This window comes from Roseateles sp. GW821-FHT09G09, assembly GCF_059415965.1.
The window spans coordinates 1,077,393-1,125,955 of record NZ_JBWKOG010000001.1; the positions used below are offsets into that span (position 1 = coordinate 1,077,393).

General features: G+C 68.4%; 43 protein-coding genes and 1 pseudogene (1 of these 44 only partly in view). 25 read left to right on the forward strand and 19 right to left on the reverse strand.

The features are described 5' to 3' along the window. Positions 1–493 carry the 3' portion of an enoyl-CoA hydratase-related protein gene (locus AC07O8_RS04645; protein ID WP_495046910.1) on the forward strand. It extends 308 nt beyond the left edge of the window, so only the last 493 of its 801 coding nucleotides appear in the window; its start codon lies off the left edge, out of view; it ends in the stop codon at positions 491–493. 45 nt (positions 494–538) lie between these two features. After that, entirely contained in the window at positions 539–2,089 is a 1,551-nt protein-coding gene (locus AC07O8_RS04650; RefSeq protein ID WP_495046911.1) for a 3-hydroxyacyl-CoA dehydrogenase, read from the forward strand. A 165-nt stretch (positions 2,090–2,254) separates the two neighbouring features. On the opposite strand, the gene AC07O8_RS04655 is transcribed toward AC07O8_RS04650, so the two are convergent. Both AC07O8_RS04655 and pcaF read right to left on the reverse strand, forming a co-directional pair. Then, the gene (locus tag AC07O8_RS04655) at positions 2,255–3,091 is read right to left on the reverse strand and encodes an IclR family transcriptional regulator domain-containing protein (RefSeq protein WP_088407692.1); all 837 of its coding nucleotides are present in this window, start codon (positions 3,089–3,091) and stop codon (positions 2,255–2,257) included. Positions 3,092–3,661: 570 nt separating this feature from the next. Next, a complete protein-coding gene (gene pcaF, locus AC07O8_RS04660) occupies positions 3,662–4,861 on the reverse strand; it encodes a 3-oxoadipyl-CoA thiolase (protein WP_495046912.1) in 1,200 nt (399 codons plus the stop codon). Between the two features lie 200 nt (positions 4,862–5,061). Between pcaF and AC07O8_RS04665 the strand changes: the two genes are divergently transcribed. The 6 genes from AC07O8_RS04665 to AC07O8_RS04690 all read left to right on the forward strand — a co-directional run bounded on the left by AC07O8_RS04665 (position 5,062) and on the right by AC07O8_RS04690 (position 11,889). Further along, positions 5,062–6,351: a cyclic di-GMP phosphodiesterase gene (locus tag AC07O8_RS04665; RefSeq protein WP_495046913.1), complete on the forward strand. Its 1,290-nt coding sequence runs from the start codon at positions 5,062–5,064 to the stop codon at positions 6,349–6,351. After that, a complete protein-coding gene (locus AC07O8_RS04670) occupies positions 6,348–8,513 on the forward strand; it encodes a putative bifunctional diguanylate cyclase/phosphodiesterase (RefSeq protein WP_495046914.1) in 2,166 nt (721 codons plus the stop codon). Before AC07O8_RS04665 ends, AC07O8_RS04670 begins: the two co-directional genes overlap by 4 nt. Before the next feature lie 104 nt (positions 8,514–8,617). Continuing rightward, positions 8,618–8,971, forward strand: coding sequence for a DUF1840 domain-containing protein (locus tag AC07O8_RS04675; RefSeq protein ID WP_495046915.1), 354 nt, complete (start codon positions 8,618–8,620; stop codon positions 8,969–8,971). Beyond that, positions 8,972–9,649, forward strand: coding sequence for a histidine phosphatase family protein (locus AC07O8_RS04680; RefSeq protein WP_495046916.1), 678 nt, complete (start codon positions 8,972–8,974; stop codon positions 9,647–9,649). 83 nt (positions 9,650–9,732) lie between these two features. Then, positions 9,733–10,809 carry a sterol desaturase family protein gene (locus tag AC07O8_RS04685; RefSeq protein WP_495046917.1) on the forward strand — a complete coding sequence of 359 codons (1,077 nt, stop codon included), beginning with the start codon at positions 9,733–9,735 and terminating at the stop codon, positions 10,807–10,809. Between the two features lie 126 nt (positions 10,810–10,935). Continuing rightward, positions 10,936–11,889, forward strand: a complete 954-nt coding sequence (locus tag AC07O8_RS04690) for a porin (protein ID WP_495046918.1) — start codon at positions 10,936–10,938, stop codon at positions 11,887–11,889. Between the two features lie 118 nt (positions 11,890–12,007). Here AC07O8_RS04690 and ruvB read toward each other — a convergent pair whose 3' ends face one another. The 3 genes from ruvB to AC07O8_RS04705 form a co-directional block, all read right to left on the reverse strand. Continuing rightward, entirely contained in the window at positions 12,008–13,072 is a 1,065-nt protein-coding gene (gene ruvB / locus AC07O8_RS04695) for a Holliday junction branch migration DNA helicase RuvB (protein ID WP_495046919.1), read from the reverse strand. Between the two features lie 28 nt (positions 13,073–13,100). Beyond that, a complete protein-coding gene (gene ruvA, locus AC07O8_RS04700; protein ID WP_297530207.1) occupies positions 13,101–13,670 on the reverse strand; it encodes a Holliday junction branch migration protein RuvA in 570 nt (189 codons plus the stop codon). Positions 13,671–13,780: 110 nt separating this feature from the next. Further along, the gene (locus AC07O8_RS04705) at positions 13,781–14,434 is read right to left on the reverse strand and encodes a response regulator (protein ID WP_067069232.1); all 654 of its coding nucleotides are present in this window, start codon (positions 14,432–14,434) and stop codon (positions 13,781–13,783) included. Here AC07O8_RS04705 and AC07O8_RS04710 point away from each other — a divergent pair. Beyond that, positions 14,433–14,603, forward strand: a complete 171-nt coding sequence (locus tag AC07O8_RS04710) for a hypothetical protein (RefSeq protein ID WP_495046920.1) — start codon at positions 14,433–14,435, stop codon at positions 14,601–14,603. The genes AC07O8_RS04705 and AC07O8_RS04710 overlap by 2 nt on opposite strands. Here AC07O8_RS04710 and AC07O8_RS04715 read toward each other — a convergent pair. After that, positions 14,587–16,062, reverse strand: a complete 1,476-nt coding sequence (locus AC07O8_RS04715; RefSeq protein ID WP_495046921.1) for a sensor histidine kinase — start codon at positions 16,060–16,062, stop codon at positions 14,587–14,589. The genes AC07O8_RS04710 and AC07O8_RS04715 overlap by 17 nt on opposite strands. 91 nt (positions 16,063–16,153) lie before the next feature. Between AC07O8_RS04715 and AC07O8_RS04720 the strand changes: the two are divergent. Continuing rightward, positions 16,154–17,143 (forward strand): annotated as a pseudogene (locus AC07O8_RS04720) (PhoH family protein); the annotation flags it as partial. 290 nt (positions 17,144–17,433) lie between these two features. Beyond that, positions 17,434–17,880: an rRNA maturation RNase YbeY gene (gene ybeY, locus AC07O8_RS04725; protein ID WP_495046922.1), complete on the forward strand. Its 447-nt coding sequence runs from the start codon at positions 17,434–17,436 to the stop codon at positions 17,878–17,880. Positions 17,881–17,883: 3 nt separating this feature from the next. Here ybeY and AC07O8_RS04730 read toward each other — a convergent pair whose 3' ends face one another. Next, positions 17,884–18,978 carry a magnesium transporter CorA family protein gene (locus AC07O8_RS04730; protein ID WP_495046923.1) on the reverse strand — a complete coding sequence of 365 codons (1,095 nt, stop codon included), beginning with the start codon at positions 18,976–18,978 and terminating at the stop codon, positions 17,884–17,886. 41 nt (positions 18,979–19,019) lie between these two features. Further along, a complete protein-coding gene (hemB, locus tag AC07O8_RS04735; protein WP_495046924.1) occupies positions 19,020–20,027 on the reverse strand; it encodes a porphobilinogen synthase in 1,008 nt (335 codons plus the stop codon). Positions 20,028–20,248: 221 nt separating this feature from the next. Here hemB and AC07O8_RS04740 point away from each other — a divergent pair, with 221 nt between their 5' ends. The 7 genes from AC07O8_RS04740 (at position 20,249) to AC07O8_RS04770 (ending at position 25,362) form a co-directional block, all read left to right on the forward strand. Beyond that, positions 20,249–20,677, forward strand: coding sequence for a CopD family protein (locus AC07O8_RS04740; RefSeq protein ID WP_495046925.1), 429 nt, complete (start codon positions 20,249–20,251; stop codon positions 20,675–20,677). 7 nt (positions 20,678–20,684) lie between these two features. Further along, positions 20,685–21,908 carry a VanZ family protein gene (locus AC07O8_RS04745; protein WP_495046926.1) on the forward strand — a complete coding sequence of 408 codons (1,224 nt, stop codon included), beginning with the start codon at positions 20,685–20,687 and terminating at the stop codon, positions 21,906–21,908. Next, a complete protein-coding gene (locus tag AC07O8_RS04750) occupies positions 21,905–22,237 on the forward strand; it encodes a (2Fe-2S) ferredoxin domain-containing protein (RefSeq protein WP_431260365.1) in 333 nt (110 codons plus the stop codon). Before AC07O8_RS04745 ends, AC07O8_RS04750 begins: the two co-directional genes overlap by 4 nt. Positions 22,238–22,253: 16 nt before the next feature. Beyond that, positions 22,254–22,889, forward strand: coding sequence for an alpha/beta hydrolase (locus AC07O8_RS04755; RefSeq protein ID WP_495046927.1), 636 nt, complete (start codon positions 22,254–22,256; stop codon positions 22,887–22,889). A gap of 13 nt (positions 22,890–22,902) precedes the next feature. Further along, positions 22,903–24,072, forward strand: coding sequence for a D-alanyl-D-alanine carboxypeptidase family protein (locus AC07O8_RS04760; protein ID WP_495046928.1), 1,170 nt, complete (start codon positions 22,903–22,905; stop codon positions 24,070–24,072). A 93-nt stretch (positions 24,073–24,165) separates the two neighbouring features. Then, the gene (locus AC07O8_RS04765) at positions 24,166–25,047 is read left to right on the forward strand and encodes a D-amino acid aminotransferase (protein WP_495046929.1); all 882 of its coding nucleotides are present in this window, start codon (positions 24,166–24,168) and stop codon (positions 25,045–25,047) included. Between the two features lie 24 nt (positions 25,048–25,071). Then, positions 25,072–25,362 (forward strand): DUF493 family protein, encoded by a 291-nt coding sequence (locus AC07O8_RS04770; RefSeq protein WP_495046930.1) that lies wholly within the window; start codon positions 25,072–25,074, stop codon positions 25,360–25,362. A gap of 15 nt (positions 25,363–25,377) precedes the next feature. Here the strand turns inward: AC07O8_RS04770 and AC07O8_RS04775 are convergent, their stop codons facing one another. Then, the gene (locus AC07O8_RS04775) at positions 25,378–26,046 is read right to left on the reverse strand and encodes a tetratricopeptide repeat protein (protein ID WP_495046931.1); all 669 of its coding nucleotides are present in this window, start codon (positions 26,044–26,046) and stop codon (positions 25,378–25,380) included. 62 nt (positions 26,047–26,108) lie between these two features. On the opposite strand from AC07O8_RS04775, the gene lipB reads away from it, so the two are divergent. The 3 genes from lipB (at position 26,109) to AC07O8_RS04790 (ending at position 30,017) form a co-directional block, all read left to right on the forward strand. Beyond that, complete coding sequence (gene lipB / locus AC07O8_RS04780) at positions 26,109–26,777, forward strand: lipoyl(octanoyl) transferase LipB (RefSeq protein WP_495046932.1); 669 nt, start codon at positions 26,109–26,111, stop codon at positions 26,775–26,777. Between the two features lie 32 nt (positions 26,778–26,809). Beyond that, a complete protein-coding gene (lipA, locus tag AC07O8_RS04785; protein WP_421036719.1) occupies positions 26,810–27,820 on the forward strand; it encodes a lipoyl synthase in 1,011 nt (336 codons plus the stop codon). 205 nt (positions 27,821–28,025) lie between these two features. Then, entirely contained in the window at positions 28,026–30,017 is a 1,992-nt protein-coding gene (locus tag AC07O8_RS04790) for a M61 family metallopeptidase (protein WP_495046933.1), read from the forward strand. A 147-nt stretch (positions 30,018–30,164) separates the two neighbouring features. Here the strand turns inward: AC07O8_RS04790 and AC07O8_RS04795 are convergent, their stop codons facing one another. The 8 genes from AC07O8_RS04795 to AC07O8_RS04830 form a co-directional block, all read right to left on the reverse strand. Then, complete coding sequence (locus AC07O8_RS04795) at positions 30,165–31,667, reverse strand: efflux transporter outer membrane subunit (protein WP_495046934.1); 1,503 nt, start codon at positions 31,665–31,667, stop codon at positions 30,165–30,167. 3 nt (positions 31,668–31,670) lie between these two features. Then, positions 31,671–34,847, reverse strand: a complete 3,177-nt coding sequence (locus AC07O8_RS04800) for a multidrug efflux RND transporter permease subunit (protein ID WP_495046935.1) — start codon at positions 34,845–34,847, stop codon at positions 31,671–31,673. Beyond that, complete coding sequence (locus AC07O8_RS04805) at positions 34,844–38,101, reverse strand: MdtB/MuxB family multidrug efflux RND transporter permease subunit (RefSeq protein WP_495046975.1); 3,258 nt, start codon at positions 38,099–38,101, stop codon at positions 34,844–34,846. The genes AC07O8_RS04800 and AC07O8_RS04805 overlap by 4 nt, the downstream gene beginning before the upstream one ends. Positions 38,102–38,120: 19 nt before the next feature. Next, positions 38,121–39,779: an MdtA/MuxA family multidrug efflux RND transporter periplasmic adaptor subunit gene (locus AC07O8_RS04810; RefSeq protein WP_495046936.1), complete on the reverse strand. Its 1,659-nt coding sequence runs from the start codon at positions 39,777–39,779 to the stop codon at positions 38,121–38,123. Between the two features lie 225 nt (positions 39,780–40,004). Next, positions 40,005–40,514, reverse strand: a complete 510-nt coding sequence (locus tag AC07O8_RS04815) for a TlpA family protein disulfide reductase (RefSeq protein WP_495046937.1) — start codon at positions 40,512–40,514, stop codon at positions 40,005–40,007. Positions 40,515–40,635: 121 nt separating this feature from the next. Next, the gene (locus tag AC07O8_RS04820; RefSeq protein ID WP_495046938.1) at positions 40,636–41,814 is read right to left on the reverse strand and encodes a hypothetical protein; all 1,179 of its coding nucleotides are present in this window, start codon (positions 41,812–41,814) and stop codon (positions 40,636–40,638) included. A 173-nt stretch (positions 41,815–41,987) separates the two neighbouring features. After that, positions 41,988–42,752 (reverse strand): alpha/beta fold hydrolase, encoded by a 765-nt coding sequence (locus AC07O8_RS04825; protein WP_495046939.1) that lies wholly within the window; start codon positions 42,750–42,752, stop codon positions 41,988–41,990. Further along, complete coding sequence (locus AC07O8_RS04830) at positions 42,749–44,014, reverse strand: CaiB/BaiF CoA transferase family protein (RefSeq protein WP_495046940.1); 1,266 nt, start codon at positions 44,012–44,014, stop codon at positions 42,749–42,751. The genes AC07O8_RS04825 and AC07O8_RS04830 overlap by 4 nt, the downstream gene beginning before the upstream one ends. A gap of 31 nt (positions 44,015–44,045) precedes the next feature. On the opposite strand from AC07O8_RS04830, the gene AC07O8_RS04835 reads away from it, so the two are divergent. From AC07O8_RS04835 to AC07O8_RS04845, 3 genes are all read left to right on the forward strand, one after another. Further along, positions 44,046–44,564, forward strand: a complete 519-nt coding sequence (locus AC07O8_RS04835; RefSeq protein ID WP_495046941.1) for a hypothetical protein — start codon at positions 44,046–44,048, stop codon at positions 44,562–44,564. Positions 44,565–44,651: 87 nt separating this feature from the next. Beyond that, complete coding sequence (locus AC07O8_RS04840; protein WP_495046942.1) at positions 44,652–45,077, forward strand: PTS sugar transporter subunit IIA; 426 nt, start codon at positions 44,652–44,654, stop codon at positions 45,075–45,077. Next, positions 45,074–45,343, forward strand: a complete 270-nt coding sequence (locus tag AC07O8_RS04845) for an HPr family phosphocarrier protein (RefSeq protein WP_495046943.1) — start codon at positions 45,074–45,076, stop codon at positions 45,341–45,343. Before AC07O8_RS04840 ends, AC07O8_RS04845 begins: the two co-directional genes overlap by 4 nt. Positions 45,344–45,438: 95 nt before the next feature. Here AC07O8_RS04845 and AC07O8_RS04850 read toward each other — a convergent pair whose 3' ends face one another. Then, on the reverse strand, positions 45,439–46,284 hold the full coding sequence (locus AC07O8_RS04850; protein ID WP_495046944.1) for a GNAT family N-acetyltransferase: 846 nt from the start codon (positions 46,282–46,284) through the stop codon (positions 45,439–45,441). Between the two features lie 131 nt (positions 46,285–46,415). On the opposite strand from AC07O8_RS04850, the gene ptsP reads away from it, so the two are divergent. Then, on the forward strand, positions 46,416–48,194 hold the full coding sequence (gene ptsP / locus AC07O8_RS04855; protein WP_495046945.1) for a phosphoenolpyruvate--protein phosphotransferase: 1,779 nt from the start codon (positions 46,416–46,418) through the stop codon (positions 48,192–48,194). Between the two features lie 189 nt (positions 48,195–48,383). Here ptsP and AC07O8_RS04860 read toward each other — a convergent pair. After that, positions 48,384–48,563 (reverse strand): hypothetical protein (locus AC07O8_RS04860; protein ID WP_495046946.1); only part of this gene is annotated, 180 nt, incomplete at its 5' end.

The window sequence follows — 48,563 nt, forward strand, 5'->3', positions numbered from 1 at the left end:
GAAGGTCCACGGTGTGGCGCTGGGGGGCGGCGTCGGGCTGACGCTGGCCTGCGACATCGCCGTCGCTGCAGCCGGCGCGCAGTTCGCCGTCAGCGAGGCCCGGTTCGGCATCCTGCCGTCGGTGATCGGCCCCTACGTGATCAACGCGGTCGGCCCGCGCGAAGCGCGTCGGCTCGCGCTGACGGCCAGTCGCATTTCCGCCGCCGAGGCGCTGCGGATCGGCATGCTGCAGGAGGTCGTCGAGAGCGATGCGGCCGGCGGCCTCGATGGCGCCGTCGAGCGCTGGATCGCGGAGCTGCTGATGAACGGTCCGCAGGCGCAGGCGGAGATCAAGACGCTGTTCGCGCAACTGGAGGTGGGTCCGGTGACCGATCAGGTCCGCGAACTGACCGCCCAGACCATCGCCCGCGTGCGCATGGGCGCGGAGGCGAAGGAGGGCTTCGCCGCCTTCCTCGGCAAGCGGCCCGCGACCTGGGTGCCTCGCCCTGATTGATCGGCACCGGCACGAGCACCGGAACGCGAAAAAACGGAGACAGCAATGACGGAATCGACGGGATCCTGGCGCGTCGCGACAGTGCCGGCCGCAGAGGCGACGGTGGCGGTGATCGGCGCGGGCGTGATGGGCGCGGGCATCGCGCAGGTGGCGGCGCAGGCCGGCCATCCGGTCCGGCTGATGGACCTGCGCGAGGGCGCCGCGGTCGCGGCGATCGCGCAGATCGGCAAGGCGCTCGACGGCCTCGTGACCAAGGGCCGCATGGAAGCGGCGGAGCGCGAGGCGGTGATGGGCCGGCTCTCGCCGGCCGCCGCGGCCGAGGAATTGAAGGAGGCGGCCCTCGTGATCGAGGTGATCGTCGAGAAGCTCGAGCCGAAGCAGGCGTTGCTGCGCGAGCTCGACGCAGTGTTGGCGCCCGATGCGCTCATCGCCTCCAACACGTCGTCGATCAGCATCACCGCGCTGGCGAACGGGATGGCGACGCCGCGCCGTCTGGTCGGCATGCACTTCTTCAATCCTGTGCCGCTGATGAAGCTGGTGGAGGTCATCTGGGGCGCCGAGACGGACCCCTCCGCCGCCGAGGCGATCGAACAGCTGTCGCGCCGCTGGGGCAAGACGCCGGTGCACGCGAAGTCGACGCCGGGGTTCATCGTGAACCGCATCGCGCGGCCGTATTACGCCGAGACGCTTGTGCTGTTGCAGGAACAGGCCGGCTCACCCGCGCAGCTGGATCGCGCGTTGCGCGGCGCGGGTTTCCGCATGGGACCTTGCGAGTTGATGGACCTGATCGGGCACGACACCAACTACCTGGTGACGCAGTCGGTGTTCGAGGCCAACTACGGCGACAAGCGCTATCAGCCGTCGCTGGTGCAGAAGGCCTTGGTCGACGGCGGTCGACTGGGACGCAAGTCCGGCAAGGGCTTCTATGACGGCGTGCCGACTTCAACGTCGACCTCGACCTCATCCCCGACGTCGCCGGCTGAAACCGCCAGCGACGCGGACGTCGGTGCGGTCACGCTGTCGGGACAGGGCGCGTTGGTGGAACGCCTTGGCCACTGGATGACGACGCGAGGCGTCGCGTTCGAGCACGACACGGCCGCCGACTGGACCGGTGTCGCCATCGACGGTCTCCAGTTGCACTTCACGCGCGGACGCTGTGCCGCGCAGTTGGCGCACGAACGCCGCCAGCCCGGTCTGGCGGTGATCGACTGGCCGCCGGCGCCGGATCGCATCGATGGTCTGGCCATCGCGTTCGCCCCGCGTGTCGAAGCCGCGTCGCAGGCACTCGCCGCAGCGCTGCTGCGCCGCCTCGGCTGGGAGCCACTGGTGCTGCGCGACGTGCCGGGTCTTGCCGTCGCGCGGACGATCGCCATGCTGGTCAACGAGGGCGCCGATGCAGTCTGGCAAGGCGTCTGCGACGAGGCAGGCGCCGATACGGCGATGAAGCTCGGCGTCAACTATCCGGCGGGGCCCTTCGAATGGCTCGCGCTGCTCGGGGCGCCGGTCGTCGTGGACATGCTGGACGGCCTCTTCGGCGCGTACCGCAGCGAGCGCTACCGCGTCAGCCCGCTGTTGCAGCACCGCAGTTGGGGTTGACCGAGCACAGCCGGCGGGAGCCGGGGGCCCCGGGCCTCATAAGTCCCAAAATCGGCCCGGGGCCCCCGGCTCCCCCCGGCTCGACGCACCGAGCTGGGCACCGTGCCGCATGAAAAAAGCGACCCTCGGGTCGCTTTCTCAGTGGCGCTTCTGGACGCTGCAGCCTCAGAGCAGCATGCGGAGGTGAGCTTGCGCCTGCAGCAGCGGCGGCAGGCAGTGCTCGACCATCTGCTCCATGCTCATGCGGGTCGCGTGAACGCTGATGGCCATCGCGGCGACGGTGTCACCCTTGTAGTTCTTCAGCGGCACGGCCACCGAGCGCAGGCCTTGTTCCAGCTCCTGGTCGATCAGCGCGTAACCCTGCGCGCGGGCACGGGCGATCTCGATGCGCAGGCGCTCCGGATGCGTGATCGTGTGCGGGGTCAGCGCGGTCAGTTCCTGGCGGGCGATGAAGGCGTCGACTTCCGCCTGCGGTTGCGCCGCCAGCAGCACGCGGCCGTTGCCGGTGCAGTAGGCCGGCACGCGGGTGCCCGGCTGCAGCGTCGGAGAGACCACGCGACCTGCGCTCGTCGCCGAGATGCAGATCACGTCGTTGCCATCCAGCACGCCGGCCGACGAGGCTTCCTTCATCGCGTACGCCAGCTTGTGCAGCTCGGGTTCGATGATGCGCGGCAGGCGGGCGGAGTGCATGTAGCTCTGGCCCAGGCGCAGCACCTTCGGGGTCAGCGCGAACATCTTGCGGTCCTGCGAGACGAAGCCCAGGTGGGTCAGCGTCAGCAGGTAGCGGCGGGCGGCTGCGCGGGTCAGGCCGGTGCGGCCGGCGACCTCGCTGATGGTCAGTCTGGGACGTTCCTGATCGAAGGCCTCGATCACGGCCAGACCTTTTTCCAGGCCTGCCACCAGGTCGCGCTTCAGCGGACCGGTACGGACTTCAGCGTCAGGGGCGGGGACGACCGCTTGAATCGCGGTCAGTTCATCATCAAAGGCTCGTGCAGCGGACATGGCGGGGGAGGGAGGACGTGCGTTTGACGCCCAAATCTGCTGGGCGTAAGCAGGTGATGTCCACGACTATAGGGACAACCCTGTGAAGAATGTTTGCCAGGGCAAATGTTTTATCCGCAAATCGCACGCTTGTGCATCAATTTGGTGCATTTTCTGTGCAGAACGCCCCACCACCTGGAGCAGGCGGTGTGAATGGGCGTTCAGCGGGAAAAAGGTGCGCGAAACCGCGGTCGGTGGTCGCTAAGCAGGCGGTCAATAGTCAGACATCATGCTTGTCACCGCATACCCTACATATATGAGCGGTATGCGCCATCAAACCGAGTCAGTATCACACGCGATGTGCGATTGGCGCCTACGTGGTCCTACGTGCGCCCATGACGATTTCTCTGTCGCCCCCAACTTTTGGCTATAGGTCGCGCAGCAATGGCCTCGACCTGAAGCGCTCCCGCGCTGCACCAAAATGAGGTCCGACAACCCGGGCGATTGCTGGAATCTTCCCGGGTACCGCGGCGCCCGGGTTCCACCATGAACGGGGGACAGGGCGCCGGGCTGCACCGGCGCCCCGGGCGGTCAGACGCGCTCGACCACGACCGCGATGCCCTGGCCCACGCCGATGCACATGGTGCACAGCGCATAGCGACCCTGGATGCGATGGAGCTGATTGATCGCTGTGGTGATCAACCGCGCCCCGCTGGCGCCGAGCGGGTGTCCCAGCGCGATCGCGCCGCCGTTGGGGTTCACGCGCGGGTCGTCGTCGCGGAGGCCAAGATCGCGCAAGACCGCCAGCCCTTGAGCGGCAAAGGCTTCGTTCAACTCGATGACGTCCATCTGGTCCAGCGTCAGCCCGACTTGCGCGAGGACCTTGCGGGTCGCAGGGGCCGGGCCGATGCCCATGATGCGGGGCGCGACGCCGGCCGTCGCCATGCCGAGCACGCGCGCCCGCGGGGTCAGGCCGTGCCGGGCGATTGCGGCTTCACTCGCCATCAGCAGCGCGCAGCTGCCGTCGTTGACGCCGGACGCGTTGCCGGCGGTCACGCTGCCGTCCGGCCGGACCACGCCCTTGAGCTTGCTCAGCGCCTCCAGGCTGGTCTCGCGCGGGTGCTCGTCCTGGCGCACGACCACCGGCTCGCCCTTCTTCTGGGGAATGGTGACCGCGCAGATCTCGGCGTCGAAGAAGCCGCTGCGCTGCGCCGCCAGCGCCTTGGTCTGACTCGCCAGGGCCATGCGGTCCTGCGCCTCGCGCTGAATGCCGAAATCCACGGCGACGTTTTCGGCCGTCTCCGGCATCGCATCGACGCCGTACTGCGCCTTCATCTTGGGATTGATGAAACGCCAGCCGATGGTGGTGTCGTAGATCGCAGCGGCGCGGGAAAAGGCGGACTCCGCCTTGGGCATGACGAAGGGCGCGCGGCTCATGCTCTCGACGCCGCCGGCGATCATCAGCTGGGCCTCGCCGGCGCGGATGGCCCGGGCGGCACTGCCGACGGCGTCCATGCCGGAGCCGCACAGCCGGTTCAGCGTCACGCCGGCCACCTCGATCGGCAGGCCGGCCAGCAGGGCGGACATGCGCGCGACGTTGCGGTTGTCCTCGCCGGCCTGATTGGCGCATCCGTAGAACACGTCATCGAGCGCTTCCCAGTCCAGCGACGGATGGCGCGACATCAAGGCCTGGATCGGCACCGCGCCCAGATCATCCGCGCGGACCGACGACAGGGCGCCGCCGTAACGCCCGAACGGGGTGCGCTGCGCGTCGCAGATGAAGGCGTGCATGAAAAGTCTCCTGTATCTTTATGAGAATGCGAGGTTCGAGGGATCATAGGGGGGCGCAGGAAAAACCTGTGACAAGTTGCACGGTCCCCTCAGGATCGTGCGCAACACCGTACGGTTGACGCGCTTTTGATTTAAGTTGCGCCCCTCCGCAGCCGAAGCTGCTGACGAGGGCGTCCGAACCGGGACGCGGAACTACAAGAATGAAGGACAGATCGGCCGATCCGCTCATCGATGTGAACCAGCTGAAAGTGGGGATGTTCATTCATCTCGACCTCGGCTGGATGTCGCATCCGTTTCCGCTCAGCAGTTTCAAGCTGAGCTCGGAAGAGCAGCTGCTGATCCTGCGCCGTCTGGGGCTGAAGCAGGTGCGCTGGAGTCCGGGCAAGAGCGATCTGCCGCTGGAGGCGACGCCGATGCCGGCACCGACCCCCGCCTCGGCTGTCGTCGAAGAGAACCGCAGTGCCGAGGACGAGGTGCGCGAACGCCATCGCCGCCTGCTGGCCGAGCAGCGCGACGCGCTGCTGCTGTGCGAGCGTCAGTATGCCGAGGCCGCCACCGCCCTGCGTGATCTGATGGACCTGGTGCCGCGCGAGCCGACCGACGCACGCGACCGGTCCTCCGCGCTGTCCCGCGCGCTGCTGGACAAGATGCTGGTCGAAGGCGACATCAACATCCGCCTGCTCAATGAAGGGGCGGGCGACCGCGGCACCGCACACGCGCTGAACGTCGCCGTGATCGCCATGCTGCTGGGTCGGGCCTTCGGCCTGGGCCGCGACGAGATGCTGGACCTGGGCCAGGGCGCGCTGCTGCACGACGTCGGCAAGATGGATCTGACGGCGCGTTTCCGCCATCGTGATGACAGTTTCACCGCCGCCGAGGTGGCCGCCTATCAGCAGCACGTCGCCAAGGGCGTGGTGCTGGGGCAGAAGATGGGCATCGGCGCGGGCCCGCTGTTGATCATCGCGCAGCATCATGAACATGCCGACGGCAGCGGCTTCCCGCAGCGTCTGAACGCCGACCGCATGAGCATCGGCGCCCGCATCGTGGCGCTCGTCAACCGCTTCGACGGGCTGTGCAATCCGCTGCTCAGCTCCAAGGCGATGACGCCGCACGAGGCCCTGTCGCTGATGTTCGCGCAGGGGCGCAGCCGTTTCGACGCGACCATGCTCAACGCCTTCATCCGGATGATGGGCGTGTATCCGCCGGGCTCCGCGGTGCAGCTGACCGACGACCGCTACGCGCTGGTCGTGGCCGTCAATTCGTCGCGTCCGCTCAAGCCCCGGGTCATGGTCCACGATCCCAAGGTGCCGCGCGAGGAAGCGCTGGTGCTGAACCTGGAAGAGCTGCCCGATCTCGGCATCCGTCGCAGCGTCAAGCCGCAGCAACTGCCGCGCGCCTCGCTGGACTACCTGAGCCCGCGCAGCCGCATCGCCTACTTCTTCGAGTCCGCCGGCCCGCTGTCCTCGCCCCCCGGGGAGATGGCCGCGTGACGCTCACGACCCGAGCCTCCGCCGCGTCCACCGCGGCGGTCAATCCTGCGTTCCTGCCGCTGATCGACGGGCTGCAGGAGGCGGTGTGGCTCGTGGACGCGCGCACGCACCAGGTGATCGCGGTCAACCACGCATCGCAGCAGCTGCTCGGATTTCAGGTCAAGGACCTGGTCGGGAGCAGCGTCGAATCGCTGGCCGCCACGCCGGAGGACGCGCTGTTCTGGATGGACGCCGCCATCGGCCGCCGCGAGAGCTTGCACACCGACACCATGATGCGCCACGCCGACGGGCGCATGCTGTGGATCTCGCGGCGCATCAGCCATGTCGCGCAGGCCCAGGGCGACGGCCTGTGGCTGATCGCGATGCGCGACCAGACCCAGCAGCGGCAGCATGACGAGGAGCGTGAGACGCTGCTCGCCGAATTGCGGGCCACGCTCGAATCGACGGCGGACGGCATCCTGGTCACGGACCTGGCCGGACGGATCCGCAGCTTCAACCAGCGACTGGCGTCGCTGTGGGGCATCCCGGAAGACCTGCTCAATGACCGCAACGACGACGCCGTGCAGGCCTGGATGCGGCGCAGCGTCGTCGACGGCGCCGCCTATGCGATGCGGCTCGGTGCGATCCAGGAATCGCCGTTGCTGCATACCAGCGACAACCTCAAGCTGATCGACGGTCGCGTCCTCGAGCGCGTGTCCCTGCCGCAGTGGAGCCGGGGCCGGCCGATCGGTCGTGTGTATTCGTTCCGCGACCTCAGTGAGAAGCTGGCCGCGCATCAGCGCATCGAGGAGCTGTCGCACAACGACATGCTCACCGGGCTGCCGAACCGCCGCGCGCTGATGGAGCGCGTCGACTACGCGCAGGCGATGGCCCGTCGCGAGACGACGCCGTTCGCGCTGCTCAACGTCGACCTCGACCGCTTCAAGCAGATCAACGACACGCTGGGCCATTCGTACGGCGATCGCGTGCTGAAGGAAGTCGCGCTGCGCTTGAAGGAATCGCTGCGCGAGGTCGACACCGTCGCGCGGCTCGACGGCGATGAATTCGCGCTGCTGGTCCACCAGGCCGACGCCCGCGGTGCGGAACATGCGGCGCGTCGCGTCCAGGAGGCGATGTCGAGGCCGTTCTGTTTCGACACGCTGAGTTTCACCGTCACCTGCAGCATCGGCATCGCGCTGTTCCCCGGCGATGGCGCCAGCGCCGAGGAACTGCTGGCCAGCGCCGAGCGTGCGATGCATTGGGTCAAGGAAAGCGGACGCAGCGCGTTCCGTTTCCACCAGCCGCGCAAGGATGTGGACCTGCTGTCGCGCATGCGGCTGGACCACGCGATGCGCCAGGCGCTGCAGGAACATGAATTCCGCCTGCACTTCCAGCCGCAGGTCTCGCTGGAGACCGGCGAGCTCGTCGGCGCGGAGGCGCTGATCCGCTGGCGCGATCCGCTGCGCGGCGACGTTCCGCCGTCCGAGTTCATCCCCGTGGCGGAGGAGAGCGGCTTCATCGTCTCGATCGGCCAGTGGGTGCTGCAGCAGGCGGTGGCGCAGGCCGCGGCCTGGCTCCAGAAGGGGCTGCGCGTGCCGGTGGCGGTCAACGTGTCGGCGCTGCAGTTCCAGCAGACGCAGTTCGTCGAACAGGTGGCGCAGGCCTTGCGCGCCTATGACCTGCCGCCGTCGCTGCTGGAGCTTGAACTGACCGAGTCCGTGCTCCTGCGCGACGCCGAGGAAGCCTTGCACCGGATGGAAGCGCTGTCGGAGCTGGGCGTGCTGATGTCGATCGACGACTTCGGCACCGGCTATTCGAGCCTGGGCTATCTGAAGCGTTTCCCGATCCAGCGGCTCAAGATCGACCGGAGCTTCGTCCACGGGTTGCCGGGCGACGCCAGCGACGCCGGCATCGTCAACGCGATCGTGCAGATGGGGCGTGCGCTCAATCTGAAGGTCATCGCCGAGGGCGTCGAGACCGAGGCGCAACGTGATTTCCTGGCGCGCTGCGGTTGCCACGAATACCAGGGATTCCTGTGCGCGCCGGCGCTGGAAACGCGCGCCTTCGAGGAGCGCCAGGTCCAGATCGCCGCGCAGGCCGAAGCCGGCAAGTTGGCGCGTGAGCAGGTCGCCGCCGTGCCGCGCGCCGCGCGCGCATCCGTCCACCTGCTTCGCGGCGGCTGATCCCCACCGCGCCGCGGGCGCATCGGGATCGACCCGGAGGGGGCGTGCGGCGGGGTCGGGAGACCTCTCCACTGCCTCGCGCACGAGAGCGGCACAATGCGCCGATGGCCGCCGTCGCCGGCCGGGAGACACGCATGCTGTACAAATTCAAGTCGAAGGCGGGGGCTGACGTCATCATGTTGGCCGCCCATGGCGATCAGGCGCTGCAGGCCCTGGGCCGCGGACCTGCGCCGCAGGGGATTCTCCAGGCGTCCGACCTGGCCGGGCTGATCGCGCACGGCGAGGCCGCCATCGCAGAAGAACAGCAGGCCCACGACCGCGCCGTCGAGCAGGCCCAAGCCGAAGGTCGCAAGCCGCCGCCCAAGCCCGAGGTCACGCTGCGCCAGCGGCTGTGGCCGCTGCTTGAGCTGATGCGTGCCGCGCAGGCCGCCAACACGGATGTGGTCTGGGGCGTCTGAGTGGACTCGACCCTGATCCTGGCGATCCGCCACGGCGAAACTGCCTGGAACCGCGAAGGCCGACTCCAAGGCCATCTGAATCTCCCGCTGAACGCGTTGGGCGAGCGCCAGGCCGAACGGCTCGGCGCCGCGCTGGCGGACCATCCGATCGACGCGATCTATGCGAGCGACCTGGACCGCGCGGCGGTGACGGCCCGGCACCTGGCGGCACCGCACGGGCTGGCGGTCCGCCTCGACGAGCGACTGCGGGAGCGCGCCTTCGGCATCCACGAGGGCAAGCTCTGGACCGAGATCGAGTCCGGATTCCCCGAGGACGCCCTGCGTTGGCGGCGGCGTGATCCCGACTTCGAGCCGCCCGGCGGGGAAAGTCTGGTCACGCTCTACGCCCGCTGCATCGCGGTCGTGTCCGAGCTGGCCGCGGCCCATGCGGGGCAGACGATCGCGATCGTGGCGCACGGCGGTGTGATGGACTGCCTCTACCGCGCGGCAACCCGCATCGATCTGCAGGCGCCGCGCAGCTGGGTCCTGGGCAACACGAGCATCAACCGGCTGCTGCATTCGCCGCAAGGATTCAGCCTGGTCGGATGGAACGACGACCAGCATCTGCAAGGCCTGACCCTGGATGATCCCGGCGTGCCGGGTTTCATGCCTGCCGCCACGGCGACCGCCCGGGCCTGAGCGCGGGATGGCCAGCTCCCACGAGGGCTGGCGGCCGCCAACATCGACAGAAGCGCCGCACCGAGCGCTCATCGAGGAGACACATGACCGACGCACAGATCATCGTGCTGGCAACGCCGGTGTTCTTCGCCCTGATCGGGCTCGAATACTGGATCGGCCTGCGCCGCGGGCGCAACACCTATCGCCTGAACGACGCGGTGAGCAGCATCGCGCTGGGGATGCTCAGCCAGGTGGTGGGCGTGCTGACCAAGCTCTTCACGCTGGGCATCTACACCTGGGTCTTCGAGCGCGCGGCGCTGACCCGCCTGGATGCGGGCGCGTGGTGGGTCTGGCTGCTGGGACTGCTGCTGTACGACTTCCTCTACTACTGGCACCACCGGCTCGGCCACACGACCGCGCTGTTGTGGGCTGCGCACGCCGTCCACCACCAGAGCGAGGACTACAACCTCTCCACCGCCCTGCGCCAGACCGGCAGTGGCTGGCTGGTCGGCTGGCTCTTCTACATGCCGATGGCGATCCTCGGCTTCCCGCCGCTGGTGTATGCCGTGGTCGCGTTGATCGACCTGCTGTACCAGTTCTGGGTTCACACCCAGCAGATCGGCAAGCTCGGCTGGTTCGACCGGTGGTTCTGCTCTCCCTCCAACCATCGCGTGCATCACGCCGTCAACGATCCCTATCTTGATCGCAATTACGGCGGAATCCTCGTCATCTGGGACCGCTTGTTCGGCAGCTTCCAGGAAGAGCTGGATCGCGAGCCCTGTGTCTACGGGACCCGCGATTCGCTGCAGAGCTGGAACCCGTGGACCGCCAACGTCCAGGTGTACGCCAAGCTGCTGGCCAAGACCCGGCGCACGCCGCGTTGGCGGGACAAGCTGCGCCTGTGGTGGGAGCCCGCACACTGGGAACCCGGCGTCGGTGCCCGCATAGCGCCCGGATACGACCCGCACACGAGGCCGCTGTTCGACCCGAAGGTTGCGTCCTCGCACGCCTGGGCGGCGGGGGCGATGTTCCTGCTGCTGCTCGGCGCGGTCGCGCTGTTCCTCTGGAATGCCCATCGGCTCGGCCCCATCGCGCAGATCGTCGTGCTGGCCGGACTCCTGGCGGGCCAGGTGCTGACGGCACGTCTGCTATCACCCGCCAGCCCTCTGGTTCACCCCTAACGGGGAACTGTTGCAATTTTGCGTCGGGCGTTATGGGTGCGTGCAACGCACTTCTATACTCCGCACACCTTGCAGTAAAGCCATTGAGCCAGACCGGCTGAAACCTCCAACTGGATGAAGGTGGGTATGAAAAAGATTGCATTCGCTGCGGCCATCGCGGCTCTTTCCGCTCCCGTGTTCGCGCAGAGCTCCGTCACGCTCTGGGGTCGCATCAACACCTCGGTGGAAAGCATCAAGACCGGCAACAACGACCGCGTCGCTTCGGTGATCAACAACAACTCCCGCCTGGGTTTCAAGGGCACGGAAGACCTCGGCAGCGGCTTGAAGGCCAGCTTCGCCCTGGAACATGGCCTGAACTCCGACGACGGCCGCCAGACCAACTCGGCGTTCTGGAACCGTGAAGCCAGCGTGCAGCTGGCCGGCGACTTCGGCGCGATCCGTCTGGGCCGCTGGACCCCGGGCTCGTACTACGCCACCGCCGACTACGTGTCGATGCACAACCATGACACCGGCACGTCGGAAGACAAGCTGTACTCCGGTGCCGGCTTCACGCAGACCAACAAGGTCGGTTACTTCACCCCGAACGTCGGCGGCTTCAACGGCGAGTTCACGCTGCACGCCGGCGAGGGCGTCGACCCCCGCGGCTACGACGTCGCGCTGAACTACGACCAGGGCCCGATGCACCTGGGCGCTGGCTACAGCAAGCAAGGTTCGGCCAAGCAGTACGCGATCCGCGGCCTGTATGAACTGGGCGCCTTCACCTTCGGCGGCTACGCGCAACGCGAAGAGTCGGGCACGCCGCAATCGCCGGGCGCGAAGGACTCGCGTTGGATCGGCCGCGCCGCCGTGATGTACACGCTGGGCCAATCGGAATTCCACCTGAACGTCGGTGGCACCAAGGCTGGCGCCTACTCGTTCAACAACGGTCGCAACGGTGGCAAGCAATACACCGTGGCCTACAACTACAACCTGAGCAAGCGCACCAAGGTGTACGCGTTCTACACCGCCGTGGACGCTTCCACGGCGAACAAGCGCGACGACCTGAGCTCGTTCGCCCTGGGCGTCCGCCACAACTTCTGATCTCCGGATCTGGAAGCAGAAAGGCGCTCTTCGGAGCGCCTTTTTTCATTGTTGCTGCTGTGCCGCGCGCTGCGACCCCGGTGGTCGATGAGCCTGCCATCGGCAGGCCCGAAGCGCGCTATTCGAGCTCGAACAGCTGCCCCGCCTGCTTCGGCGGTGCGACGCCGAGGTGGCGATAAGCCGCCAGCGTCGCGATCCGCCCCCGCGGCGTGCGTTGCAGGAAGCCCTGCTGGATCAGGTAGGGCTCGATCACGTCCTCGATGGTGCCGGGCTCCTCACCGATGGCCGCGGCGACGTTGTCCAGGCCCACCGGTCCGCCGTCGAACCGGTGCACGACCGCCTCCAGCAGCTTGCGGTCCATCAGGTCGAAGCCCAACGGGTCGACATCCAGCATCGCCAGCGCTTTTTCGGCGATGTTGCGGGTGATGGTGCCGTCCGCCTTGACGTCCGCATAGTCGCGGACGCGGCGCAGCAGCCGGTTCGCGATCCGCGGCGTGCCGCGCGACCGGCGCGCGACTTCGAGCGCGCCCTCCGGATCCATCGGCGCGCCGAGCAGCGCGGCAGACCGGGTCACGATGCGCTGGAGTTCCTCGGCCGTGTAGAACTCCAGCCGCGCCACGATGCCGAAGCGGTCGCGCAGCGGGTTGGTCAGCATGCCGGCGCGTGTGGTCGCGCCGACCAGGGTGAACGGCTGCAGGTCGAGCTTGATCGAACGGGCCGCCGGGCCTTCGCCGATCATGATGTCGATCTGGTAGTCCTCGAGCGCCGGATACAGGATCTCCTCGACGACCGGGGACAGCCGGTGGATCTCGTCGATGAAGAGCACGTCATTGCGCTCGAGGTTGGTCAGGATCGCCGCCAGGTCCTTGGGTTTCTCCAGCACCGGACCGCTGGTCTGGCGCAGGTTGACGCCCAGTTCCGCGGCGACGATGTGGCTCAGCGTGGTCTTGCCCAATCCAGGCGGTCCGAACAGCAGCACGTGGTCGAGCGCCTCACGGCGCTTCTTCGCGGCGCCGATGAAGATCTCCAACTGCTCCCGCGCCTTGGCCTGGCCGACGTACTCGTCGAGCAGCTTGGGACGCAGCGCGCGCTCGATCGCATCCTCGTTCGGCGACGTGGGTTGTGCGCTGATGAGTCGGGCCTGCTGCGGCGCGGGCGTGAAGTCGTCGGTCTGGATGCTCATGGTGGGAGAGTACGCCGCGCGCGTGGATTCATGACAGGTGCTTCATCGCCAGCTTGATGCCCTCGCTGACGCCGATGTCCGATGGCAGCGTCTTCAGCGCGCTGCCGGCTTCCTTCTCGCTGTAGCCCAGCGCGACCAGCGCCTGCAGGATGTCGGCCTGCGCGTCGTTGGCCACGGACACCGGCAGCGAGAGGTCCGGGCTCAGCTTGCCCTTGAGCTCCAGCAGCAATCGCTCGGCCGTCTTCTTCCCGATGCCCGGCACCTTCACCAGCCGGCCGGCTTCCTGCTTGGAGACGGCCTGCGCCAGATCCCCGACCGACATGCCCGACAGCAGGGAGAGCGCCATCTTCGGACCGACGCCGCTGATCTTGATCAGCAGGCGGAAGGTGCTGCGCTCCTCGGCGGTGAGAAATCCGAAGAGGACGTGCGCATCCTCGCGGATGCTCAGGTGCGTCAACAGCGTGGCGCGTTCGCCCAGGCCGGGCAGGTTGAAGAAGGTGCTCATCGGCACGTCGACTTCGTAGCCGACGCCTTGCACGTCGATGACAACCTGCGGGGGCGATTTTTCCGCGATGACGCCGGTGAGCTTGCCGATCATGGGCGCGGATTATCCGCGTTCGTCGACGCTTAGACGGCGATCTGCTGGATATTTGTCCAGTATTTTCCCGCGGCGAGCGATCCTGCCTCGGGAGCCGGCGCCCTGGGCGCTCAGTTCCTGCCGAAAAGACCCAGGCGCTGGGCCTCCAGCGCGGCCTCGGCGCGCGAACTCACGTTCAGCTTGCGGTAGATCTGCTTCACGTAGTCGGCGATCGTGTGGCGCGACAGACCCAGCTGCACGCCGATCTCCGGCAGCGTGAAGCCCTTCGCGACGCGCAGCAGGACTTCCGTCTCGCGGTCGGTCAGCGACACCTCGTGCAGCACCTGCGCGGCCTGCGGCCGGCGTTGCGAGGTGAAGTAGGCGATGACCTTGCGCGCGATCGACGGGGACAGCGGCGGTTCGCCCTGGCTGATGCGCTGCAACTGCTCGACCAGCAGCTCGCGAGACTGCTCCTTGAGCAGATAGCCGAAGGCGCCGGCCTGCAGGGCGGGGAAGAGGTGTTCGTCGTCGTCGTGGATGGTGACGATGACCGACTGGACCTCGGGCTGCTTCTCGCGCAGCGCGGAGATCACGTCGACGCCGGACCCGTCCGGCAGGCCCAGGTCCAGCAGCGCCAGCGTGAAGCGCTGCGAGTTGACCTGCTGCAGCGCGTCCTGCACCCGCGAGCACTCGGTGACGACCGCGTTGGCGAAGACCTGCTTGACCAGGACCTTGAGCCAGGCGCGGATTTCGGGAATGTCTTCGAGGAGCAGGATGTGGTTCATGGCGCGGATTCTTGCTCAGGATTGTCGTGCGGGCGGAGTGCCCGCTGACTTCCTGCAACAGTACGGCTTTCTCGGGGGGCTGACCATCCTGATCAACGCCGGACTGTGGCGCCAGCGGCAATGGATCACGGGAGATCGCGATCAGCGCGTGATCAAAGGGGGATCGTGAGCCGGATGACGGTGCCCCAACCGGGACCCGATTCGACCAGGCACTGGCCATGCATCTGCTTGGCGCGGGCCTTCATGCTGGCCATGCCGTGTCCCTTGTCCAGGCGACCCTCGAGCTCGAGCGGGATGCCCTGGCCGTTGTCCTGGATCACCACCGAGAAATAGCCGTCCTGCGCCGAGCAGCTGATCACGCAGTGCGTGGCGCCGCTGTGCTTGATGATGTTGCTGACCGATTCGCGCAGGATGCGCGTCGTCTGCACGTAGGCACGGGCGGGGAAGGTGTGCTCGATGTCCTCGGCGGGCGACTTCCACTCGGCCAGGATGTTGGCCTGGGCCAGGCGCGAGACCACTTCGGCACGCCAGTCCCCAAGCGCATCGAGCAGTTGCACCGGCTTGCCGGTCAGGCCGCGCACGGACAGCCGCATCTCCTCCAGCGCTTCGCGCGCGAGCGTTGAGATCCGGTCCGATTCGCTGGTGTGCACGATGGTCAGCAGCTTGGCGCCGAGGTCGTCGTGGAGGTCGGCGGCGATGCGCTTGCGCTCGCGTTCGGTGACCTGCTCCAGCTTGGTCTCCGCGACCTGATCGAAATGGCGCTCCAGTTCGGCGATGCGCTCCTGCAGGCGCAACTCGCCTTGCAGGACGGCGAGCTCGGACTGCGTGAGCGCGCGGGCGAACTCGCGCACGCGATGCAGGCCCAGGCCCAGCAGGCACAGCGGGCCGAGGATGCCGGCCAGGCCGCTGCCCGGCAAGCTCCAGGCCGTCAGGACCGCGAACGCGCCGAAGCCGATCAGCACACAGCTGAGGATGAAGTCGGACCGCGGGTAGCGCTCCTCCAAGGTCGGCAGGAACATGTCCTGCCAGAGATGCCAGAGGTGCCAGGCCATCGCCACGAGCAGCTGCGCGCCCAGCCACCAGAGCGCGAAGGCGGCGATGCGCGTGGCCGGTACCGGCAGCAGCAGCGCGGCGGGAAAGAGCAGCGCCTGGGCCAGCAGGGCGCGGTGCATGCGGCGGTCCCGTCGCCGCATCCGTCGCATCAAGTAGTGCACCGCGGACCAGAGCAGCCACGGCGCCAGGATCACCGCGATCCCCGTGCGCCACGACGACAGCGGCGCGAGACCCACCATGACGACCCATCCCGGCATCAGGACGAGCAGCCAGGAGATATGGCGCTGGGCGCGTCGTTGCCAGATCAGCAGTCCCAGCACGAAGGCCATCAGCACCAGCGCGGACTGCAGGCCGTAGGCGAGCTGCGGGGCGAGCCTCGTCCACAAGGTGGCGAAGGAGCCGGCGGTGACGTCGGAGCCGGCGACCGCGGCACCGGCCACTTGCGCGAGGCAGACCGGCACGGCCAATGTCAGCGCGGCCGCGGCGCCGAACGCCGCAGGCCTGGAGCCCCCCTGCGCCGGCACGGCATCCCTGGGGCCGGCAGCGTCTCCTTGTTGTTCCGTGGTCCGGTGCATGGGGGGCGATTGTGCAGGCGCGGCAAGCGCGCCGCGCACCGGCGCGCGACAATACCGTCCTCAACCCCCCTGAATACGGAGCCTTCTCCGCTTGAACCTGCGCCACGCCTTCACCCCCGCCGACAACCGTCGCCTGTCGCACCTGTGCGGCCCGCTGGACGAGCATCTCCGCCAGATCGAGGCGGCGCTGAGCGTGCGCATCACCCATCGCGCCGAGCACTTCAACATCGAGGGCGACCGCGCGCCGGCGCAGCGCACGGTGGCCTTGCTCGAGTCGCTCTACGCGCGGGCCGACCGGGCGATTCCCGGCGAGACCCTGCGACTGGCGATCGTCGAGGCGGCCAACGACGTGGTCGCGCGGACGAAAGCCGCCAACGGCGGGAACACGGGCGGCCCGGGCGGCCCGGGCGGCCCGGAGGGCCCGGACGACAACGGCGTCGTGCTGCGCACCCGTCGCGCCGACTTGGCCGGTCGCACCGGCAACCAGCATCTCTACCTGCGCAGCATCCTGTCGCACGACATCAGCTTCGGCATCGGGCCGGCGGGCACGGGCAAGACCTTCCTCGCGGTGGCCTGCGCGGTGGATGCGCTGGAGCGCTCGACCGTGCAGCGCATCATCCTGACGCGGCCGGCGGTCGAGGCCGGCGAGCGGCTGGGCTTCCTGCCCGGCGACCTGACGCAGAAGGTCGATCCGTACCTGCGGCCGCTCTACGACGCGTTGTACGACCTGATGGGCTTCGATCGCGTGACCAAGGCGTTCGACAAGGGCCAACTGGAGATCGCGCCGCTGGCCTTCATGCGGGGACGCACCTTGAATCACGCCTTCGTCATCCTCGACGAGGCGCAGAACACGACGCCCGAGCAGATGAAGATGTTCCTGACACGCATCGGTTTCGGCAGCAAGTGCGTGGTGACCGGCGACACCAGCCAGATCGACCTGCCGCGCGGCATGCGCAGCGGTCTGGTCGACGCCGAGCAGGTGCTGGACGACGTCGAGGGCATCGCGATCACGCGCTTCACACGCGCGGACGTCGTCCGTCATCCGCTGGTGGCACGCATCGTGCAAGCCTACGAGGACCAGACGGAGGCGCTGGCGCGCGAGGAAGCGCGCGCGGAAGAGGCGCATCGCGCCCAGTTCGCCGAGGAACGCGAGGAGCGCCGCCTGCGTGCGCTGCGCTTGCGCGAAGAGGCACTGCGCTTCGAAGAGGCGCCTCCGCCGCTCGCGCCGCCGGCTGAGCCCGTGAAGAAAGCCGCCGCCAGGAAGCCGGCGGCCAAGCCCGCTGCGAAGAAGACGGCCGCCAGGAAACCCGCCGCAGCAAAGCCTGCCACAAGGAAGCCCGCGGTCAAGTCCACGCGCAAGGGAGCCTCGCGATGAGCCGTCCGGCGCTGAGCCTCTCGTTGCAATTCGCCGATCCGCGCCACAAGGCGCTGCTGCCGCGGCACAAGGTGATCCGCTGGATGCGCGCGGCGCTGGAGCTGCCCGGCGAGATCACGGTCCGCATCGTCGATGCGGAGGAAGGGCAGTCGCTCAACCGCGAATACCGGTCCAAGGATTACGCGACCAACGTGCTGACTTTTGACTACACGCACGAGCCGGTCGTCGCCGCGGACCTGGTGATCTGCGCCGAGGTCGTCGAACGCGAGGCGAAGGAGATGGGCCTGGACCTCGCGGCGCATTACGCGCACATGTTGGTCCACGGCACGCTGCACGCGCAGGGCTACGACCACGAGGCAGACGACGAGGCCGAGTTCATGGAGGCGCGCGAGACCGAGGTCATGATCGGGCTCGGCTTCGCCGATCCCTACGTCAAGCGCTGAGCGCTACTGCTGCGTGCCCAGGTAGCGCTTGCGCCAGAAGAAGGCGCCGAGCAGGAGGGCGGTCACGACCATGACGCCCACGGCGATCCAGAAGCCGGTGGCCCGGTGGATCAGCGGCAGGGTGTCGAAGTTCATGCCGAAGACGCCGGTGATCAGGTTCAGCGGCAGGAAGATGGCCGTCAGCACGGTCAGCGTCCGCATGATGTTGTTGGTGCGCTCGCCGGTGAGCGAGAAGTGCATCTGCACCGAGGTCTCGGCCGAGCTCTCCAGCCGCCGCACATGGGTCAGCACACGCTCGACGTGCTCGAGCACGTCGCGCGACCGCACGCGCAGCAGCTCGCGCTCGCGCTCCGCCCGCTCGTCGCCGACCGGCCATTCGCCCAGCGCGTCTATCCATTCCTGCACCGCGCTGCGCTGGTCCTCGCAGAGGTCTTCCAGTCGTGACAGCGTGTCGCGGGCGTGCAGCACCACCGGCCAGTCGCGGAAGTGGCCGCGCCGATCCAGCAGCAGGTTCTGCAGCGTCGTCAGCTGGCGCGTCAGCAGCCGGCGCAGGTCCAGGTAGCTGTCGACCATGTGGTTGACCATGCGCAGCATCAGCTCGGCCGGGCTGTGGGGCAGCCGCGTGCTGCCGCGCAGGTCGCGGCCTTCCTGCTGCGCGCCGAGCTTGCCGGCGAAGTGGTCCCGCAGCGAACACTCGCCGGGATGCACCGTGATCAGCACGCGGTCGAAGACCGCGAAGCCGACCGGACTGGTGTCGATGGCCTGCAGCGCTTCATTGACCGCCGCCGCATGGCGAGGCTCGTCGTCGGAGAGGTACTGCTCGCTGCCGGGCATCGTCGCGAGCCGGCGGAACACCATCAGGTCGTAGGCGCTCGTGTAATCGAAGTGGGACGGCAATTGCGGATTCATCAGATCCGACACATGCAGATCGAGCAGCTGCGCGCCGGTCCAGCGCGTCAGCTGCTGCTGCAGCGTGCCGAGCTGGAGCTCGAACTCGCGGCGCGGCAGGCCGATCCACAGGAAGCCTTCGGGCGGGAGTTCGTCGGGCAGCCCGGCGAGCTCCTCGTAGAGCGCGTCGCTCAGGTGGAAGATGCGCATGCGTCGGTCGGGCAGCCGGGGTTCCCTGGCGGAGTGGACGTTCAGGCGGCGGCGCGGATCAGACGCGCCGCGTCCATCGCGAAGTAGGTCAGGATGCCGTCGGCGCCGGCGCGCTTGAAGGCCAGCAGCGCTTCGAGCATCACCGCGTCGTGGTCCAGCCAGCCGTTAGCGGCGGCGGCCTTGATCATGGCGTACTCGCCGCTGACCTGGTACGCGAAGGTCGGCACGCGAAACTCCTGCTTCACGAGGCGCACGATGTCCAGGTAAGGCAGGCCGGGCTTGACCATCACCATGTCGGCGCCTTCGGCCAGATCCAGGCCGACCTCGCGCAAGGCTTCGTCGCTGTTGCCCGGGTCCATCTGGTAGGTCTTCTTGTCGGCCTTGCCGAGGTTGTTGCGCGAGCCCACCGCGTCGCGGAACGGGCCGTAGAAGGCGCTCGCGTACTTGGCGCTGTAGGCCATGATCCGCGTGTGGATGTGGCTGTCGGCCTCGAGCGCGGCGCGGATCGCGCCGATGCGGCCGTCCATCATGTCGCTGGGCGCGACGATGTCCACGCCCGCCCGGGCCTGGACCAGCGCCTGCTGCTTGAGCAGCTCGACGGTGCGGTCGTTCAGGATGTAGCCCTGCTCGTCGAGCACGCCGTCCTGGCCGTGGCTGGTGTACGGGTCGAGCGCGACATCCGTCAGCACGCCCAGGCCGGGCACCTTCTCCTTGAGTGCGCGCACGACGCGCGGGATCAGGCCGTCCGGATTCGTTGCCTCGATGCCGTCGGGCGTCTTCAGCGCGGTGTCGATCGCGGGGAACAGCGCGATCACCGGGATGCCCAGCTCGACGCACTCCTCGGCGACGGGAATCAGCTGGTCCAGGCTCAGCCGGGAGACGCCCGGCATCGACGCGATCGGTTCGACACGGTTCTCGCCCTCATGGACGAACACCGGAAAGATGAAATCGCTGGGGTGCAGGCGGTGTTCGCGGACCAGCGCCCGGGTGAAGGCGTCGCGGCGCAGGCGACGGGGACGGCTGGCGGGATAAGGGGCAGGAAGTTGCATGATTTCCGGGAAGTACCACCAGGATGAGGGGCCACCAGGCGGAAAGACGTGGATTCCGAAATTCGGCAGATCTGTTAAAGTCGTTCTTGAATGATAGCCGCTTGGCTGTCGTTCCCTGCTTTTCCTCCCTGAGCAGGAGCCTTAACGTGATGACAGCGATAAGGCTTTCCGACCCCGGCTGTGAAGCCGGGGTTTTTTTTCGCGCCCTCCATAATGCCGTGATGCTCTGGATCAAAGCGCTTCACATCATTTTCGTCGCCGCGTGGTTCTCCGGCCTGTTCTACCTGCCGCGGATCTTCGTGAACCTGGCCATGGTGCCCGCGGACAGCCACGCCGAGCGCGAACGGCTGTTGATCATGGCCCTGAAGCTTTACCGCTTCAGCTCGGGGCTGATGCTGCTCGCCCTGGGGTTCGGCCTCGCGCTGTGGCTGTACTACGGCATCGGGCGCGGCACGGGCAACGGGTGGATGCATGCCAAGCTCGCGCTGGTCGTCGCGGTCATCGGCTATCACCACGTGTGCCGCGCCTTCCTGCGCAAGTTCGAGATGCTCGCCAACCGCCGCAGCCACAAGTGGTTCCGTGTGTTCAACGAGGTCTCCGTGCTGATGTTCGCGGCGATCGTGGTCCTGGTCGTCGTCAAACCCTTCTGATCCGGCGATGCATCGGCGCAGTTCCGCCACCTGGCTGGCCCTGTGTTACGCCGTGCTGGTGGTCTACGCCAGCCTGTATCCGTTCTGGCCCTGGCGCATGCCGCCCAGCCTGCCGTGGCCCGGTTTCGTCGGATTGCCCTGGCCGCGCTACTGGGGCAAGTTCGACATCTGGGTCAACGTGCTCGGCTACTGGCCGCTGGGGCTGCTCTGCTTCTCCGCGGTGATGCGCGGCAGCGGCAGCCTGATGCGCGCGCTGCTGCTGACGGTGGTCGGGTTGCCGCTGCTGTCGTTCTCGATGGAGACGCTGCAGTACTTCCTCCCGGGCCGCGTGCCGTCGCTGGCGGATTTCCTGCTGAACAGCGCCGGCGCCTGGCTCGGCGGCCTGTGCGCGTGGGCGGTGCTGTGGCTGGGCGGACTGGAGCGCTGGAACGGCTGGCGCGAACGCTGGTTCGTGCCGCACAGCGCGGGCGCGCTGGCGCTGCTCGCGCTGTGGCCGGTGGGGCTGCTGTATCCGGCGCCGCTGCCGCTGGGGCTCGGACAGCTGTTTCCGCGCCTGCGCGAATGGGCCGAACTGCTGCTCGAGAACACGCCCTGGGAACTCGTGCCCAAGGAGCTGACCGACGACCTGCCGCTGCCGCCCGGCCTCGAGGCGATCGCCATCGCCATGGGGATCCTGGCGCCATGCCTGCTGGCGCTGTCGGTGGCGCGACCGGGCAGGCGTCGCGCGTTGCTGGTGCTGGGGGCGATCGCGCTGGGCGTGACGACGACGGCCTGGTCGACGCTGCTGAACTTCGGCCCCGATCATGCGTGGGCCTGGCTGACCTCGACGACCGAACCCGGCCTGATCATCGGCGGCGTGCTGGCGCTGCTGGCGGCGTTCATGTCGCGTCGCGCGAACGCGGCGTGGGGTCTGGTCGTGCTGACCGCGCTGATCGCGTTGATGGCCGAGGCGCCGTCCGATCCCTACCTGCTCGAAAGCCTGCAGTTCTGGGAGCAGGGCCGCTTCGTCAACCTCTACGGTCTGGCGCAATGGGTGGGCTGGCTGTGGCCGTTCGCGGCGCTGGCCTGGCTGCTTTACGGCGTGACGCAGAGCGATCGTCCGGGCCCGCCGCCTGCCGGTGAGGGTGCTGCCGATGACCGATCCGGCGGGCGCTCTGAAGGACAAGCGGATCGTGACGGACCGCACGAACGACCGCTCGGTGTAAACCCTGAAACTACAATCGACCGATGAGCTCCCCCAGCTACTACCAACGCCACATCTTCTTCTGCCTGAACCAGCGCGAGAACGAGAACGCCTGCCTTCAGCACAACGCGCAGGAGGCCTTCGACCACTGCAAGAAGCGCGTCAAGGCCGAGAAGCTGGCCGGCAAGGGCGGCGTGCGCGTGAACAAGGCGGGCTGCCTGGACCGCTGCGCCGGCGGGCCGGTGGCGGTCGTCTATCCGGACGCGGTCTGGTACCAGTTCGTCGACAACAGCGACATCGACGAGATCGTCGAGCGCCACCTCAAGCATGGCGAGGTCGTTGAACGCCTGGTGCTCGACGATTCGGTCGGCCGTTGATCAGGAGCCCGCTCGAATGAATGCACAGACCCAGCGCCGGCAGATCGCCGGCCCGGCCGGCGAGATCGAATGCGCGATCGACGAACCCGCGGTCGACGCGGGCCCGCTGCGCGGCGTGGTGGTGATCTGCCACCCGAATCCGACGCAGGGCGGCACGATGGACAACAAGGTGGTGCAGACGATCGCGCGCGCGTTCGTGCACCTGGGCTACCGCGCGGTGCGCTTCAATTTCCGCGGCATCGGCAAGTCGGCCGGCGCCTGGGACGAGGGTCGCGGCGAGGTCGACGACGCGCTGGCCGTGATCGCGGCCTTGCGCGATCCGGCGCAGCCGCTGGCGCTGGCGGGCTTCTCCTTCGGCGGCTTCGTCGCGTCGCAGGCGGCGCTCCAGCTCGAGCAGCCGGCGGAACGCCTGCTCCTGGTCGGTCCGGCCGCGAGCCGCTTCGGCGTCGCGACGGTGCCGGCCGATACCGTCGTGATCCACGGCGAACAGGACGACGTGGTGCCGCTGAGCGCGGTCTTCGACTGGGCACGCCCGCAGGCGCTGCCGGTCATCGTGGTGCCCGGTGTCGGGCACTTCTTCCATGGGCAGTTGCCGCTGCTCAAGAACTTGGTGACGCGCGGCTGGCATGCCGTCGGCGAAACGCGCACCTGAGGATCTCTCCCGAATGAAACGCTTCCTTGCTTCCCTGGCCCTCGGCGTGGGCCTGTCCAGCTTCGTGATGACGACCGGCGCCTCGGCGCAGGCGCTGACGCCGCCCGAGATCGCGGCCCGCAACTTCGTGCTGCTGGACCTGACGACGAACCAGACGCTCGCCGAACGCGACGCCGACACGCCGCAGGATCCCGCGTCGCTGACCAAGCTGATGACGGCCTATGTCGTCTTCGACGCGCTCAAGGCCAAGCGCCTGACGCTGGACCAGACGCTGACCGTCTCCAAGCGCGCCTGGGACGAACGCAAGGGCGACCCGTCGCTGATGTTCATCGACACGACGATGACGCCCAAGGTCGACGAGCTGCTGCGCGGCATGATCATCCAGTCGGGCAACGACGCCTCGGTGGCGCTGGCGGAAGGCGTGGGCGGCACGGTCGAGCAGTTCGTCGCGATGATGAACAAGCAGGCCCAGGCCTGGGGCCTGAAGAACACGGCGTTCAAGAACGTCACCGGCATCACCGAGCCCGGCCACAAGACGAGCGCCCGCGACATCGCGGTCATCTTCTCGCACGTGATCCAGGACTATCCGCAGTACTACGCCGACTACTACTCCAAGCGCGAGTACACCTTCAACAAGATCCGCCAGTCCAACCGCAACATGCTGCTGGGCCGGGATCCGTCGGTGGACGGCGGCAAGACCGGCTACACCGACGCCGCCGGCTACTGCTTGGCGGCGAGCGCGCAGCGCGACGTGCCCAACGGCAAGCGCCGTCTGCTGAGCGTGGTGATGGGCACGGCCTCGAAGGAAGCCCGCGCGACCGAGAGCCAGAAGCTGCTGAACTGGGGCTACTCGGCCTTCGACGCGGTGCGCCTGTTCGAGAAGAACCAGCCGATCACCACCGTCAAGGTCTGGAAGGGCGCCGTGCCGGAAGCCAAGCTGGGCGCGGCGGACGCCGTCTTCGTCGCGGTCCCGCGCGGCGAGGGCGGGAAGCTCAAGACCGACATCCAACGCACCGACCCGCTGGTCGCGCCGCTGGCGCTGAACCAGCGCGTGGGCACGCTGAAGGTGACGACGGCGGGCGGCGCGCCGGTGGCCGAGGTGCCGCTGGTCGTGCAGCAGGAGGTGCCGCTGGCCGGCATCTTCGGGCGCGCCTGGGACGCGATCCGCCTCTGGATCAAGTAAGCGCGCTCAAGGCCCCTCGCTTGCCGGGGTTGGCCTGCCGGGCCGGCGGCGTACAGTCGGTGGCTTCGGCGGACCACGCGACGGGAGCTACCGATGACCATGCCCTGGGCCGATCTTCCCTGCTACCTGAACGGCCACCTGGGCCGCCTCGGCGATGCCCGGGTGCCGGTGATGGACCGAGGATTCCTCTTCGGCGACGGCGTCTACGAGTCGATCCCCGTCTACGCGCGGCGGCTGTTCCGCGTCGACGACCACCTGGACCGGCTCGGTCGCAGCCTGAAGGCGCTGCGCATCGAAGACCCCTATGAGCGCGAAGCCTGGCTGGACCTGTTCCGCAGCCTGGTGGCGCACTTGCCGGACGTCGAGGACCAGGCGATCTACCTGCAGGTCACGCGCGGCGTCGCGGCGCGGGGCCATGCGATGCCCAAGGACGTGGAGCCGACGGTGCTCGCGTACACGCAACCGCTGCACGCGCTGACGCCGGAGCAGCGCCATCAGGGCTTGAGTTGCGTGACGGCGCGCGACTTCCGCTGGCAGCGGGGCGACATCAAGAGCATCTCACTGCTGGGCAATGTGCTCGCGCGCCAGACTGCGACGGATCAAGGTGCCGATGAGACGGTGCTGATCCGCGACGGCTACGTGACCGAAGGCTCCAGCAGCAATGTCTGGATCGTGCGCGACGGCGCGCTGCTGACACCGCCGCCGGGCGAGACCTTGCTCGAAGGCATCCGCGTGCGCCTGCTCAAGGAGCTCTGCGAAGAACTCGGCATCGCCTGCAACCTCCGCCCGATCGCGGAGACCGAATTGAGCACCGCCGACGAGATCCTGCTGACCTCCGCCAGCAAGGAGGTCGCCCCGGTCACCCGGCTCGACCACGACCAGGTCGGCCACGGCGCATTGCGCGGCAAGCCGGGCCCGGTCTACGCGAAGCTCCACGAGGCCTACCAGCGGGCCAAGGTCTTGCAAAGCCGCTGACCGACACCATTTGAATGTCCCATCATGACCAGCTTCAACAACGCCCCGATCCCGCCCGAGCAATCGCTCATCGAGTACCCGTCGCAGTTCCCCATCAAGGTGATGGGCGCGCAGGTGGAGGGCTTCGTCGAAGCGATCGTCAGCGTTGCGCAGCAGTTCGATCCGGCGTTCGACGCGTCGAGGGTGGAGAAGCGCCCGAGCTCGGGCGGCAAGTACCTGGGCGTGACGATCACCGTCACCGCGACCAGCCGCGAGCAGCTCGACGAGCTCTATCGCACGCTGACCACCCACCCGATGGTGAAGGTCGTGCTCTGAGGGTGCTCTGAGGACTCAGACCGAGCCGGCGTCGGCCGCGAGCGCCGCGTCGACGGCCTTGAGCTTGTACGGCGCGGCCTCGTCGCCGTTTCGCGCCGCGATGTCGTACCAGTAGCGCGCCAGGCGCAGGTCGCGCTCGACGCCCAGGCCCGACTCGTACATCGACGCGATCAGGTACTGCGCACCGACGTCGCCGCCCTTCGCGGCTTCGCGATACCACAGCGCCGCCTGCGGGAAGTCCTTCCCCGCGCCACGACCCAGGTAGAACGCGGTGGCCACGGCCACCTGCGCGTCGACGCTGCCGTGTTCGGCGGCCTTCAGGTACCAGGATTGGGCCTGGACCAGGTCGGGTTTGCCGTCCTCGCCCTGCTCGTGGAACTGTCCCAGGGCCAACTCGGCACGGACCAGACCGCGACCGGCCGCGCGCAAGAGCAGTTGCCGGGCGAGCTTGGGATCAGGTTTCGGCACTTCCGCGCGCAGATGCATCATCGCGAGGTTGTAGTCGCCGAGCGCGAGGCCCTGCTGCGACAGCGCGCGGAACTGCTTCTCCGCGGCTTGAAGGTCGCCGCGTTCGTACGTGGCGAGCGCCTGCTCCAGCGTGACGCCAGCGGCGAAGGCCGCGCCGCCATGCAGTGCCAGGCAGCAGACCGCGAGGGCGGCGAGGGCCGTGATGTGACGCGGCATGGCGCGGCTCCTGAATGTCCCGATGCCGACGATGCTAGGGCCATCGCGGCTAGCATGCCGGGATGCTGATCAAGACCCTGGGCCGCGTCGACTACGCGGCCACGCTGGACGCGATGCGCGCCTTCACCGAGACGCGCGGCACGGAGACCCCGGACGAGCTCTGGCTCTGCGAATTCGATCCCGTCTACACCCAAGGCCTGGCCGGTCAGGCCGACAACGTCCTGGACCCGCAGGGCATTCCCGTCGTACAGACCAACCGGGGCGGGCAGGTGACGTACCACGGCCCCGGGCAGGTGGTGGCCTATCCGCTGGTGGACCTGAAACGGCTGGGTATCTTCGTCAAGGAATACGTCTTCCGCCTGGAGACGGCCGTGATCCAGACGCTGGAAGCCGTCGGCGTGACGGGTCACCGCGTCGCCGGCGCGCCCGGCATCTACGTGCGGCTGGACGACCCCGGGGCGCATGCCGCCCTGACCGGGCCGGCCGACCCGGCGGATCCTTTCCGCGGCCTGGGCAAGGTCGCGGCGCTGGGGATCAAGATCAGCCGGCACTGCACGTATCACGGTGTCGCGCTGAATGTCGCGATGGACCTGAAGCCCTTCCTGGGCATCCATCCGTGCGGATACGCAGGGCTTCAGACAGTGGACCTCGGTACACTCGGGGTTTTCACGGACTGGGCCACGGTGGCCCAGCGGTTCGGAGAGCGGCTTGCCGCCCAGCTCCAACCCTGAGGCCCGGAACAAGGCAACCGAGAGAACGCCTGATGGCAACCGAGAACGTCACCCACGAAGCCAAGAGCGCGTCCGACTACGACGCGACCGCCAAGCAGAAGGCGCAAGCCAAGACGGCGCGGATCCCGATCAAGATCATTCCGGCGGAACAGCTGAAGAAGCCGGACTGGATCCGGGTGAAGGCCGGGTCGCCGTCGACGCGTTTCTACGAGATCAAGCAGATCCTGCGCGAGCACAAGCTGCACACGGTCTGCGAGGAAGCGTCCTGCCCCAACATCGGCGAGTGCTTCGGCAAGGGCACGGCGACATTCATGATCATGGGCGACAAGTGCACGCGGCGCTGCCCGTTCTGCGACGTCGGCCACGGCCGGCCGGATCCGCTGGACGTGGACGAGCCGCTGAACCTGGCCAAGACGATCGCGGCGCTGAAGCTGAACTACGTGGTGATCACCAGCGTGGACCGGGACGACCTGCGCGACGGCGGCGCCGGCCATTTCGCCGAGTGCATCCGCAAGGTGCGCGAGCTGAGCCCGCGCACGCAGATCGAGGTGCTGGTGCCCGACTTCCGCGGCCGCATGGACCGCGCGCTGGACATCCTGAAGGCCGCGCCGCCGGACGTGATGAACCACAACCTGGAGACCGCGCCGCGCCTGTACAAGGAAGCGCGTCCGGGCTCGGACTACCAGTTCAGCCTGAACCTGCTGAAGCGTTTCAAGGAAGCGGTGCCGGGCGTGCCGACCAAGAGCGGCATCATGGTCGGGCTGGGCGAGACCGACGAGGAGATCCTCCAGGTCATGCGCGACATGCGCGCCCACGACATCGACATGCTGACGATCGGGCAATACCTGGCGCCGTCCGGCCACCACCTGCCAGTGCGTCGCTATGTGCATCCGGACACCTTCAAGATGTTCGAGGAAGAGGCCTACAAGATGGGCTTCACGCACGCGGCGGTCGGCGCGATGGTGCGCTCCAGCTACCACGCGGACCAGCAGGCGCATGCCGCGCTGGAGAAGGTGGAAGCGGAGAAGGCTTCGGCGGCTTGATCGCCTGATCGCTGGGTTGATCGCCTGAGCGATCGACGGACACACGGACGGCCCTTCGGGGCCGTCTTGCATGGCGCGTCGACATCTCGGCGTGTGGGCGTCTGAGTCGGCTGGCGACGCGCCATGACTTTCGTTGGCGCCTCGACGCCGGCTCTACAAACACCGTCTCTCCAGCCGGCCCTGCGCGTAGCGCGTTTCCGATCCCATGCCCAAGAACACGAGCGCCCTGGTGCGCGCCCTGGCCGGCACGATGCTGTGTCTGCCGTTGGTGTCGATGTCCGCGTCCCCGGCGTCGGGACCAGCGCCAGTCGCTCCGCAGGCGAAGGCAAAGCCGCGGATCGCGGCCACGAAGAACAGCACCGCCTTCCGCGGTGTCATGACGCTCGATGTTGATCTCACCGACACGCGCCGGCGGATCGTCACGGTCAAGCAGCGCATCCCCGTGCAGCGCGCGGGCGAGACGACGCTGCTCTATCCGCAATGGGAAACGGGAAGCCACGCGCCCTCGATTTCCGCGCATCGGCTGGCGGGCCTGGTCCTTGAGGCGGATGGCCAGGCGCTGCCGTGGCGGCGCGATCCAGCGCGGGTGCACGCCTTCCGCGTCACCGTGCCCGCCGGCGCGCAAGCGCTCGACCTGAGCTTCCAATACCTGGCGCCGCTCAGCCGAGATCCTTCGGCGACGATCATGGACGGCTTTGTCGGCGTCTACTGGAATCGGATGCTGATGTACCCGTCGGGCTGGAAGGCCAGCGACCTGCCGATGCAGGCGACGATCAAGCTGCCGGCGGGCATGATGCCGACGACCGCCTTGTCCGGCGCGGTCGATGGCGACCGGGTCCGCTTCGAGCAGGTGCCGCTGGATCGACTCATCGATTCGCCGGTGTTCGCGTCTGGTCATGTGGTCACGCGTGAGATCGTCGGCGGTGCTCGCCCCGTGCGTGCGCACTGGCTCGCCGCGAACGCCGAGGCGGTCGCCGACGTCGACCGCTTCGACGCCAGGATGCAGGCGGTCCAACGCGAGACGGAAGCGATCTTCGGCGTGCCGCCGTTCAAGCGCTACGACTACCTGATCGCGCTCGACGACCGGCTGCCGGGTCCCGGCGGCATCGAGCATGCGGACTCGGGCGAGGTCGTCCTGCCCGCGAACCTGCTGTCCGAGCCGACCGAGTCGGCCCCGCTGATCGACGTCATTCCGCACGAGCTCATCCACGCATGGAACGGCTTGTGGCGGGTGCCGGCGGACATGGCCGTGTCCACGCCGAACGAGCCGTTCACCGGCACGCTGCTGTGGGTCTACGAAGGCCAGACCGAGTTCTGGTCGCGTGTGGTCGCGGCGCGCTCGGGACTGCGCACGGTCGAGCAGACGCTCGGCGCGCTCGCCCTGGATGCGGCTGTTGTTCAGCACCGCGCCGGCCGCCAGTGGAAATCGCTGGCCGACAGCGCCAACGATCCATTGATCCAGGACGGCACGGTGTACTGGCGCGACTGGCAACGTCGCGAGGACTACTACATCGAAGGCGTGCTGTTCTGGCTCGACATCGATGCGCGTCTGCGTCGATGCAGCCAGGGCGCGAAGGGCCTGGACGACTTCGCCACGCGCTTCTTCAGCGCGGTGGACCAAAAGCCGGGCGAACGGCAGCGATCCTATTCGGAAGCCGACGTCGTCGCGACGCTCGATCGCGTCTGTCCCGGGCCGTGGGCGGTGACGCTGCGCAAGAAGCTGGATGCGCACGATGACGACGGCGTGCTCGACGGTCTCGCCTCGCACGGCTGGCGCCTGGTGTTCCGCGATACGCCGACCGAGTACTTCCGCCTGTACGAGGCCAGCGACGGCGTGCTCGACCTGACTTGGTCCGTGGGCATGACGGTGACGAAGGACGGCCGGGTGAAGGCGGCGGCCTGGAACGGCCCCGCGTTCCAGGCGGGCATCGTGCCCGGCACGCGTTTGAAGACAGTCAACGATGAACCCTACAGCGCGGAACGCCTCACGGCCGCGATCACTGCCGCTGCCAAACAAGGTGATCTGCGGCTGGGCATCCAGGTCGACGGGAAGCAGGAGACCGTGACGGTCGACGCTTCCCAGGGCCTGCGCTATCCGGCGCTGGAGCGCGTCGAGGGCACGCAGGATTCGCTGTCGACACTGCTGGCGCCGCGTCGGCCAGTCGCGCACGTCGAGACATCCCCTGCGGGACGTTGAGCGCGGGCTCTCCACGATGCAGGAGGCCTCCCTCCGGGAACCTCCAGCATCATTCCGGCCCCAGTGAAACTCGCTGATCGCGGGCCTTGGCGTCTACGTCTACGTCTACGTCTACGTCTGCGCCTGCGCCTGCGCCTGCGTCCGGCGTCAAGCGGGCGTCCAGCGGCCCGCCACGTTCTTCAGCAGCAGGTTGATCGCCGCCAGTTGCCGGTTGCGCACCGAGAGCAGCGAAGCCTCCGCATTGAAGGCGCTGTTCTGCGCCGTCGTGACGTCCAGGAAGGACACCGTGCCCGCGCGGTACTGGTCGGTCACCAGCTCGAGGTTGCGCTGCGCGGCGTCCAGCGCCTCCTGTTGCAGCCGCGCTTCCTCGCGCAGGTGGTCGGTGAGGATCAGGTTGTCCTCGACTTCCTGCAGCGCGGTGAGCACCGTCTGGCGGTAGGTCGAGGTGGCGACCTCGGCGCTGGTGCGCGCCTGCGCGCTCGCCAGCTTGCGCTGGCCGCCGTCGAAGATCGCTTGCGCCAGCGAGGGGCCCAGGGACCAGAAGAGGTTGGGCGCGGAGAGCAGGTCGCTCAGCGTGCTGTTGCGATAACCGGCGCTGCCAGACAAGGTCAGCGAGGGGAAGTACGCCGCGTCGGCGACGCCGATCTGCGAGTACGCCGCCGCCACGCGCCGCTGCGCGGCGGCGATGTCGGGCCGGCGCTCCAGCAGCTGCGAGGGCAGCATCGCGGGCACGGCGGGCGGCTTCGGCAGCGTCGCGCTCTTCGACAGATCCAGCGCCGATGGCGGCAGCCCCAGCAGCACCGCGATGGCGTGCTCCAGTTGACCGCGCGTGGAACGCGTCTCCAGCAGCTGCGCCTCGGCCGAGCGCAGTTGCGTCTGTGCCTGCAGCACGTCGCTGCGCGCGGCGACGCCGCTCTGGTAACGCGCCTGCGTCAGGTCAAGGAAGCGCTGATACGACTTGACGCTGCGGTCGTACAGCGCTTCCTGCGCCTCCGCGGTCCGCAGCGAGAAGTAGGTCTGCGCGAGCGTGGCCTGGGCGCTCAGGCGCGCCGCGGCGAGATCGTCGGCGCTCGCCTGCAGCGAGGCGTTCGCGCCCTCGCTCGCCAGGCGCAACCGGCCCCAGAGGTCGGGCTCCCAGCTGGCGTTCAGCGAAGCCTGCACGCTGTTGGTCGGTCCGCGGTTGATCGAGCCGTTGGTGACATTGCCGTCGGGACTCTTGCTGCGCGTACCGGAGAAGCCGGCGGAGAGCGTCGGGAAGAGCGCGGAGCGGCTCGCCTCCAGCGCGGCGCGGGCGCCTTCCACCTGCGCGACCGCCGCCTTCAGGTTCTCGTTGCCGATCACCAGCCGGTGCTGCAGGTCGTTGAGGACCGGGTCGTCGAACAGCGTCCACCACTGCTCGGGCACCGGCTCGGCGGCGGCGGGACGCGCCTGTTTCCAGAGCGCGTCCTCCTTGAACTGCGCCGGCGCGGCGACCGGCGCCGGCGGGTCGACGCGCGTCACCGCGCAACCGCTCATCAAGGCGATGAGCGCAGTCATCGCCGCTGCCGCCGCGATCGTGTGGAGGGCGGCCGTGCGCGGACGTACGGCGGAGACGGAGGAGGCGTTCTTCTTCATCGGGGTCTGCATGTCGCTCTGCACGTCTGTCTGCATGTCTCAGCCCTGCAGGGTCGGAGCCGCGGGCGGCTCGGGATTCATCGGGGGGACGACGTTCGAGGCCTGGGCGGCTTTCGCCGCGCGCTTGGCCGCGCGGCGCTTCATCACGCGCTGGCGCAGTCGCTCCATCGTCACGAAGACGACCGGCGTCGTGTACAGCGTGAGCACCTGGCTCAGGATCAGGCCGCCGACGATGGCGATGCCCAGCGGCTTGCGCAGCTCGGCGCCGTCGCCGCTGCCCAGTGCGAGCGGCACGGCGCCGAAGATCGCGGCGAAGGTCGTCATCAGGATCGGCCGCAGCCGCAGCTTGGCGGCGCGGAAGATCGCCGCGCCGGCCGTGAGGTGCGCCGTGGTGCGCTGCCGCGCGATGGCGAAGTCGATCATCATGATCGCGTTCTTCTTCACGATGCCGATCAGCAGGATCACGCCGATCAACGCGATGATGGAGAACTCGGTGTTGAACATCATCAGCGCCAGCAGCGCGCCCACGCCCGCCGACGGCAGCGTCGACAGGATGGTCACCGGATGCACCAGGCTCTCGTAGAGCATGCCCAGCACGAGGTAGATCGCGATGATGGCCGCGCCGATCAGGATGGGCTGGGACTTCAGCGCGTCCTGGAAGGCGTTGGCGGTGCCCGCGAAAGTGCCGCGCACCGACACGGGCACGCCCAGTTCCGACATCGCGTTGTTGATCGCGTCCGTGGCCTGCGACAGCGAGACGCCTTCGGGCAGGTTGAAGCTGATCGTCGACGCGGGCGAGCCGCTCTGGTGGTTCACCGACAGCGGCGTGTTGGTGGTCTCGACGCGGCTGAAGGCCGACAGCGGCACCTGCGCGCCGGAGCTGCTCGTGACGTAGAGCTTGCGCAGCGTCTCCGGTCCCTGCAGGTACTGCGGCGCGAGCTCCATGACCACGCGGTACTGGTTCAGCGGGTTGTAGATGACGCCGACCTGCCGCTGGCCGAAGGCGTTGTTCAGGGTCGTGTCGATGGTGCTCACCGTCACGCCCAGGCGCGCCGCCGCGTCGCGGTCGATGACGAGGGAGGTCTGCACGCCCTTGTCCTGCTGGTCGGTGTTGACGTCGGTCAGGTCCGGCAGCTGCGAGAGCGCGTTGCGCACGCGCGGCTCCCATTCGCGCAGGACCTCGAGGTCGTCCGCCTGCAGCGTGAACTGGTACTGCGCGTTGGCCTGCCGGCCGCCGATGCGGATGTCCTGCACCGGCACCAGGAACAGGTTGGCGCCGGGTTCGTGCGCCATCTTGTCGCGCAGCCGGTTCACGACCTGGTCGGCCGAGACCTTGCGCTCTTTCAAGGGCTTGAGCGTGATGTAGAAGTTCGCGCCGTTGCGTTGGCCGCCGCCGGTGTTGCCGTTGACGTTCTCGACCGCCGGATCGGACAGGATGATCTCCATGAAGCGGTCCACCCGCTGGCGCATCATCTCGAAGGAGCTGCCCTGGTCCGCCTGCACGCCGCCGATCAGCACGCCGGTGTCCTGCTGCGGGAAGAAGGTCTTGGGGATCGCGCCGTAGAGGTGCACGTTCAGCGCGACCACCGCCACCAGCGACAGCAACGCCACCGGCTGGTGCCGCAGCGTCCACATCAGCGAGCGGCGATAGCCGCGCGCCAGCCCGCGGTTGAAGCGTCCGGCGGCGCGCGCGAACCAACCCTTGGGCTTGGTGGCGGCGCCGGGCTCCGGTTCCTTGCGCGGCTTGAGCACGCGCGAGGCCATCATGGGCGTCGTCGTCAGCGACACGATCATCGACACCAGGATGGAGGCTGAGAGCACGACGGCGAACTCGCGGAAGAGGCGCCCGACGACGCCGCCCATCAGCAGGATGGGGATGAACACCGCCACCAGCGACAGGCTGATCGAGATCACCGTGAAGCCGATCTCGCGCGCGCCGCGCAGCGCGGCCTCGACAGGCTGCAGCCCCTGCTCGATGTAGCGGGTGATGTTCTCGAGCACGACGATCGCGTCGTCGACGACGAAGCCGGTGGCCACCGTCAGCGCCATCGCCGAGAGGTTGTCCAGGCTGTAGCCGCACAGGTACATGACGCCGAAGGTGCCGGCCAGCGACACCGGCACGGCGACCGCGGGCAGCAGCGTCGCGCGCCAGCTGCGCAGGAAGAGCAGCACGACGAGGATGACCAGGCCGACGGCGATCGCCATCGCGCGCTGCACCTCGTCCAGCGAGGCGCGGATGGTCGGCGTGCGGTCGCTGATGACCTTGAGGTCGATCGCCGGCGGGATCGAGGCCTGCAGGCGCGGGAGCAGCTCGCGCACGTGCTGGACCGTCTCGATGATGTTGGCGCCCGGCTCCTTCTGGATGAACAGCAGGATCGCGGGCTGGCCGTTGGAGGCGCCGTAGTTGCGCACGTCCTGGACCGAGTCGCTCACGTCCGCCACGTCGCGCAGCCGCAGCGCGGCGCCGTCGCGGTAGGACAGCACCACCGGCGCGTACTCGGACGCGGTGCGCGCCTGGTCGTTCGCGCCGACCTGCCAGTAGCGGCCCGACTGCTCGACCGCGCCCTTGGGCCGGTTGGCGTTGGTGTTGGTGATGGCCTGGCGCACCTGGTCCAGCGAGATGCCGTTGGCCGCGAGCTTGTCCGGGTTGAGCTCGACCCGCACCGCCGGCAGCGCGCCGCCGCCGACGTTGACCTGCCCGACGCCGCCGACCTGCGCCAGCCTTTGCGCCAGCACCGTCGACGCGGTGTCGTACATCTGGCCGCGCGTCAGCGTCTGCGAGGTCAGCGCCAGGATCATGATCGGCGCGTCGGCCGGGTTGACCTTGCGGTAGGTCGGGTTGCTCGGCATGCCGGTGGGCAGCAGCGTGCGCGCCGCGTTGATCGCGGCCTGCACGTCGCGCGCGGCGCCGTCGATGTCGCGGCTGAGGTCGAACTGCAGCGTGACGTTGCTCGAGCCGAGCGAGGACCGCGAGGTGATCTCGGTGACGCCGGCGATGCTGCCGAGCGCGCGCTCCAGCGGCGTCGCGACGGTCGCGGCCATGGTGTCCGGGCTCGCGCCCGGCAGCGAGGCGGACACCGAGATCGTCGGGAAGTCCACCTGCGGCAGCGGCGCGATCGGCAGGAAGTGATACCCGAGCATGCCCGCCAGCGCGATGCCGATCGTGATCAGCGTCGTCGCGACCGGCCTCGCGATGAACGGCGCTGAAATATTCATCGCAGGTCTCCGCCGGGACCCGCCGATCCGACCGGTCCGACCGGTCCGACCGGGCCCACCGGACCGATGGGCCCGGCAGGGTCGGCGATCTGCGGCGCGTCGGGGCCGCGGCGCTCCTCGGCGGCGCGCGTCGCGCGCTTCACGCCGCGGCGCTCGCGCCAGCGCTGCGCCATGCGCGCGAAGCCGAGGTAGATCACCGGCGTCGTGAACAGCGTCAGCAGCTGGCTCACGATGAGGCCGCCGACCATGGTCACGCCCAGCGGATGCCGCAGCTCATGGCCGACGCCGGTACCCAGCATCAGCGGCAGCGCGCCCAGCAGCGCGGCCATCGTCGTCATCAGGATCGGACGGAAGCGCAGCAGCGAGGCCTGGTGGATCGCGGCGCGCGGTTCGAGCCCCTGTTCGCGTTCGGCCTCGAGCGCGAAGTCGATCATCATGATCGCGTTCTTCTTGACGATGCCGATCAGCAGCACGATGCCGATGATCGCGATGATCCCGAGGTCCAGCCCGCCGAGCAGCAGCGCCAGCAGCGCGCCGACGCCGGCCGACGGCAGGGTCGACAGGATGGTGACCGGGTGGATGTAGCTCTCGTAGAGCACGCCCAGCACGATGTACATCGTGACCACCGCCGCCAGGATCAGGAACAGCGTGCTCGACAGCGAGTTGCTGAAGGCCTCCGCCGCGCCCTGGAAGCTGGTCTCGACGCTGATGGGCAGGTCGAGCTTGGCCTGTTCGGACTTGATCGCCGTGACGGCGTCGCCGAGGGCGACGCCAGGGGGCAGGTTGAACGAGATCGTCGCGGCCGGGAACTGCGCGACGTGGTTGATCGCCAACGCGGCAGGGCGCTCGACGATCTGCGCGACCGAGCTCAGCGGCACCTGCACCGAGGTGGTCGACGCCGTGCCGGTGGCGCCGGTCGTCGTCGTGCTGCCGGGCACGTAGAGCCCTTCGAGCGCGCGCGGGCCGCTGCGGAACTCCGGTGCCGCCTCGAGCACGACGCGGTACTGGCTGGACTGCGTGTAGATCGTCGAGATCAGCCGTTGGCCGAAGGCGTTGTAGAGCGCGGTGTCGATCGCCGCGATCGTCACGCCGAGCCGGCCCGCCGCCTCGCGGTCGATCTGCACCCAGGCTTGCAGGCCCTGGTTCTGCAGGTCGCTCGCGACGTCGGCCAGTTGCGGCAGCGCCTTGAGCCGCTCCAGCAACTGGTCGTTGGCCTTCTGCAGGTCGCCGGAGTCCGGCGAACTCAGCAGGAACTGGTACTGCGTCTTGGAGATGCGGTCCTCGATCGTCAGGTCCTGCACCGGCTGCATGTAGGCGGTGATGCCCGGCACCTGCCGGTTCGCGTCGCCCAGCCGCGCGATGATCTCCGTCGCCGATGCGTGGCGCGACGCGAACGGCTTCAGCGTGATCTGCATGCGACCGGTGTTCAGCGACGCGTTGGCGCCGTCGACGCCGATGAAGGACGCGATGTGATCGACGTCGGGATCCTTCAGGAAGACCTCGGCGAGCTTCTGCTGGCGCTCGCTCATCGCGTCGAACGAGGTGCTCTGCGTGGCCTCGGTGATGACCTGCAGCAGGCCGGTGTCCTGCACCGGGAAGAAGCCCTTGGGCACGACGACGTACAGCAGCGCCGTCAGCGCCAGCGTCCCGAAGAAGCCCAGCAGCGTCAGCACCGGACGGTCCAGCACCCAGTCCAGGCCGCGGCCGTAGGCCCGGATCATGGCGTCGAACTTCTCGCCGAACCAGGTACCCAGGCGCGAGTGCTTTTGTTCCACCTCGGGCTTGAGCAGCCGCGCGCTCATCATCGGCGTCAGCGTCAGCGAGACGAAGGCCGAGATCAGGATGGACACGGCCAGCGTGATCGCGAACTCGTGGAACAGCCGGCCGACGACGTCGCCCATGAACAGCAGCGGGATCAGCACCGCGATCAGCGAGACCGTCAGCGAGATGATAGTGAAGCCGATCTGCTTCGAGCCCTTGATGGCCGCTTCCATCGGCGAGTCGCCTTCCTCGACGTAGCGGGCGATGTTCTCGATCATCACGATCGCGTCGTCGACGACGAAGCCGGTCGAGATGGTCAGCGCCATCAGCGTGAGGTTGTTGATCGAGAACCCGGCCAGGTACATCACGCCGAAGGTGCCGATCAGCGACAGCGGCACCGCGACGCTGGGGATCAGCGTGGCGCTGCCGCTGCGCAGGAACAGGAAGATCACCGCGACGACCAGCACGATCGCGAGCAGCAGCTCGATCTCGGTGTCGTCGACCGAGGCGCGGATCGTCGTCGTGCGGTCGGACAGGATCTGCACGTCGACGGACGCGGGCAGCGTGCCCTGCAGCTTGGGCAGCAGCGCCTTCACGCGGTCGACCGTCTGGATCACGTTCGCGCCGGGCTGGCGCTGCACGTTCAGGATCACGCCGGGCGTCGTGTCGGCCCAGGCGGCCAGGCGCAGGTTCTCGGCGTCGTCGACGATCTCCGCGACGTCGCTCAGGCGCAGCGGGTTGCCGTTCTTCCAGGCGATGATCAGGTTCTGGTACTCGGCGGCGGAGCGCAGCTGATCGTTGGCGTCGATCGTCGACGCGCGCTGCGAACCGTCGAAGCTGCCCTTGGCCTGGTTGACGTTGGCCGACGCGATGGCGCTGCGCACGTCGTCCAGGGACATGCCCAGCGCCGCGAGTGCGCGCGGGTTGGCCTGGATGCGCACGGCGGGGCGCCTGCCTCCGGCGATGCTCACCAGGCCCACGCCGTCCACCTGCGACAGCTTGGGCGCGAGGCGGTTCTCGACCAGGTCGTGGACCTTGATCACCGGCAGCGACGGCGAAGTCACCGCGATCGTCATCACCGGCGCGTCGGCCGGGTTGACTTTGCTGTAGACCGGCGGCATCGGCAGGTCGCTGGGCAGCAGGTTGCTGCCGGCGTTGATCGCGGCCTGCACTTCCTGCTCGGCGACGTCCAGCGACAGGCCGAGCGAGAAGCGCAAGGTGATGACCGAGGCGCCGCCGGAACTCGACGAGGTCATCTGGCTCAGGCCCGGCATCTGGCCGAACTGGCGCTCCAGCGGCGCGGTGACCGTGGTCGAGATGACGTCCGGACTCGCGCCCGGATAGAGCGTTGTGACCTGGATGGTCGGGTAGTCGACCTCCGGCAGCGCCGACAGCGGCAGCAGCCGGTAGGCCAGCAGGCCGGCCAGCAGGATGGCCAGCATCAGCAGCGAGGTCGCGACCGGCCGCTCGATGAAGGGACGGGACGGGTTCATGGCCATGGCCGGGCCCCGATCAGTTGCCGCCGCTCGAGGCTGCCTGCCGCTTCGCCCGTTCGGCGCGGCGCTCGGCGATCCAGGCTTCGCGTTCGACGGGGCTCATCTTCATGACCTTCTCCTGCACATCGGGCGGCAGGCGGTCGAGCCAGGCCGGACGTTCGCCGCCAGCCTGCGCGGCATCGTTGCGGGCTTCCGCGGTCGGCGCGCGCAATGCGGCGTCGGCCGGGTTGCCCGAGCCGCTCGCGGCGCCGCCCTGCGGTGCCGAGGCCCCCGAGGCCCGGCGGCCTTCGCCCCACGCGCCGGAGCCGGCACCGCCGGGGGCGCTGGCGCCACGACCGCGACGCGGTGCCGCGTTGGCGCCGGCGCGCTGCTTCGGATCGGCGGCGATGACCTCGACCTTCGCGCCTTCACGCAGCCGGTCGACGCCGTCGATGACGACGCGCTCGCCCGGCTCGATTCTGCCGTCCACGGCCATCCAGTCGCCGTCGACCGCGCCGGTCTGGACGACTCGCGTGGAGACGGTGTTGTCCGCGCCGACGATGTAGACGTAGAAGCCTTGCGAGCCGCGCAGCACCGCGGCGGCCGGCACGGCCAGGCGGTTCTGCTCGGTCGCGAGCTGCAGCTTCACGCTGACCGACTGGTTGGGATAGAGCGCGTCGTCGTCGTTCGGGAACAGCGCCTTGAGCTTGATCGTGTCGGTGGCGATGTCGATCGCGTTGTCGGCCGTGGCGAGCTTGCCCGTGGCCAAGCGCGTCTTGCCGTCGCGGCTCCACGCCTCGACCGTCATCGAGGTCTTGCCCTTCAACCCGGCGCTGACCTGCGGCAGCAGCGCCGACGGCACCGCGAAGGTCAGCGCGATCGGACGCGTCTGCGTGATGCTGACGATGCCGTTGGCGTCCCCGGTCTGCACCACGTTGCCGATGTCCGCCTGCTTCAGGCCGACGCGGCCCGAGATCGGCGCCTGCACCCGGCTGTAGGTGACCTGCAGCCGCGCGCTGTCGACGGCCGCCTGGTCGGCCTTGACCGTGCCCATGAGCTGGTTGACCGTGGCCTGCTGCGTGTCGACCTGCTGGCGCGCGATCGCGTCCTTGGCGAGCAGGTCCTGGTAGCGCGTCAGGTCGATGCGGGCGTTGTCCAGCGTGGCCTTGTCGCGCGCGAGCTGGCCCTCGGCCTGGCCAAGCGCGGCCTGGAAGGCGCGCGGATCGATCTGCGCCAGCGTCTGCCCGGCCTTGACCTGCTGGCCTTCCGTGAAGTGGATCTGCTGCAGCACGCCGCTGACCTGCGCGCGCACGATGGCGGTGTTGGAGGCGGTGATCGTGCCGATCGCGGCCGCCGTGTGGCGGATGTCCTGCAGCCGTGCGGGCATCACCGATACCGGTTGCACGCGGTTGGCGGCGAAGCGGCCGCCACGACCGGCGCCGCCGCCGCCCGGGCCGCCCGAGCCGCCGGCACCGCCTGCGCCGGCCGGTCCGCTCGCCGCCGAGGCGGGCCCTCCCGCCGTACCGTCGGCGCCGCGGCCTTTCCACCACCACCAGCCGCCGGCTGCGATGGCGAGCACGACCACGCCAAGAATCCAGGGCGCCGCCCGGCCTTGCTGTCGCCGATGTTTCGATGCGTGGAGGAGGGGGGAGAGGACAGTCCCCGGCACGCCGGGCAGGTTTTTGTTCGTGTTCATTCGGGCGGGCGATGCTTGCTATGTCGCTACCCTAGTATCTGGCGACAGCAGCCTGGTGTACCCGAGGAAAAGAATCGCAAAGCGTCGGGGCTAACCCGCGTATCTGCGGGGAAGCGTGCGGGGAAGCAGCAGGGAACCGCGTGGGGAACCGCGGGGGATAGGCGCAGGGATCCGCCATGAAAAATGCCGCTCGGAAGCGGCAGGGATCGGCGGCGCGGAGCGGGCTCAGCTTTCGGCGAGCAGCTTCTCGATCGTGCCGTGCAGCGCCTCGAAGTCGGGCTCGCCGACGAAGCGCTTGACGATCTCGCCGCGCTTGTTGATCAGGAAGGTCGTCGGCGTGAGCTGCACCTTGCCGAAGCTGCGGGCGATCTCGCCGGTGCTGTCCATCGCGACGCCGAAGGGCAGCTTGCGGGTCTCTGCATAGTTGGCGACGTAGGCCGGCGGGTCGTAGCTCATGGCCACGGCCAGCGTGTCGAAGCCCTTGTCCTTGTACTTCTGGTGCGTCGCGATGACCTGCGGCATTTCCTTGACGCAGGTGGTGCAGGAGGTCGCCCAGAAATTGACCAGCATGACCTTGCCCGGCCACGCCTGCACGGAGGCGTGTTTCGAGCCGTCGAGCAGCACGTAGTTCACCTGCGGGGCAGGTTCGGGCTTCAAGCCCTCATAGGCGAGGCCGGCGCCGATACCAACGGCGGCAACCAGCAGCAGGAGTCCGGACCAGCGAGGCAGCGTCATGGGCGGAAGTGTAGGCCCGGGACGGCAGGCCCACGACTTTGGTCGGGCTTAAGTCAGCAGCCTGTCAGGGCGCCGTCGCGGAGACGCCGCCACGGCGCGTACCGCTCGGCGCAACGAGGCGTCAGAGCGCCTTGGAGAGCTCGAACAGCAGCACCGAGGGCAGCGCGTCCTGCAGGTTCTGGCGGGAGATGCGCGCCATGTGCTCGGCCGTCGCGGTCGACAGCTGCGTCTGCTGCTCGCCGTCCAGCACTTCGATGAAGCTGAAGCTGGGCACCTCGGCGGTGATGTCGGCGCGCAGACGGTCGAAGTCGGCGTCGCGCATCGACTGCTCGAAGGCGATGCCGTGCGGCAGACCTTCCTCGCAGAACTGCAGCGCCTCGTCCATCGAGCCGACGGCGTCGATGATCAGCCCCATGTGGCGGACGGCGTTCTGGATCTCCTGACGCACGTCGCGGCGCGGCGAAACGATCAGCAGGTGGCAGCCCGCCAGCGGCTTGGAGTTGTGCGAGGGCGTCGGGTCGTCCAGTTCAGGCCGCTCGGCGCGGTCCGGCCGGGCGGGCGGGGACAGTTCTTGCTGGACGCCGGGCTCGTCGCCGGCCACATGAGGAAATTCCAGCGTCAGCATCGTGATGCCCGCCTCGTCCTCGCGCAGCGGCAGTGCGCCGAGCGTCAGCGCGGTCTGCTCGATCAAGCGCCAGTGCAGGGAGTTCAGCGACTCCGGCGGCGCGTTGATCGCCGCGGACGGGGCACTGCCCAGGTCCAGCGAGCGGTGGGCGAAGCGGCACATCAGCCGCGCCTTGGCGGGCCACGGCGTCAGGTCCAGCCGCATTTCCAGCGAGGAATGCGTGTTGGCGAGCGCCCAATCCATCACCGCGTTGAGCAGGGAGAACAGCAGCGACGCGTCGGTGTGGACCTCGATCGGCTGCAGCAGCTGGCGGATCTGGATGCCGCGCGCCTGCGTCTCGCGGCTGCGCTGGGTCAGCACGCCGCGCAGCACCTGCGTCAACGGGACGCGCTCACGCGACAGCCGCAGCCGCCCGGAGGCCAGCCGCGCCAGCTGCTGACTGACCATGCCGGCCTCGCGCGCCTGCGCCACCGAGTCGCGCAACGCCCGCAGACCCTGCCGGTCGATCTGGCCGGTGCTGATCAAGGTGTGGATCCGCTCCAGCGCCGCGCTCAGCGGGCCGGCGATCTCGGCGCCGAGCTGCTGGACGATGTCGACCCATTGCGAATCGCTCGGGGGCTGCGCCATGTCATTGGCGGCCAACGGCGCGGCAATGGAAGGGGGCGGGCGGGACATGCTCTCTCGTTCTTGTGAGCCTCCGGCGGCATGCCGGGGCGGGGGAGGCGCCATGGTTCCGCGCGGCCCGGGGGGAGGCCATCCCGTGAGTCGGGGGCAATCGCCCCCCTGGGTGGATGGCGTGAAATGGCTCACGATTGCCCAGGGATCGCGGGCGGATTGCGGACGTTCCGTCAGGCCTCCCGGGCCTGGCGCTCTGCGAGCATCAGGAGACGTCCGGTCAGTTCCTTTGGAGCGGACACCATCACCTGGTGCCCCGTCGGGATCTCGAAGAGTTCCCACCCGGGCTGAGCACGGGCGCGCTCGCGCGCGGCGGCGATCGTGAGGAGCGCGGGGCGATTGCAGTCGATGAAGGTGCGCGGGCGCTTCAGCCACGCGGCCTGGTCGAAGTCCAGCGGGCTGTCGTAGACGCCGCCCGGCTGCGGACGCTGGCAGCGCATCATCCAGTCGAAGTCCTCAGGCTTGAGCCCCATGCCGTGCGGCTCGGTCACCGGCAGGTGGCCGAACCTGGAGATCAGCTCGCGGCGCTGGATCTGGGTCTCCGGCGTGTGGCGGCTGGACCAGGACTCGCCCGGTTCCGGCACCACCGCGTCCAGATAGACCAGCCGCGCGATGCGGTCGGGCATCTGGTCGGCGACGCCGGTGATCACCATGCCGCTGTAGCTGTGGCCGACGAGCAGGACGTCGGTCAGTTCCTCGCAGTCGATGACCGCCTTCACGTCGTCGATGTGGGTCTGCAGGCGGATGTCCCCATGCGCTTGATGGGCCCGCTCGCCGACGCCGCTCAAGGTCACGGGGAACACCTGGTGTCCGGCCGCACGCAGCGGCCCCAGCACCCGCTTCCACGCCCAGGCGCCGAGCCAGGCCCCGTGCACGAGCACGATGTTCACGCCCTTGCCGGCGGCGTCCTGACCCCGCGGCTCGTCCTTGCTGCTCATGCGACGACTCCTTCCTCTCGCCATGCGGCGATCGCGTCGGGGCTGTGTCCGAGTTCCGCAAGGACCTCGTCCGTGTGCTGCCCCATGAGCGGCGGGGGCAATCGGTAGGCCACCGGCGTTTCGGACAACTTCATCGGACTGGCGACCACGCGCAGCACGTCGCTCTGCGGATGCGCCATCGAGACCACCATGCCCCGATGCTGGACCTGGGGGTCGTCGAAGACTTCGGAGAGGTCGTTGATCGCGCCGCCCGGCACCTTGGCGCCCTCCATCGCATCCAGCCAGTGTTGTCTCGGTCTCTCCGCGACGCGCGCGGCCAGGAGCGGCACCAGCTCGTCGCGATGCCGGACCCGTTGCGAATTGGTGGCATAGCGCGGGTCGTGGGGAAGTTCCGGCAAGCCCAGCAACTCGCAGAACTTGACGAACTGGCCGTCGTTGCCGACGGCGACGATCAGGTGGCCGTCGCTGGCCTGGAAGACCTGGTACGGCACGATGTTCTGGTGCGCATTGCCCATGCGGCGGGGCGCCTTGCCCGTCGTCAGGTAGTTGGCGCCGAGGTTGGCCAGCATCGCGACCTGCGTGTCCAGCAAGGCCATGTCGACGACCTGCCCATGACCGGTCGCGTCCCGATGGCGAAGCGCGGCGAGGATCGCGACCGTCGCGTACATGCCGGTGAAGAGATCCGCCACCGCCACGCCCACCTTCTGCGGTCCGCCGCCGGGCAGCGCATCGGCCTCTCCGGTGACGCTCATCAGGCCGCCCAGGCCCTGGACCGCATAGTCGTAGCCGGCCCGATCGCGGTACGGGCCGGTCTGGCCGAAGCCGGTCACCGAGCAGAAGACCAGCCGCGGGTTGATCTCGAGCAGCGCGGCGGCGTCGAGTCCGTAGCGCGTCAGGTCGCCGACCTTGTAGTTCTCGACCAGCACATCCGCCCGTCGCGCCAGTTCCCGGATCAAGTCCTGACCCTGGGGGCTGGCGATGTCGATCGCCACCGAGCGCTTGTTGCGGTTCGCACCGAGGTAGTAGGCCGCTTCGGCGGTGTCCTGGCCTGTCCGGTCCTTCAGATAGGGAGGCCCCCATCCGCGCGTGTCGTCCCCTCCCGGGTGACCGCCCTTCGGGGGGCGCTCGACCTTGATCACGTCGGCGCCGAGGTCGGCCAGCGTCTGGGTGCACCAGGGGCCGGCCAGGACGCGGGAGAGATCCAGCACGCGCACGCCCTTCAGGGCCATGGCGGAAGGCGTGGGGGAATTCGCTTCGCTCATCGGTCCATTGTGGGCCATCCATAATTGTCCGATGCGATCGTCGACCTGGCTTGTCACTGTCCTCCCGCTGGCGCTGGCCGCCGGCTGCAGCCCGGCCTTGAACTGGCGCAAGGTCAGCCCGGAAGGGGCCCAGGCGCAGCTGATGTTCCCCTGCAAGCCGGACCGCGAGGAGCGCACGCAACCCGGGCCGTCGGGTCGGGCGGTCGCCGTGCGGTCGCTGAGCTGCAAGGCCCGGGGTGCCCAGTTCTCGTTGACCTGGACCGATCTGGGCGATGCGGGGGCGACTTCCGCGGCGATGCGTCGCATGCATGAGGGCATTGCCGGGCAGATGGAGGCGCAGGCGTCCGCGCCACTGGGCGTGCGCGGCATCGCCGCCGATCCGGAGGCGTTCCAGCAGGCGTTCGAGGCCCGCGCCGACCAACCTCGTCAGCAGGTGCGGCAAGCCGTGTTCTCCCGCGGCGGGCGCCTGTATCAGCTGCTGATGCACGGCGAACGCCTGGATCCGGAAGCCTGGGACGTCTTCCTGGGGTCGGTGGAGCTCCCTCCCTGAAGGGGAAGCGGGCGGGCATCCTCCCCACGATTGAGGGTTTGTGCGAGCCACGCCCGTCCCATGCTGCGGCGCACGATAATGATCGACATGTCCGGCCTGCTGTTGATCGCTCACGCCCCGCTGGCCACCGCGCTGAAGCAGGTGGCCGAGCACACGTTCCCGCATTGCTCCTTGCAGTTGAGGGTGCTGGATGTGACGCCGGACATGAGCGCCGACGACGTCGAGTCGCAGGCGCGTGCGTTGATCACCGCTTCCGGACACCTGCAGACCCTGGTGCTGACCGACGTCTACGGCGCCACGCCGACGAATGCCGCGCTGCGTCTGCAGGGCGAGCAGGTGAAGGTGCTGACCGGCGTCAACGTGCCGATGCTGTGGCGCTCGCTCTGCTACGCCGGCGAAGGCCTGGAGGCGCTGGTCCAGCGCGCCAGCCAGGGCGGCACCCAGGGCATCCTGTGCGACGCGACGTCGCCTTGCGCCTCCAACAACTCCTCGTCCCAACCCTCCTGCCCATGATCAAGTCGACCCTCACCATCAGCAACAAGCTGGGCCTGCATGCCCGAGCCTCGGCGAAGTTGACGAAGTTGGCGGGGGGATTCAAGGCGGAGGTCTTCATGACCCGCAACGGCCGACGCGTGAATGCCAAGAGCATCATGGGCGTCATGATGCTGGCCGCGGGCATCGGCGCGGAGGTCGAGCTCGAGACCTCCGGCGAGGACGAACAGGCCGCGCACGAAGCGATCACGGCGCTGGTCAACGACAAGTTCGGCGAGGGCCAGTAAGGCGCCTCGCCTCGCCGCCTCGCGCCTCGCCTCGCCGCCTCGCGCCTCGCGCCTCGCCTCGCCGCCTCGCGCCTCGCCTCGCCGCCTCGCGGGGCTCAGCGCCCCAGGAAGTGCTTCCGGTACCGCGCCGGCAGATCCGCGATGCGCATGATCATCGGCAGGTCGGCGGTGTTGAAGTCCGGGTCCCAGGCGGGACGACCGAGGATGCGCGCGCCGACGCGCAGGTAGCCCTTGATCAGGGGCGGCGGCTCGACCACCAGGTCCTGGCGCAGTTCGTCGACCGGCAGCGGCAGCCGCGGGCGCACCTGCCACGCGATGTCGGCCATGTGGCTCGCGTCCAGCTGGCGCCACAGGCTGGCGGCGTAGTGACCGCCGTCCCGCATGCTGATGCTGGCGCAGCCGATCATCGTGTCGAGGTCGTTGCGGACCATGAATTCGGTGAGCGCGCCCCACAGCGCCATGATGGCGCCGCCGTTGCGATGATCCGGGTGCACGCACGAGCGGCCCAGCTCGACCATGCGCGGACGCAGCGAGCGCAGGCGGGTCAGGTCGAATTCGGTCTCGCTGTACAGGCCGCCGGCGCGGCGGGCCGCTTCCGGCGTCAGCACGCGGTAGGTGCCGATCACCTCGCCGGGCTGCTCGTGCTTGTCGAGCGTGCGCACCAGCAGGTGCTCGCAGAAGGGGTCGAAGAGGTCGATGTCGTGCCCGGCGGGCGCGCCGGCCGGCACGCTCAATCGTGCCCCCATCTCGTCGACGAAGACCCGGTACCTCAGGCGTTGGGCCTGACGGACGTCGTCTTCCGTGCGCGCCCAACCCACGTGGAAGCGAGTGCGCGCAGCATCGACAGCGGCATCTTGCGAGCTGGCTGGAAGTGACCTCCGGGGCGCATCGGCGGGGCGCAGATCGGAGAAGGGCAGGGTAGGCAGCGGCAGATCCCTCATGGCAAAGCCTCGCTGAAGTGATGGGCGCGATGCTGAGCGGCCGGGGTGACGCGTCGGTGACTTTCAAGTGAACGAACCGTGACAGTCGCGGGAGGGTCACGGGCTTTTGCCCCCGCTGCTAAAGTCGGCGCATGAGCTTTCAGGTCTTCGGCATTCCCGTTTCTCGCGGCGTGGCGATCGGCCGCGCGGTGCTGGTCGCTTCCAGCCGCGTCGACGTCGCGCATTACTTCATTGCCGCCGCCGACGCGGAGCAGGAGTACGCCCGCCTGGTAAGGGGCCGCGATGTGGTCACCCGCGAGTTGCAAGGCCTGAAGGCGGAGTTGCCCGATGACGCGCCGCACGAACTCGACGCGCTCCTGGACGTCCACCTGCTGCTGCTGAATGACGAGGCCCTCGTCGATACGGCACGCGACTGGATCGTCGACCGGCACTACAACGCCGAGTGGGCGCTGTCGGCACAGCTCGAGGTCCTGGCGCGCCAGTTCGACGAAATGGAAGACGACTACCTGCGCGAGCGCAAGGCAGATCTGGAGCAGGTCGTCGAGCGCGTCCTGGCCGCGCTCGCTGCGGAACTCGATGATGCGCCCCCCGGAGGACCCGCCGCGGTGGTGGCCCGGGACTTCGCCGGAGAAGATCCGCTCCTGCTCGTGGCCGCGGACATCGCGCCGGCGGACATGATCCAGTTCAAGCGCAGCGTGTTCCAGGGCTTCATCACCGACATCGGGGGGAAGACCTCGCACACGGCCATCGTGGCGCGCAGCATGGCCATCCCCGCCGTGGTGGGGACCCGGGAAGCGTCACGACTGATCCGCCAGGATGACTGGGTCATCATCGACGGCGATGCCGGCACGGTGATCGTCAATCCGTCGCCCATCGTGCTGGAGGAGTACCGCTTCCGGCAGCGCCAGTCGGAACTCGAGAACGCACGGCTCGCCCGACTGCGGCACACCCCGGCGATCACGATGGATGGGCAGCGCATCGAGCTGCAGGCCAATATCGAGTTACCCGGCGATACCGTGTCGGCGTTGGCGTCCGGCGCCACCGGCGTCGGTCTGTTCCGCAGCGAGTTCCTGTTCATGAACCGGGACGGCGACCTGCCCAGCGAGGAAGAGCAGTTCATTGCCTATAAGAGTGCGGTCGAGGCCATGGCCGGTCTGCCGGTGACGATCCGCACGGTCGACATCGGTGCCGACAAACCCCTGGACCGGATGTCGGTCAATGAACTCCGGCATGAACACGTGCTCAATCCGGCCATGGGCCTCCGGGCCATTCGATGGAGCCTGGCGGAGCCAAGCATGTTCCGGCAGCAACTGCGCGCCATCTATCGTGCGAGCGCGTTCGGAAAGGTGAAGTTGCTGATTCCGATGGTCGCCCATCTGGCGGAGATCCGACAGGTCCAGGAGGCCGCCAAGCGTGTGAAGGCTCAGCTGGACGAAGTGGGTCAAGCGTATGGCGAGGTCGAACTCGGGGTCATGGTGGAAGTGCCGGCCGCGGCGATCATGCTGCCCCAGCTGCTCAAACACGTGGACTTCGTGTCGATCGGCACCAACGACCTGATTCAATACACGCTGGCCATCGATCGCGCCGATGAGGCGGTGGCCCATCTCTACGACCCCTGGCACCCCGCAGTCCTGCATCTGCTGGCGAATTCCATCGCTCAGGCCCGGGCAGCAGGGAAAGAAGTCAGCGTCTGCGGCGAAATGGCCGGGGATGCGACCTTTACCGATCTGCTCCTGGGCATGGGGCTGACGAGTTTCTCGATGCACCCCTCGCAGATTCCATCGGTCAAGCAACGCGTCCTCCGGGCCGACGTCCCTCGCCTGGCCGCCGCGCTGCCCCGCATCCTCGAGAGCGACGAGCCGGCCAAGGTGGCGCTGGAAGTACTGGCGCCCCAATCCCGGCTGCATTGACCCGCCACCGGTTGCCGAGGACTCTGCGGTCGAACACCGCACGTTCAATGAACGCCGTATGACGGGAGTTGCGTGAGTGAAAAAACTCGTGCTAGACTAGCGGTCTTCGCTGTTCACGACAACGTTCTGAACGGCGGCCTCGGAGGGTATGCCGAGGTAGTCAGGTGAATAACTAGCTGATGCGAGTTTTCATCTGGCGGCGAGATTCTCGCAGTCGACGAAGAAAATAATTTCTCTGACTGCTTGACGGATTCGAAAGAAATCGTTCATAATCTCGCTTCTGCGCTGCTGACGACAAATCAGCGACGCGACGAAGCAAGGCGGAAGGCGAAGAGCCTGAGGCGAAGAGTTGCTTCGATGTTCTTTAAG

What these genes read in the sequence shown, in the direction of transcription:
- AC07O8_RS04730 (WP_495046923.1), bottom strand. Translation starts at nt 18,978, where the DNA reads ATGCGCATCTTCCACCTGAGCGACGCGCTCTACGAGGAGCTCGCCGGG.
- AC07O8_RS04755 (WP_495046927.1), top strand. Translation starts at nt 22,254, where the DNA reads ATGAATGCACAGACCCAGCGCCGGCAGATCGCCGGCCCGGCCGGCGAG.
- AC07O8_RS04690 (WP_495046918.1), top strand. Translation starts at nt 10,936, where the DNA reads ATGAAAAAGATTGCATTCGCTGCGGCCATCGCGGCTCTTTCCGCTCCC.
- AC07O8_RS04760 (WP_495046928.1), top strand. Translation starts at nt 22,903, where the DNA reads ATGAAACGCTTCCTTGCTTCCCTGGCCCTCGGCGTGGGCCTGTCCAGC.
- AC07O8_RS04740 (WP_495046925.1), top strand. Translation starts at nt 20,249, where the DNA reads ATGCTCTGGATCAAAGCGCTTCACATCATTTTCGTCGCCGCGTGGTTC.
- lipB (WP_495046932.1), top strand. Translation starts at nt 26,109, where the DNA reads ATGCTGATCAAGACCCTGGGCCGCGTCGACTACGCGGCCACGCTGGAC.
- AC07O8_RS04805 (WP_495046975.1), bottom strand. Translation starts at nt 38,101, where the DNA reads ATGAACCCGTCCCGTCCCTTCATCGAGCGGCCGGTCGCGACCTCGCTG.
- AC07O8_RS04810 (WP_495046936.1), bottom strand. Translation starts at nt 39,779, where the DNA reads ATGAACACGAACAAAAACCTGCCCGGCGTGCCGGGGACTGTCCTCTCC.
- lipA (WP_421036719.1), top strand. Translation starts at nt 26,810, where the DNA reads ATGGCAACCGAGAACGTCACCCACGAAGCCAAGAGCGCGTCCGACTAC.
- AC07O8_RS04765 (WP_495046929.1), top strand. Translation starts at nt 24,166, where the DNA reads ATGACCATGCCCTGGGCCGATCTTCCCTGCTACCTGAACGGCCACCTG.
- AC07O8_RS04650 (WP_495046911.1), top strand. Translation starts at nt 539, where the DNA reads ATGACGGAATCGACGGGATCCTGGCGCGTCGCGACAGTGCCGGCCGCA.
- AC07O8_RS04825 (WP_495046939.1), bottom strand. Translation starts at nt 42,752, where the DNA reads ATGAGCAGCAAGGACGAGCCGCGGGGTCAGGACGCCGCCGGCAAGGGC.
- AC07O8_RS04685 (WP_495046917.1), top strand. Translation starts at nt 9,733, where the DNA reads ATGACCGACGCACAGATCATCGTGCTGGCAACGCCGGTGTTCTTCGCC.
- AC07O8_RS04850 (WP_495046944.1), bottom strand. Translation starts at nt 46,284, where the DNA reads ATGAGGGATCTGCCGCTGCCTACCCTGCCCTTCTCCGATCTGCGCCCC.
- AC07O8_RS04745 (WP_495046926.1), top strand. Translation starts at nt 20,685, where the DNA reads ATGCATCGGCGCAGTTCCGCCACCTGGCTGGCCCTGTGTTACGCCGTG.
- AC07O8_RS04750 (WP_431260365.1), top strand. Translation starts at nt 21,905, where the DNA reads ATGAGCTCCCCCAGCTACTACCAACGCCACATCTTCTTCTGCCTGAAC.
- ybeY (WP_495046922.1), top strand. Translation starts at nt 17,434, where the DNA reads ATGAGCCGTCCGGCGCTGAGCCTCTCGTTGCAATTCGCCGATCCGCGC.
- AC07O8_RS04665 (WP_495046913.1), top strand. Translation starts at nt 5,062, where the DNA reads ATGAAGGACAGATCGGCCGATCCGCTCATCGATGTGAACCAGCTGAAA.
- pcaF (WP_495046912.1), bottom strand. Translation starts at nt 4,861, where the DNA reads ATGCACGCCTTCATCTGCGACGCGCAGCGCACCCCGTTCGGGCGTTAC.
- ruvB (WP_495046919.1), bottom strand. Translation starts at nt 13,072, where the DNA reads ATGAGCATCCAGACCGACGACTTCACGCCCGCGCCGCAGCAGGCCCGA.
- AC07O8_RS04790 (WP_495046933.1), top strand. Translation starts at nt 28,026, where the DNA reads ATGCCCAAGAACACGAGCGCCCTGGTGCGCGCCCTGGCCGGCACGATG.
- AC07O8_RS04820 (WP_495046938.1), bottom strand. Translation starts at nt 41,814, where the DNA reads ATGTCCCGCCCGCCCCCTTCCATTGCCGCGCCGTTGGCCGCCAATGAC.
- AC07O8_RS04655 (WP_088407692.1), bottom strand. Translation starts at nt 3,091, where the DNA reads ATGTCCGCTGCACGAGCCTTTGATGATGAACTGACCGCGATTCAAGCG.
- AC07O8_RS04710 (WP_495046920.1), top strand. Translation starts at nt 14,433, where the DNA reads ATGGCGCGGATTCTTGCTCAGGATTGTCGTGCGGGCGGAGTGCCCGCT.
- AC07O8_RS04770 (WP_495046930.1), top strand. Translation starts at nt 25,072, where the DNA reads ATGACCAGCTTCAACAACGCCCCGATCCCGCCCGAGCAATCGCTCATC.
- AC07O8_RS04835 (WP_495046941.1), top strand. Translation starts at nt 44,046, where the DNA reads ATGCGATCGTCGACCTGGCTTGTCACTGTCCTCCCGCTGGCGCTGGCC.
- AC07O8_RS04800 (WP_495046935.1), bottom strand. Translation starts at nt 34,847, where the DNA reads ATGAATATTTCAGCGCCGTTCATCGCGAGGCCGGTCGCGACGACGCTG.
- AC07O8_RS04795 (WP_495046934.1), bottom strand. Translation starts at nt 31,667, where the DNA reads ATGCAGACAGACGTGCAGAGCGACATGCAGACCCCGATGAAGAAGAAC.
- AC07O8_RS04675 (WP_495046915.1), top strand. Translation starts at nt 8,618, where the DNA reads ATGGCCGCCGTCGCCGGCCGGGAGACACGCATGCTGTACAAATTCAAG.
- AC07O8_RS04775 (WP_495046931.1), bottom strand. Translation starts at nt 26,046, where the DNA reads ATGCCGCGTCACATCACGGCCCTCGCCGCCCTCGCGGTCTGCTGCCTG.
- AC07O8_RS04845 (WP_495046943.1), top strand. Translation starts at nt 45,074, where the DNA reads ATGATCAAGTCGACCCTCACCATCAGCAACAAGCTGGGCCTGCATGCC.
- ptsP (WP_495046945.1), top strand. Translation starts at nt 46,416, where the DNA reads ATGAGCTTTCAGGTCTTCGGCATTCCCGTTTCTCGCGGCGTGGCGATC.
- ruvA (WP_297530207.1), bottom strand. Translation starts at nt 13,670, where the DNA reads ATGATCGGCAAGCTCACCGGCGTCATCGCGGAAAAATCGCCCCCGCAG.
- hemB (WP_495046924.1), bottom strand. Translation starts at nt 20,027, where the DNA reads ATGCAACTTCCTGCCCCTTATCCCGCCAGCCGTCCCCGTCGCCTGCGC.
- AC07O8_RS04840 (WP_495046942.1), top strand. Translation starts at nt 44,652, where the DNA reads ATGTCCGGCCTGCTGTTGATCGCTCACGCCCCGCTGGCCACCGCGCTG.
- AC07O8_RS04815 (WP_495046937.1), bottom strand. Translation starts at nt 40,514, where the DNA reads ATGACGCTGCCTCGCTGGTCCGGACTCCTGCTGCTGGTTGCCGCCGTT.
- AC07O8_RS04705 (WP_067069232.1), bottom strand. Translation starts at nt 14,434, where the DNA reads ATGAACCACATCCTGCTCCTCGAAGACATTCCCGAAATCCGCGCCTGG.
- AC07O8_RS04830 (WP_495046940.1), bottom strand. Translation starts at nt 44,014, where the DNA reads ATGAGCGAAGCGAATTCCCCCACGCCTTCCGCCATGGCCCTGAAGGGC.
- AC07O8_RS04715 (WP_495046921.1), bottom strand. Translation starts at nt 16,062, where the DNA reads ATGCACCGGACCACGGAACAACAAGGAGACGCTGCCGGCCCCAGGGAT.